Genomic DNA, 57671 nt, shown 5'->3' with positions numbered 1-57671 from the left:
GTCAGTTTCGTGGATACCGTAAACAAGTGAATTGATTCCGTTTTGAGAATCTAAAACTCTAACAACGTTACTGCTTCTCAAAGAATATATGATTAGCTTCTCACCGGCTCTGAACCAAATTCTTTGCTGATCGTCTGCGTAGATAGCAAACATTTTGCCATAGTCTTCGCTAATGTTTAGACGCGTTGGAACATTAGATGTTGGGCTTTTGGCGACACTGTTTACATCAACGTAGTGAACCCCACTATCTGATGAACGAAGCCATATCGCGTTTTCAGTTTTAAAAATATGGTCTATGAAAGCACCTTCAAAAAATTGTCTTATTAGCTTAAAGTCGTTTTCTAGCTTTTCGAAAACCAAAAGGCCTGATGAAGTTGCAACCCAAAAAAGTCCGTTACTGTCAATCTCAATATCCCAATATGAAATAGATTCCTTATATGCATTGAATACATCGAAAAAAACTACTTCTCCGGTTTCCTTAGATATCTTACCGATTCCTCTTTGCTGAGATATTAAATAAACACTGCCGTCTTGAGATTCAGCAAATCCCCAAATAGTCGAAAAGTTATCATCGGTATGGCGACTTGAATTATAAACTGGCTGAAAGTGCACAGTAGCGTATTCGGGATGGTATCTAAATGCCCCTTGCCTAAATGTCGCAGCCCAAACCACACCTGTACGGTCTTCCATGACTTTTATTATAATTGCCGAGGGGAGGCCAGTTGCATCATAGGTTTCGGCATTTAAATGCAGGAAATCAGGCTTGAAATCTTGATTGATTTCTTCGGTAACAGCATGAGAAAGTAAAAATAATCCATTATAAGAGCCTATCCAAACATTCTCTCCGACCAAACTTAAGGAAAATGTGTTTATTTCACCATCAATACCGAAGTCTTTATTAGTTAACTCTCTTAATACTTGTCCATTAGAGTTAAGTACTTTAATTCCTTCATTAGTAGCTAACCAATAGTTACCATTGATTACTTTAATGTCGTGGAGAGCTCTAACGTCAACAGAGATACCCCACGGGTTTACTTTTTTGAGATCAAATACATTTGAGTTGGCAGAGTCAATTAGTCTAGCGCCAAACTGGTTAGATCCAACCCAAATACGGCCTGATTCTTCGAAAATAACTTTTATGAAGCTTTCTTCATCAAATACTTGAGAGATGATTGATATTTGTGACTCGTTACGCGTTAGTTTGTAAAGATATTTTCTATCTGCAAATAAAATATCACCGTTTCTTGTCTCGGTTATCGCAGTTACTAGCTCTGTTTTTATTACGGAATTATTCTTATTAAATACTTTGAAGTCGTCTGTTTCTGGTTGATAGAGTGCTAAGCCTGCATGAGTCCCAATCCACAACTTCCCATAAGAATCGACAAAAAGTGTTTGTATATATCCTGAGGGTAATGAATTTGGGTCTACATCACTCGGGTGATATTGTTTGACATCGTATCCAGAATAACGATTTAGACCATTTGATGTCGCTAACCAGATATATCCCATTTCATCTTCCACTAAATCGAGCACAGCAGTGTCTGATAAGCCATGTCTTTTATTCAATTCAGCAAAATGTAGATCAGCCACTTCTATTGCGGCGGCAGGGGAAAGTAATGAGCCCAAGAAGGCACAAATGAGAAGAAAAATTGAATAAATTAGGGTTGAGCGCACCTACACACCTTCTGGAAAATGCCAAGTATTATTTATTGTTCTTAATTTTACCGACCGCATCCCTAACGGTTAGAGAACAAATATGCCCAATTAACGGCATAGCTACAAGGATTTTTTAAGTTAAGCGGAATGATGGTTTACTTCTTAATCAAAGTGTTGCTTATATAGGTATAAGGTTCATTATTAATACTGCTGGTTACTAAGTCCCTGTAACAGTAATATGCAGTCGCTAATGTGATGAGAGTCTGGTTTGTATGAGAAGTGTAGAGCTAAGTCCAGCAAAACATATTTACAAATAATAAGGTATCTTTTTTTAGAACTCAGCGATACTGTTAATTGTTCGCTTCTGCAGAGTAGGTATAGCCTTAAATTTACCACTTGAATACAATACGAGTTCTCCGCATCGCTCTCGTTTAGCCAGTTGATCGGCAAAAGCCTGTATTTCTTCGAAGCTTAGCGTTTTAATGCGCGCAGCAAGTTTACTATTGCGGTTAAACTCTAGGTCTTGCGTACCTAAACTGACCCACAACCGTTGAGATTTCATTGATAAGGTTAAATCTCGTTCTTCTAGTTGCTTAACCAAGTTTTGTTGAATGGTAGGCCAGTAAAAGCGATAAAACTCAATTTCATCTAACTGTTGAAATAGAAATTCTGTTGTAGCATCTAATAGTTGCTTCGGACTGCACTGTGGGCTTTGTATGTAAAAAGCCATTCCTGGATGTTGGTTATGAGGTACGTAACCTGTACCCACGATATAACCCAACTGTTGCTCTGTTCTCAGTGCGTTAAAGAAAGGCGCTGCTAACATCTGCTCAAGTACCATACAAAGTGCAGTATCAGTTAAGCTCGGTGTCGGAGCTTGAAAGTAAAGAACAATCGCAGCGTCGTCGTGATCGCATGTTACTTCGTGATAGAGCGTATCACCAATAGGAAGCTTGGATACGGCTCTAGACAATGGCGCGCCTCCTGCTTTGTCATTTAGTGTACGTATCTTCTCTGCAAAAAACTTAGCTTCTTCACTGGCCCAATTTCCATGCATGAAAGCTTCGATAAAGTAACAGCGGAAAGCAGATTCTCGACATGAGAGCATTTTGTCGTAGTCAATATCTTCAATAATATCGAGTAGCTCAACAGGGGCTTGTGTATTTCTTTGAATCAATACACTTAGCCGCGAAAATAAGCGGTTAGTTGGCTTGTTAAGTAGTGCATTTTGAAGACTTTGAATCTGAAGTGTCTTGTGATGTTCGAAGGCCCGTTCATCTGGAACGTAACTAGTAACAGCATCCAGAAGTTGGCTAGCAAGCAATGTTTGTTGGTTTGTAAAGCCTCGGGTATGAAGTGTAAAGCCCGCTTGATGACCGTATATTCTGTAGTGTAACCCCGCAATTTCTGCTCGATAATACTTCGCTTGTAAATAATCGTTGAGTGCGCCCAACCAAATTCGTTTTGCTGCAACGGCTTCTAAAGTGTCAGAAAAGCTAGTGGCATCAAATGATATATAAATATCACCCTTTGGACTGTGAAACTGCTGATCTTGAGCAAACCAAAAACGATAGTCTCCTGTATCTACAAGCTTATTAGGAATATTGAAACCAGTTTCCGGTAATATTAGCTGATATTCATCACCTAAATAAGGGTTAGGAGGTGGTAGTTTTAAAGCGCTTATCACGTTCGGCGATGAAAAGACATTGAGCAAGTCTTCGTGTATTTTTTCTACACTATATTCCGCTTTGTAAAATGCACAAATTGTGTCGGTTTTTACCTCTTTAGAAATAACTTTTAAACGTAAATTTTTAGGTGTAAAGAAAGACAATGCATGCTCTAGCACTTTTTGATCGTAGCTACCAATGGTCGAACGCAATTGCTTTACTTCCTTCGCTGAGAAAATAAATTGGTGCTGCGCATACTCAGTTACAAGCCCTAAAGGCTTAACACTTTCTTCGTATTCAAGGGCCAATGCGTTTAGCTGTGCTTTCTCCCGGTATCGCCATACTTCATGGGCACCCTCTTTGATTAAATCAATGTAACTAAACAGCGCTTTAACAACCTCGAACTTATTTTTTAATCCGTTACTTGTTAGCTGAAAGCTGACATTGAAATCCTTAAAGCGGTCACCTTCGATACCTGAACCCGCAATGAGGTTCAACGCCCAATCTTTTTGCTTAAGATACGCTAAAAGACTACCTTCACCTTCGTCTCCGATAAGGTGACTAATATAATTGAGCGGCTTGCATTTAAAGTCATTTTGCAATGCTGGAAGTGCAAAGGTCACAATCATCCGTTTTGCACTTTGCAATGGATTAATGTTTATTTGTATGCCCAATTCATTCTGAGTGTACAACGCAGGCCAGTCATCTTGGGCAAGCTCTCCTGTTTCCATTGAACCAAAACACTGGTTTATAAGTGCTTCTAGTTGCAAAGTAGGCATAGGGCTGGCAATGCATAAGCACATGTTACTTCCGCAATAGAATATAGTGTGCATAGTTCTGAGCCTGCGTTTTAATTCGTCTATGGCATGCTCAGAGAATGTGTCACTATTGCCTACAGAAAATTTTGCAAACGGGTGAGAAGGGTTGCAGGTTTCTTTATGAATTTGGTATAGACGTCGAAGGTCGTCTTTTTTCTTAAATTCGAACTCCGAGTGAATATTATTGATTTCTTTTTTTAACGCGTCTTCTTCAAACAGCGGCTGACGCAGCATGTCTGCAAATGCAGGCAATGTTTGTGCTATGGCATCGCTAGAGCAATGATAGTGATAATTGGCATATTCAGTACCCGTCCACGCGTTCAGCGAGCCACCGTGTTGTTCTATAAAATGGTTTATCGCATTGGGTTTTGGTAAGTGACGACTGCCCATAAAGAGCATATGCTCAAGTAAATGAGCCAAACCTTGGCAGTCATCTGGATCGTAAAAATGACCGGCTCTTACCGACATGGAAACAAACGATTCCGTTGCTGAGGGAGTGTGGCATAACATTGCACGCATGCCATTGGGCAAAATTATATGATGTGCATTTTCGAAGTTTATGGAGTTACTCACGTTTTCTCAATTTAATTAGGAACGTTTGCTTTGTTAACGCTCGTATAGTTGAAGTTAATAAAACAAGCAATAATGTACGAAAATTCTCACTATTCTTCGTTTTGCGCTAGTTGTTCTTACACCACTCTGATATCGTTACGCTACTTTCATTAATACTATGCGCATTGTTATGTCAGGTCAAAGTAGCAACGACGACATTTATCTTTTTGTTATGCGACACGGTGAGGCGGAATCGCCACGTGTAGATGATAAAAGCAGGCAGCTCACTCCTATGGGCAGGCAACAAGCCGCGAATGCCGCAATTTGGCTCAAAGAGCATTATTGTACAAATGGAAGTGTAGATTTAGCGTTAGTTAGCCCTTATCGACGAGCAAAGCAGACACACGACGTAGTTTCTGCCGACATTGTCGCTGAGAAAGTTGAAAGCAACGAAGACATTGTTCCCGAGGGCTCTCCAAAGTTGGTCAGTGACTACATTGATGCGCGAATCCATTCTGCGACCAATGGCAAAAAGCCAATTCGAAGTTTATTGGTCGTCAGTCATATGCCTTTTGTAAGTTACCTCGTCGACGAGCTTTGCCATACCTATACAACCAGTTTGTTCTCAACGGCATCAATTGCAGTCATCCAGTACTCACTAAGCCAACACAAAGGTCGATTAGTTACCCACTACCAAGGCCTTTAGCACTCCTTCGATAAAAATCATTATTTCGCGAAAAAATTCGTTAAGTATGTAGAAGTGCGGCCGATAGATCTCTCTGAGAGTGTCAGAGTTTATTCTATTGAAGGGTTGGGAAATGGACAGCAAATCTATTCCTGAACTCCTTAAGCGTTCACTGCAATCGCATTTAGCGGAGGCTGATATACGTGAAGATGAGGAGACGCAGGATATCATTGCTAAGTTATCTGTTTTGTCAGATAAAGTAGCTGCGGCGAAAGCTAGAGCGCTTGCTAATAGAGCACAGCGCCTAGCTGAAAAGAATTAATGTCGTAAATTACAGTAAAGAAAGGTTTATTAACTAACTTTGTCGTTGCCTGAATCTCTTGGGGCAACATAATATTCCGGCATAATTCTAACCGTTTTAATCATGTTCTCCGTAATATCAACAATTTCAAGTGGATAACCAGCCAAACGAACACTGATCTTGTTTTCAGGAATATCTTCCAAATATTCCAATAATAGACCGTTTAGGGTTTTCGGTCCTTCGGTAGGTAAATTCCAATCCATCTCTTTATTTAGCTCTCGTACGTTGGCACTTCCGTCAACGAGTACTGAACCATCCTGTTGTACGTGGGCTTCTTTGCTATGATCAGGCACCATACTTGTTGTAAAGTCACCGATGATCTCTTCCAGAATGTCTTCAAGGGTTACTAAGCCCATGATGTCACCATACTCATCAACCACTAATGCAATACGTTCCTTTTCTGCTTGAAACTTGTACATGAGTGTATGAAGAGGTGTGGATTCTGGTGTGTAATAAATTTCTCTTACTGCACGTAGCAAACTTGATTTAGTGAATTGATCTTTAGATAGCAGTCTAAGTGCATCGCGCACGTGAACAAACCCTACCGCATCATCAATACTGTCACGGTAAAGTAATACTCTGGTGTGTTGTGCATGTGTTAGTGACTTTTGAATTTTTTTCCAATCATCATTGATGTCGATAGCAAAAATCTCTGCTCTTGGCACCATGATGTCTTCGGCTGTAACGCTCTCTAAGTCAAGAATGCTCACCAGCATATCTTGGTGCTTTTTGGGGATCATGGTTCCCGCTTCATACACTACAGTGCGCAATTCTTCGCGGCTCAATGAGTCATCACTACCACTAGATGGGCTAATGCGAAGTAGTGTCAAAATACCGTTGGTTATACCGTTAATTGCTGCAACAAAAGGGTAAAGTAACGTCAAGAGTGGAAGTAGAATAAGCGAGCTTGGGAAAGCGACTTTTTCAGGGTAAAGCGCAGCCAAAGTTTTGGGTGTGACTTCAGCAAAAATGAGTAGAACGAGTGTTAATCCAAATGTGGCGGCAAAGAGCCCCCAATAGTCACCGAACAATCTTATACAAAGAATAGTTGCTAAGGATGACGCTGCAATATTAACTAAGTTATTGCCAATGAGGATTAAACCTATTAGGCGGTCTGGTCTATCGAGAAGTTTTGCAACGCGAATAGCTGAGCGGTTGCCTTCACTTTGAAGGTGTTTAAGTCGATAGCGGTTAATCGACATCATTCCAGTTTCAGAACTGGAAAAATACGCAGATAATAATATGAGTACGCCGAGTGCGATAAACAGCGTACTCGTTGATATGTCGTCCAAGTAATGGGTTCCTGTCTTTATCTAGGGTTCAAATGTAGTAATTTGAGGTCGCGGTTTCAAGCTAAAATTGCCGATATAAACCTAATTGCTTAGAAAACAACAAATATCAATCTATAGTATTAACGCAATTCATGCATTTGGCGTGATATTAGAGAATAAGCTCGCGTACGAGTTTACTGCCAAAATATGCCAGCGACAGTAACACAACGCCAAGTACAGTAAGTGAGATAACTTGTTTGCCTCGCCAACCTCTCAATTTCTGTCCTACTAGCAGTATTAAGAAAACCACTAACGCGGCTATCGATAATACCGTTTTGTGTGCGTAGGTTTTGTTGAACATGTTGTCGAGGAAGAAGTATCCACTAACGAGAGAAACAGTGAGAAGTGCGGTCCCCACCAAGAGCAATTTAAACAATATACGTTCTACAAGCATTAAGGGCGGCAGGGATGAATGAAGAAGCGCTGCGCCTTTTTGCTTAAGTCGATAGGTAATGTAGGACATTTGTAATGCATAGAGAAACGCAATGACCAATGTACAGTAGGCGAACAACGATAGACTTATGTGCACTACCAAACCGGGTTGCAGTTCAATATGCATAATATAAGACACCGGAATAAAGGTAGACGCTAATATCGTAAAGCTGGCAAATCCAAATACTACGGGCAGTAAAATGAGGTTGGGTATTGTTCTGGCGAAAACAAGCATTGAAATAGTGATGATCCAAGAAACTAATGATAATACATTGGTCACACTCATATCTTGCCCCGGGGCTACCATAATGACATTGGTTAAAAATGCCAAATGAGCAATTGCACCGATGCTAGCGAGCGATAAGCCGAGTCGCTTGTTGGGTCCATCTTGATGAACAAATTTGCCAATGAGTACCGCAGCTGCGAAGGCATATAAAAGTGCAGCAAATATGGCGAAAAGGGTGATCATGTTGCTTCCTGTAATGCATAGGCGATAACGTTCGCCGTTGAGTCGGTATTGATACTGCAACTTGCAAGGAAATTCAACCATCTCCTTGATTTTGTTTGTTTCGCCTTTATCTCTTGATGCAAGGCAAAAGGTTGCTATTTATCGTGTGACACAGATGGACTAAATTCGAAATTTAACGCATTTGCGGGTACGTTACACAGCCCTTTTAAGATACAATATGGGCATTACGTCTGAAATCAAAAGAAGTTTCATACTATGTTTGAGAATTTATCAGAACGCTTGGGCCAGACATTACGCAATGTCAGCGGGAAAGGGCGTCTTACAGAAGATAATATAAAAGAAACGCTACGCGAAGTGCGTATGGCGTTACTTGAAGCCGATGTTGCTTTACCTGTGGTCAAAGCATTTGTCGCTCAAGTTAAAGAGCGTGCAGTTGGTACTGAAGTAACGAAAAGCCTTAAACCGGGCCAAGTCTTCATAAAAATAGTGCAGTCTGAGCTAGAGTCGGTGATGGGGGAGGCTAACGAGAAGCTGAACCTTGCAACTCAGCCTCCTGCCGTTGTTTTAATGGCTGGTCTTCAAGGTGCGGGTAAAACTACCTCTGTCGGTAAGCTTGCTAAATTCCTTACTGAACGAGAGAAGAAGAAAGTAATGGTAGTCAGTGCCGACGTTTATCGTCCGGCGGCTATCAAGCAGCTTGAAACCTTAGCCGGTGAAGTGAATGTTGCGTTTCATCCTTCAACCATTTTGCAAAAGCCCATCGATATTGTTAATGATGCAATCGCAGAAGCGAAGAAGCACTTTTTTGATGTATTGCTGGTAGATACAGCCGGCCGTTTGCATGTTGATAATGACATGATGGACGAAATTAAAGAGTTGCATGCAGCAGTAAAACCAATAGAGACATTGTTCGTGGTCGACGCCATGACGGGTCAGGATGCAGCTAACACCGCCAAAGCATTTAACGACGCGTTGCCACTGACCGGTGTTGTTCTGACCAAAGCTGATGGTGATGCCCGTGGCGGTGCTGCACTTTCAGTTCGTCATATTACTGGTAAACCAATCAAGTTCATTGGTATGGGGGAGAAGGTTGATGCACTAGAACCTTTCCACCCAGAGCGTATTGCTTCTCGTATACTAGGTATGGGCGATGTGCTTAGCCTTATCGAGGAAGTAGAGCGCAAAGTCGATAAGTCAAAAGCGGAAAAACTGGCGAAGAAAGTTCAAAAAGGTAAGGGCTTCGACCTTCAAGACTTTAAAGATCAACTTGAGCAAATGAAGAACATGGGCGGCATGATGGGGATGCTTGATAAGCTACCTGGCATGGGCGGTATGTCTGACAAGATAAAAGATCAGGCAAATGATAAACAGTTCAATCAGATGGAAGCTATTATCAACTCGATGACACCTGCTGAACGTGCTCGTCCGGAGATCATTAAAGGCTCTCGCAAGCGTCGTATTGCCGCAGGCTCGGGTACGCAAATTCAAGATGTTAACCGCCTTTTGAAGCAGTTTACGCAGATGCAAAAAATGATGAAGAAAATGTCTGGTGGCGGTATGAAGAAAATGATGCGCCAGATGAAAGGTATGATGCCTCCTGGTGGCGGTTTCGGAGGTCCAGGTGGACCGGGCGGCCCTGGTGGATTTGGCGGCGGTTTTCCTCCGCGATAAACCCCCTTACATTGATATGATTATTAGAAAAACCTCAACAATTAAAGCGTTGAGGTTTTTTTTGCATCCAATTTTGTAACTTGCGCGTTTGGCTTGTGAGAACTGGACGTCAATAGCATGGCGTCTCTTTTACAACAATGTGTAAGGAACGGAATATGCGAAACATAAATACATCACACAAAAACGTCAGGTTGTCATTGTTGACTGCAGCACTGCTTTTGTCGTTGTCAGCTTGTAATGGTGATGATGGCGCTGATGGAACCAATGGCATGGATGGCGCTCCAGGAAGTCCGGGAGAGCCAGGAACTCCTGGACAAGATGGCTCGCCTGGTTTTGCGAGTGCTTCTTTTTTTATTGCTAATAATGGCGATGTTAATCGCAACACCGTTTCTACCGTCGACCAGAATGCGAATGAACTTGCAAGAGTTATGACGGGAGCAAACGAAGGGTTGGTATATACTCAATCAGGAAGGTTAGTACAGGCTGGCGATAGTGATATGCCTGTATTACGTTCACTGTGTAATTTTGATGGAACATCAGATTACTCGATGTATGCAGGACACCAGATCACGGGGGCAAATACCGGTTTGGTCAATCCTAAAGGAATTGGCTTTGCACAAACGTCGGGATTAGTTATGGTTGCTGATTTTAATGGCCAAAAGGTGAGTGTCTTCGGAGGACAAGCCGCTGGAAATGTTGAGCCTATTGCGGAATTGGTGCTAACAGCCAAGCCGTGGGATCTTGCCTATGAAGAAAATACCGATAGATTATTTGTGGCCCTAACCGACGGCACTCTCGCTGTTTACGATGACTTTGCTGCAAGTGATTTTGCTCCTGCTGTAATGCGCTTGGTTGTACCTTCTGATTCAGAGGGTAATCAACTATCAGTTAACCTTCATGGTATTGTTTATGATGCAAAATCAAACCGCGTTGTTTTGTCAGATGTCGGCGATGCTGCAGTGGCGGATGACGGACAGCTCTTTGTCATTGAAAATGCGTCTAGTGCCGATGGAGCAACAGTGCCGTCCAGAATGATTGGTGGCGATGCTTCTTTATTAGGAAATCCTGTAGATATCGCACTTACTGGCACGGATTTACGTGTTGCTGAAAAATCGAATGACGCGATTTTGGTTTTTTCCAATATATTTAATGGCGAGAACGGAAACATAGCCCCAACGCTAGTAACTTCAACAATCAAGCCTGAGTCCATTGCTGAATTTACTGAGCTGACGACATGGAGGGATGCATCAGATAACGGTATTACCACTACCCCGATAATGGGAGTGGCAGTATCGAGCAACCCATCGTCACAAACTGCTACGACAGGTCAGGTCGCACAGTATAGTGCCACATTATCAAGTCAACTTAATACATTCGACAGTGGTATCAGTATTGAGAGTGCTGCGTATCTTACGTCGGGTGATGGTGTGATAACCTTTGATGATCCCGCCACATCGACAGGTGGGCTATTAGTAATTAATAGATTAAAAGGTTCACGTGGTAACATTCCCTTCGATACCCGTTATGATCATGTTATTGCTGGGGATAATACAGGGCTTATCGCCCCAAAAGGACTCGATGTGCACTCTGAAAGTGGTCTTGTGTTTGTTGCCGATGTGAATGAAACAACACCAGCCATCAGAGTATTCTCTCCATGTTCGTCGGGCAATGTTGCACCGCTACTGTCGCTTGAAGCGTCAAATGGTGCTCGCCCATGGGACGTAGATTATGACCCCACAACTGACACTGCCTATGCAGCATTGACCAATGGTAGTGTGGCTGTGTTTGACGAAGTCCTCAGAAAAATGGAAAGTGGCGAGACGGTACTTACTGGTGAAGATAGACTAATAATACCTGCGATGAATGGTATGGCATTTACCGCTCCTACCAACATCCACGGTATAGACTATGACTCGCAGAGTGATAGTTTAGTAATATCTGATGTGGGTAGTGCCAGCGACGCCACAGATGGTAAACTTTATGTTATTGGTAGCGCGAAAATGGCTGATGGTATAACCGATGTATTGGTTAACATTGCAGGGCCTAACTCAATGTTAGGGAACCCTGTGGATTTGATGATGACAAATGGCAATGTTTACATCGCAGAAAAGTCTAACGGGCTAATCATGCGATTCGACAATATTTTAAATTCTCCATCGGGTGATATTAGCCCTGACTTTAGTATGGCGTATCCGGCGCCGGAATCTATATCAATATTACCTATTTACTAAAGGTTTCTGCACTTTTATTTTGTGCGAAGAAATCGTCCCTCTAGAGCGGGGTTAAAGCTTTAAAAGGCGAGTATAAAAGCGTACTCGCCTTTTTTGTGTTCATTTAGTTTGCTTTGTGTTCAAGAAAATTGGCAGCATCTGTGCAAAGTCGACATTTCGTAATACACTGACCAGCTCAATTCGAACCGCGTGTAAACATGTTTGGTGACTTCATATAAAAAACGTCATTGGCTGTTTAACATTACACGGTATGAAAATTATGCACATATTTCTTACGTTGTTTTATGAGTTCAAGGCGAGCTCTGGCAGCGTTTTAATTGATACAGGAACACTATGGCAGGCTTAAAACGAATAATTCTTATAGACACGCATTTGCCAGGCGTAGTCGAGCTAAAGCTTGATGGACACACCAACATTTGTGGTACAAATGCGTCGGGTAAAACTACCCTACAGCGACTTATTCCCGTTTTTTATGGTGAGTACCCAAGCCGTGTTGTACCTGCTACTCGCGATAGTTTTGAGCGTTGGTACTTGCCTCGCCAATCGAGTTTTATCATTTATGAATATACCCGCGCAGAAGGTGACTTGTGTCAGGCCGTATTAACGTCTAACGGCACAGGAGTAAATTATCGTTTAGTTGGCAAACCTTTTGATATCAGTGACTATTTGATTGAACAAAAAAGTGGTAAGCACGCCAGTGTGAGTAGCGCCGAATTGGCTCGCGCAATGAAGCGCAATAACATCATGGTAACTAGTTTACTAAATACTAAGGATTTTCGCGCAATAATTCAAAACGACCACGGTGTATTGAATCAAACCAATAATGCACGTGAACTTTTAGGATACGCAAAGATTTTCAGTTTGTGCGAGCCATCTAAGCACATGCGCCACATCGAGAAACTGGCAAAAGCCGTACACTCGAAAGAAGGCAAAATGGAAACCATCAAAGCGATGATTGCGGCCATCCTAGAAGAAGATGGTGTTACGCCGCCAACATCGGGGCTAAGTCGTAATCGCGTAGATGACTGGATTAAAGAATGTCATCTTATTAAACAGTTCGACAAGATCCGCCCTGAATTCTCAAAGCTTGAACAAGCAGATATGGCGTTGACCAGTGCAGAGCAAGTACTTGCTAACTTGAAGCACAGCTTCGAACTAGACAAAACCTATTTGGCTGCGCGAATTGAAACGACAAAAAATGAATTGGATGAAAATAGCTTTCAGCGCAAGCAGACTGATAGCGAATGGGCTGATACGCGGGATCACCTAAACCAAGTCATATCGTCAGCGCGCGCTGATGTTGAAAAATACACCACTGAGCTTGATACAGTCGAGCGCGAGTTCGACAAGTGGCAAGATGAAAATATTGAGCAGCTAAAAGAAGACGTTGCAAACTTATCACAATGGCAAAATGAAAAATCCCTTGCCGACAGCCGATATGTGTTACTCACCGAAAAACACCAAGATATTGAATCAGCATACAACAAGCGATTAGCTGAGTTAGGTGAGAAGCTCTCTATTACGCTAGAAGAATTATCCGGCGCACGACAAGAAGCCGCCGAAAACAAAGCTGAACAACAGCAAAATGAACGAGAAGCTTTGCGCCGCATCAGTGATGACTACAACGGCCAATTAAGTGCTCTTCAAGCGGATTATCAAGGCAATATCAATGCACTTAAAGTGGCTGAAGCCGAGTTAAAAGCTTCTTTGAGTAACGCAGGTTATAACGAGTTTGAACAATCGCAATTAGATATCCTCGATGCTGCTATAAAAGAAGCATCGATTAATGAAGATACTGCGCGTTCAGAATTAAGAGTTGCACAGAAGTCTCACACAAAAGCTATTGAATATCGCAAAGACTGCTCGAATGCACTGGACAAAGCGCGTCTCGCGTTCCAACAAGAAGAAAAAGCTGTTTCTAAAATAAATGGTTTGTTGTATCCGGGTGAAGGTTCTTTGCTTGAGTTTTTGAGAGCGAATATTGATGATTGGGAACTGTCCTTAGGTAAAGTAATTCGACCAGAATTGCTAGAGCGAACCGACCTTGCACCTGAAAAAGGTAGTGTCAGTGACGCATTCATGGGCGTTAAATTATCCCTGTCTGAGCTGGATACGCCAGACTATGCACTTACCGAACAGGCGTTAAAGCAACAACTACAAGAAGCAGAGGTTCGTCAGGCGGCGGCCTTAGCTGCACAGAATGAATGTGAGCAACGTCTGGCTAAGGCCAATGAAGATGTGCGCAATGCTGAGTTAGTGGTTACGCAGAAAGAAAATACAGTAAAAAGTGCCGAAGCAAGTAGAAAGCGTGCACAGCAAGACCGCGACACAGTACTTAGCGAATATCAACAAGCGTTATCGGGCCGTAAACAAAAAGCGAAAGCGAAGTTAGAGGCTAATCAGCAATCGCAAAATCAAGCTAAAGCGCAGTTTGAACTAAGCCGTGACGAAATTAAAGATCAGCAGCGTGAAGCAGAAACGGAGCACAAGTTCCATTGGCAGCAGCTTATTGCCGACAGTGAAGCGCGTATTTCGCAGCTTGATACCGATATGCGAAAGGCAAAAGATAACGCAGCAAAAGATCGCAAGGACATGCAAGATTGGCTTGAAAGCGAGCTTAACAATCGCGGTGTAGACGTTGATGAAATAGGGCAACTTAAGAAGAAAATTAACGCGCTTAAAGACAGCATAAGTCGCACGGAATTACACCGTCACAAAGTGGCCGATTACGAGCGTTGGTACACCAATGTATTCACCAAACAGAAGGTGGTATGGCAAGAAGGTTTGTCAAAGTCACGTAAGTTGTTAGGGGAGTCTGAGCGCAATCTAGCCAGTAAGCAAAGTACCTATAAAGCAACCCGCGAACAGCTACAAGAACAACAAGTCCAGTTAGAGGCCGTGTATAAAACGGCTGGTGAGTATGCTGAGCAGGTTAAAACCTTAAGCAAAACCTTGGCTAAACTTACGTTGCATGCTGCTGATGAAACTGCCGATATAAAACATGACGATGTCAGTATAGGGCAGCGCATTTCTGAAGTGCAAAGTCAACTTCAAGAGCGAGATAACCTGTTAAGCGATATTCGCGCTTATGTTGAGCGTTTCGACCAACTCATTGCTGCTCAAGCGGGGACTGGACTATCTGACACGTGGGAGCGTGCTCGCGAAGAATGTGCAACGTTAAATGCCCATGGCGTGAAAAGTTTTGACCATCGTCGGATGGTATCTCACCTTGCTCAACTGCTTAATGTAATTGTTCCGCAAAAGCTGCAGGGCTTACGTGAACAAGGCCGCATTTTTGGCGCTGACCTTTCTCAGTACTATTTTGTACTTGCCGACATTGATAAACGCATTGTGTCGCAAAGTCGCAGAATTACTCAAGAAGTCGATGGTGAGCTGTTCCTTGATGGTGTGTCAGATTCTGCGGTTAAAATCCGCTCGCGGATCAGCGAATTGGAGTTCTGGCCAGAATTGGAGCAGTTCAGAAAGCTCTATGAACACTGGATGGAAGCGGGCGCCAACGAATTACCAGAAGAAGAGTATGGGCTTAGTATGCGCCGTGTTCTGGATATTCTTGGTCGCGCTGCACTAACCGGTGGTATCAGCAAACTTCTGGACATCGAACTTCACCTTCGCGAAGGCAACAGTGATTTAGTCATACGCACCGACCGTCAACTTAATGAATCATCCAGTCATGGTATGGCTTACCTTATTTTGTGTAAATTTCTTTTGGCTTTCACCCGTTTGTTACGCGGTGACGCTGAGGCGACAGTGCATTGGCCCATTGACGAACTAGGCACGCTTCACCAAAGTAATGTGAAGAAAATTTTTGACGCTTGTCAGAATAATAATATCAGTGTGGTGGGGGCGTTCCCTAACCCTGAGTCAGAAGTGCTAACGTTATTTGAAAATCGTTACCTCATCGATAAGGTAACCCGACAACTGCAAGTCGTGCAGCCAAAAGCGAGTGCCATTGCCGCGCGTATCCAAGCGAGAAAAAGTAGTGAAGTTGTAAGTGAGGAGACGTCAATATGATGACTGAACAAGGCCGTGTGCTAAGTGCATTATTGCAAGGTGCGTTTATATGTCAGATTACCGACGAAGAAGCGTGGCGATTCTTAAAAAGCCGCGATAATGCAGCCCAATTGGAGCCGCACTTAGCACTGCTAAACCGCACGCTGTCGACAACGGCAGAGGGCGACGTGTTTTTTGCCAGTTACCTCTCCATTGGTGAGCCTGAGCGAAAGATACTGACTCAGCAGTTTCAGGACACGACTTCTAATTTAGTACCATTGGTGGAATGGCTCTTGTTAGTGCAACAAGCCAACGAATCGGATATGCCGATCACCATGGGCAGCGCAATTCGTTTAAATGAGTTGCAAACCACCATTGAAGACACACCTGCCTATGCAGAACAGCTAGAAAAAATATCGCGGTATCGCATGTTTGGCTCTACCAGTGTTAATTTAGATGGCCAGTTAAAGCAAGTATTTAAACGGCTTACAGAGTTGGGCTATTTGATGAAACCTAACCCAGATAAACAAATTTATTTAGGTACAGGGAAAATAGAACACCTTTATGAAATGTTACGCTTCATTGATGAAACCGAAGCCTTGAGTTTATCGGAACAAGCAGAAGCTGCTATTGCTCAGGGTAGCTTGATATGAGTCAGGTTTTGATTCAAGCCGGCACTAAATTACTCAATGCGTTGGGCCGGCATAGTGAACTTATCATGCAAGCCTATATTAACGGGTCGGTCACCGAGCGAGAGCACAGCCCTAAAGTACTTGAACAGCTAGTGCAGTTAGGCGTGTTATGGCGTCCTGAAGCGCAAAGTGAGTTGCGTTTGAAAAGCGCTGTCAGAACCTTGCTTGAAGGCAGTTTGCAAGACGAGCGAAATCGTACGATAAATGCCAATATTGGGGCATCGCTGGCCAGCCTTAAAACCCTAACGGAACACTACAAAGAAGCACTCCATTACAATAAATACAATGAAGCTGCGGCCCACATGGGGGATTTGACAGAACACGTTTATCAACTGTCAGAGTCACTCAGCAACAGTGTAAGGGTTATGTTTGGTCGCATTAATAATGAGTTCGGATATGTATCTTCAGTTGAAGCAAAAATACGTGAAAATGAGTTGGCCCAAGGCCAAGTTACAGATCTGCTTTCTCAGTTGGAGTGTTTCCGCTTTGACGAACTCAGTGAACTAGCAGGCTCTAACCGCGAGCTTCGTCACTTGCTTGTGGTGTCGCTGCAACAACGCTTTGCTAAAGCAGCACAAGAACTGTCGGTCGTTCAAGCTAGATTACTTGATTTGCTAGGGCGCTTTCGAGAGTTTCAAGGGCGAACGCGTTTGCTAAAAGGTTTCTTACTTCATGTCGAGCAGCAACCTGATTTCGCGCCGGGCAATTACGCAAATCTCACTCACGTTCCTGTGCTATTCAATAGCACCCAATCTATTATTGCTCCGGCTGCGCCAGATGTGAATAACGTCGAACAAGAGGTGGAATATCAGCAGATAGTGGCATCGCTACATCATGTCCACAAGCGGCAAACAAAACATGAAAATACCAAACCTGTTGATATTGATGTTACAGAACAATCAACGGTATCGCTTGAAAAAGACCCGTTACAACAAGCAGTAGAAGCCTATTTCTGTGATGTTATTGATTCAGGACAACCGAAAACAGCGCTAGACTACTTTGAAGAGCATGCTCTTGGGTTCGATCCAGAAGTATGGATTTACCAAGTGATCGGTGGATACCAAGCACTTGATGAACAAGATAAGCAGTTTTTCGCACTAGAGCCTCACGGCAGTAACGATAAAGTGTATACAGGTAACTTCTATATAAACGACATTACTTTGGGGTTACGCTAGTCCTTTTCGCTTCCTCAGTACCTGTATCACGGACTACATCAGGATGCCCACTGTTGCGCTGATTTATATCAAGCGCTATGGCATCCATGATGTTGTCTTTACTATTATTGTATCGACTATATACCGAACATATTCTATTCGCTCATTTGAATGAATATCCGCGCCTACAACGCCATTCCTATTGCCTAAACCTGCCGATGCAATACTTCTTGTCCAAATTCAAGGTATACCTGTTTACAGGAAAGTACTCTTAAAAGAGTGCCACTCAAACTCAGTTAATGAGTCTTTTAGGGAAATACATTTTTTTAACAATTGTGTCCTTAAATGAAACTTTCGGCTACTACTAAATGTCATAGTTGGTGACGTTAGGCTTGGTTTTTACTCTCTTTCAACTATAATAATGTCAAGTGTTAATGCTTTGTAAATTTTGTATTGTGAATATTGTGACCTAGATTTTAAATTGACACGTAATACTATTGTCAATTTGAAAGCTTAGCCTAGATACATAATACAAAAATGGCATTAAAACATCATGCCCAGCAGGAAGCGGGTGAGTAGTGGTACCGAATGTATAAGGTACGAGCAGGAAAAAAATTATGCAGCTATCAGAACAACTATCAGAGCAACAAAATTTCAATCAAGCACTAATAAAGCTATCAGTATTGCTTTATCAGGTGGACGGTATGGTAACTCTGTCAGAGCAGGATTACCTCAACTCGGTGGTAGACTCGTTAGATTGGCAAAGTCCAATTTGTCCCGAGGCATTTCTTACCGACACCATTTATCAAACCAGAAAAGCCATTGATACCGGCGATACAATCTCATATTTAAAAAGTTTAAAGCAGCACCTGTCTTTTGATGCTGAAAAGACCCTTGAAGTCGCTATGGCAATAACCGGAGTTGATGGCGAGCGCAGTGAAGAAGAGACCGAGTTATTGTCCTTGCTGACGCACAAATTCCTCGCGAAGGCACTGATTTCGGGTAAAGGCACTTTGCAATAAACCAACATCAAACGCGGTCTAGAAACGTAGACCGCGCTTTTGCTTGAAATAAAAACAACCCAGCTTACTGCTGAGCTTGCGCTTCTTCCATTTCGCGTTCAAGTCGAGCGCTTTCATCAGCGCGTGGCTTAGTAAAGCGTGCTAATGCAAGATAAAGCACAGGTGTAAGGTAGAGCGTAAAGACCACGGCAATCCCCAAGCCACCAAATACTACCCAGCCTATGGCGTTACGCGCTTCTGCGCCTGCACCCGTTGACAAAATAAGCGGTAAGCCACCTAGAATTGTCGATACCAGAGTCATCATAATAGGACGAAGGCGTACTTTGCCTGCCTCGACAATTGCATCATAGACACTATATCCTTGGTCGCGTAATTGGTCTGCAAATTCAATCAACAAAATCGCATTTTTGGCTAGCAAACCAATTAGCATCACAAGTCCAATCTGCGAATATACGTTGATACTTGTGCCCGTTAAAAATAGTGCATAAATCGCTGCTGCGATGCCGAAAGGAACGGTCAACATTACAACAACTGCACTGTTGACACTTTCAAACTGTGCAGCGAGTACTAACAAGACGATGATAAACGCAAGAACGTAGGTTAACGCTACTTGCCGCGACGTTTCTTCAAAGGTTTGTGCCTCACCTAAGAAGACTAGTCCAATGCCGTCGGGTAATGACTCTTGAGCAAGTGTACGAATGCGCTCCACAACATCACTTAATGCCACATCTTCAGGAAGCTCCATATCAATTTTTATCGCTCTTCGTTGCGCTTGGCGCTCTAATTCAGCGGCCACACCTTCTTCACTGATATAGGCAACACTTGAGAGTGGCACCAAATTACCATCGGTACTTTTTACGTACAAACTGGTCAAATCTGACGGGTTGATAGTATTGCGATTATTGGTTTGTAACATAATTGGAATAGACTGATCACCCACATTTAAGTCGGCAATGTCGTTACCATTGACTGCTGCACGTAATGTACTGGCAATATCCGTAAGCGGTACACCTAGTTCTTCGGCTCTTCGACGGTCAATGTTGACCCGCATTTGCGGCTGCGTAGGGTCGTAGCTAATGCGCGGGCGCCCCAATTCAGGAAGCGTATCTTCTAGCTGACGAGCAAAAGCTTGTGATGCTTCGAAAATATTAGGATACGTATCACCGGTTAGCGCTATTTCAATACCACCGCCTTGGCCGCGCAAGTTAAGACTATTACCACCAAAGGCATTGCCGGGGGCACCTGGTATTTGCTGTAGCTTAGGACGAATTTCATTTACTACGTCTTGTAGTGACTTATCGCGCTCGTCCCAGTGTTTTAATGGTGCTGTAATAAAAACGATATTCGGGTCCCATCGACCAACAATGGTGTAAATTGAGTCGATAGTGCCATTGTCGACATACGGCAAGAGTAGTTCTTCCATTTTCTCCGCTTGCCTATCCATGAAGTTAAGTCCTGCACCGTCAGGTCCACGAGCAAAAATGCGAATGGTTCCTCTATCTTCACTAGGCAACAATTCATTATCGATAGACTGCGATAACAAATACGCGCCGCCACCTGCAGCAAGGCTTAGAATGCCTACAAGCCAACTGTATTTAAGGGCTTTTAATAGTGAAGCTTGATATACGCGTAAACAGGCATTCCCAAAGCGTCCAAAAGTACGGCTAAACAATCCTGTTGTTGTATTGTTTTTTACCTTGAGTCTGGCGGTTAACGCTGGAACAAGCGACAGTGCTACAAACGATGAAATGATCACTGCACCTGCCAGTACGCCACCGAACTCTCGGAATAGTCGCCCTGCGGTTGATGGCAAAAACGCAATGGGAATAAATACGGATGCTAAGACAGCGGTTGTTGCAACTACCGCAAAAAATACTTCCCGTGTACCAATTACCGCAGCGGCTCTTGCCCCTAACCCCATACTGCGGCGACGCTGAATATTTTCCGATACAACGATGGCATCATCTACAATCATACCGGTAGCAAGTACTAGTGCGAGTAACGTAAGGATATTTATAGAAAAGCCCATTCCCCAAATGATGGCTAAAGCACCAGCTAGTGAAACTGGAATAGACAACGCGGGGACAATGGTTGCGCGCCATGAGCCGATAAATACCAATAGCGTTACCACGACCAATGCAATGGTTAGGCTAAGGGATACCACCACTTCTTTTACGGAGTCGCGAATAAATTCAGCGTCATCAGCTGTGACTACTATATGCATATCGGTAAAGCGCTTGTCGAGATCTTCAACCATTGCTAAGACTTCATCGGAAATTTCAATAGTATTAGAACTGGCTTGACGAATGACACCCACACCGATCACCGGTGTTCCGTCCAAACGCACAACACTAGAGGTATCGGCTGGTCCGAAATAGACACTAGCAACATCATTGATACGAATGTCGCCAGAAACCACAATATCACCCACATCTTCAGCGGTAATTGATGTAGCATCAGCGCGCACAATGAGCGCTTGATCTGCTGATTGAATACTTCCTGCTGGAACGTCAAACGGCGCTAAAGACAGGGCGTCTGCCACGTCACTCATCGATAAACCAAAGCTTGTTAGACGCAATGGATCAACTGATACACGCAGAACACGTTCTCTGTCACCGTTCAAGGTTACATCGGCAACCCCTGGAATACTTAAGAACATGGGTGCCACGTCGGTATCTACGCGCTCAGTTAAGGTTTCCATGTCTAATGTGTCACTAGATATAGCGAGGCTTACCACGGCTTGAGCATCACTGTCAGCACGTATGATAGCGACTTGCTCTACATCTTCAGGTAGCTGGCGTTGAACACGGCTAACTGATTCGCGCACTTCATTAGCAGCATCTTCAAGGTTTACACCGGGGCGAAATTCTACGCGTACTCGCGCAGAGTTTTCCTCACTTTGCGCATAGATACTTTTGACGCCACTAACACGAGCCACGGCACCTTCAAGGCGTCCTGTAACTTCAGCGTCAACGGTTTCAGGGGAAGCCCCTGGAAAGTTCGCAGTAACGGTAACCTGCGGCGTATCAACATCAGGTAATTCACGAACTTCTAGTCCACTGAGTGCAGCCAAACCGGCAATCGCAACAAGAAGGTTTAGAACGACAATCAGAACTGGGCGACGTATTGATAGTGAAGGTAGGTCGTTTACTGATGAAGAAAGCTGGCTATCACTCACCTGAAGGCCCTCCAGCCAATTCGGTCGTAATCGCTTGACCTGTTCTCAAGCGTTGAACACCTTCTGCGATGAGACTGTCACCTTCTTGAATTTCACCGGACACAAGAATTGTACCTCTTAAGCGTTGGTGAACATTAACATCAACTCTCTGTGCTTTTCCGTCTTTTGCAAGCCAAATATAAGCGCCTGTAGCACCCCATAATAGTGCTGCTTCCGGTATAGCTGCGAAACGGTCGCCTTCAATACTTAAATTAACGCGAAAGCTCATACCCGGACGAAAGGCATCATCTGAATTATCAAGCAATGCTTTGGCGCGCAATGTGCGGTCTGCTTCGTTGATGCGGGAATCTATTTGTGCAATTTCAGCTTTTACTGTTCTCTCGCGATCGCTCCATGGCTCTAAGGTTACTAACGGTGCATTGAGCAATACCGATAATGCTGCTTCTGGCGCCTTAAAGTTAATAAAAAGCTTACTGCGGTTATCTAGCGTAGTGATCATAGTTTGTTCATTAATTCTGTCGCCAACTTCAACGTCAGTAATGCCTACAACCCCATCAAAAGGAGCAACAATTTGTCTATCTTCTAAATCGGCTTGTGCTTCTTCAACGGCCACTTGCGCTAATTCGTGTTGCGTTCGCGCAAGGTCCAGTTCGCTTATTGGAATAGCGCCTTTTTTATAGCTTGCCGACAAACGAACCAAATTGCGTTGTGCTTCTTCAAAGTTGAGCTTGGCGCGTTTTAGGGCGGTTTGCTGTCTGCGGTCGTCGAGGCGTACCAGTACTTTACCTTGTTCCACTGCTTGACCTGGCACGAAGTTTACTTCTGTCACTTCGTCTGCAACCGCAGAATAAAGTACAATTGATCGCACGGCTTCTGCACTACCCACTGCTTCGACATTGCGAGTTTCGCTCATAAACTCAATGGGCTTGGTGACGACCAGTTTGGCCTGTCTATCGCCCATGAATTGCGCATTGGCAAATGGTGCTATTGCATTTAGCGAAATTAATGCAATTAATGCGCAAAGGTGCGTTCGCCTCTTTGCGGCCTTAAGAAATGAATTGTTCATTGTAAACCCGTAGCGTTTTATCTTTTTTGATAATTTTTTTGATTAAAAGTTAGCCGTTAAGCTCTTTTTATTTTGTACGGTATAGCACCATACGCAGTTCAGCTAAGCAATTGCAGTTCAGCGTATTCCCTATACAGGGTATCGCTTTTCATGAGTGAAGCATGGTCACCCATACCAACGATATTGCCTTTATCCATTACGATGATGCGATCTGCGTGTTGAACAGTGGCAAGTCTGTGTGCAATGACAATACTGGTTTTACCCACCATAAGACGGTCTATGGCTTGTTGAACCATACGCTCACTCATCGCATCAAGTGCGCTGGTGGCTTCATCTAATAAAAGGATAGGGCGGTCTGCTAATATCGCACGCGCAATGGCAATACGCTGCTTTTGTCCGCCAGATAACTTAACTCCTCGTTCTCCTAGTTGCGTATAGTAACGGTCTTCAAGATTGTCGATAAATTCGTGTGCAAAGGCTTGCTTAGCCGCTATCACAACTTCGTCGTCTGTAGCTTCTGGTTTACCGTATCGTATATTTTCAATCACTGAAGTGGCGAACACTATAGGCTCTTGCGTGACGATAGCGACATGCTTTCTCAGGTATTCGATGGGCATTTCGTTGATAGGCGAGTTGTCAAATAAAACAGTGCCTGCACTAGGGTCGTAAAATCGCATCAATAGCTGGAATAGTGTTGTTTTTCCCGCGCCGCTTGGACCTACCAGTGCAAGGCGCTCCCCAGCTTTAATATCAATAGAAAGATTTTGAAAGAGTGGCTTACTGCCTGGATAAGCAAAGCTTACTTGCTCAATTTGAATGCGCGGTGCTTTTTTATCGTTAGGTAAATGTGACACCGCTGTAATTTTGTAGGTCGACGACGTAGTGTCTGCTAGAAAGTCTTCTTGACCTAGAGACATAATGTCAGGCTTGGCACTCAAAAGCTCGTAAAGGCGTTCACTGGCGCCCACACCACGTTGTACTTCGCCAATCACTTCACTAATTGTTGCAATACTGCCACCGGCCATCACAGCGTAAAAAAGGAAGGCAGAAAGTTCACCGGCGGTCATTGCCCCACTGAGAACTTGTCTTGCTCCAACCCAAGCGATAAAGATGATGGCAACCATACTAATACACATGATGCAACCGATAAGTAATGAGCGGTAGTGAATACGCTTTTGAGCTATGTCCATCACAGCTTCTACCTGCTTGGCAAAATGTGCTCTTTCACTCGCTTCTGCGGTGTAGGCTTGGACAGTCATGATTTCATGTAAGCTTTCGTCAATACGCGCACCTAAGTCAGCGACCTTATCTTGGCTTTCTTTTGCATAACGACGAACTTGTGGGGCTAATACCTTTATGGGAACTAATACAGCGGGGACGGCAATAATCACACAGAAGGTTAACAGTGGGCTTGATAAGCCCATTAATGCAAGTGCGCCTACAAATGTTACAACAGAGCGCAGTGTCATAGATAAGCTCATACCAACCACTGTTTGTATAATGGTGGTGTCGCTTGTGAAGCGAGAGATAACTTCGCCTGTACGAAGTTCAGCAAAGAAGGAAGGGGGTAATGAAAGTAAGTGTGAATAAACTTGATTGCGTATGTCGGCGCTTACGCGTTCCCCTAGCCATGTCATCAAATAAAATCGAGCATAAGTTGCTAAACACGCCACAACGGTAATGGCTAATACGATGACAATAGCCTGGTTGAGCAGTTCTGATGTTCCGTCTGTAAAGCCATTATCAATGGCATACTTAATACCTTGACCCAATAACAACCAAGCAAAGGCAGCTGTAAATAACGCAATAACAGCGCCTACTACTTTGCTTTTATATTGGAGTAGATGACTGATGATCCAGCCCATTACTTGCTTTGTTGTGATCAAACTTACTGCTTTTGTCAAAATGACCTCAGTTTGCGTCGCTTCATAGTGCGCAGTATACGAAGAAAAGGTCGGCGGTGATTGATTTTTACGACAGCTGTGAATAGATTCAGGGTAAATGACGAATGGAATCTACCCTGAATCTGAGAGTTTTAGTAAAGAAAGATTATATTGTTCCTTCCTTACAGTTCTCAATTACGCTATTTCCGAGAGGCTTAGGAGCTTCTAATTTGACGTTAATAATATCGGAAGCCAATACTCCAGTATCTGACTCTGCTAACCAAATTTTCATGTTCTCATTTTGCCGAGATTGCAAAAGTGAGTAACGTTTACCGCCTTTTAATGATGCATCAAGCCGTCCGATAGCGACTAACGGGGTATACTTCGATTCAACAACGGTAGCGTAAAAGTAAAGATTGTGCTCACCAGCATCAATATTTCTTATCGATAGTACGTCGCTTGGTCTTTTATTCCAACATAACAACCGAACATATTCTTTCTCATTTTTGGACGTTTGAGCAAAAAAATCGATACGAGCTTTGTCTGCATCAATATCAGCTTGAGGCACATAATCATTTATAATATTGCTACAGGCGCCGAGTAGGGTAAGTAATAAGGCGGAAAAAATGGTTTTTAATTTCATAGTGGTAATCCTTTACTGTTTGATATTCATTACTTAGATGGGGCTAACAAACTATCCAAAACGCTATTCATATCCAATCGAATTTAAAGAATGAGCCTTGAACATTTCGTAGCCTAGCTAAGTTTTAATTCAAAGTCGAATAGTGGAGAGTGTTAAGTACGACTGTTAACAACTTGCAATAACATCTACAAAATTGAGTGCCGAAGCAATTTTATCAATGCACAAGTTGAATGAGTGCTTTTAATGATTGTATTGCCTCAAAATTTAGCGTTTTCGAACATTAGGCCGAAAATGCGTAAATTAACGATCAAAAACCTGACTTTCCCTTGCATTACTTGCCTATATCCGTATAATTCGGCGGCCTTCTAAATGGCGTCTATTTTTTAGTCGTTAAACGAAGGCTTAAGTTAACGGTAACGCTACAACGAGTTTGAGGCATTTATGGTTACTATTCGTTTACAGCGTGGTGGCGCGAAAAAGCGTCCATTTTATCAACTAGTGGTGGCTGATAGCCGTCGTGCAAGAAACGGTCGTTTCATTGAAAACATCGGTTTCTTCAACCCAACTGCACAAGGTCAAGCGGAACGTCTTCGCATCGATCTAGAGCGTGTTGAATACTGGGTTGGCGTAGGCGCGAGCTTATCAGATCGCGTTTCTAGCTTGGTAAAAGAAGCGAAAAAATCTGCAGCGTAAGCTGTTATTAACTGGTGGTATAGATGAGTCTAGCGTCTGACAAAGTGATTGTTGGCAAAATTGGCGCACCGTACGGTGTTAAAGGTTGGGTCAAGATCAACAGCTATACAGAAACGCCAGAAGGTATTTTTGAGTATGTGCCATGGTTTATTGGCGATGAAAAAGAATACCAAATTGACCAGTGGCGACCGCACGGTAAAAGCCTCGTTGCAAAAATTGTGGGCGTTGATAGTCGAGATGATGCCGAGCGCATTAAAAACTTGGATATCAATATAAATGCTTCACAGCTGCCTGATTTAGGCGACGAAGGGGTTTATTGGCGTGAGCTCACCGGCATGCAAGTGGTAACAACGCAAGGTTACGACTTAGGTGTAGTGAAAGAAGTGTTTAATACAGGTGCAAATGACGTGATCCACGTTAAAGCCAATGTAGGTGACGCTTTTGGTCAAAAAGAAAGACTATTGCCTTTTGTGTTCGACGAAGTCGTACAAGAGGTTGATAAAGAAGCGAAGGTCATTAAAGTTGACTGGGACCCGGGGTTCTAAGTGACACCGGAAAAGTGGTTTGGAGTTGTTAGCCTGTTTCCAGACATGTTTGCCCCATTTACCCAACAGGGTGTAATAGGGCGAGCAGTTAAATCTGGAACGTTATCGGTAGATACCTTCAACCCCCGTGACTTTACACATGATCGCCATCGTACAGTAGACGATCGCCCCTATGGTGGCGGACCCGGAATGCTGATGATGGTAAAACCGCTAACTGACGCAATACAAGCCGCCAAGAAAGTGGGCGGCGAAAAAAGTAAGGTGATCTACTTATCACCCCAAGGGAAACCCCTTGACCAAGCAGGCGTTCAACGCCTTGCTGACATCGACCGCACAATTTTAATTTGTGGTCGATATGAAGGCATCGACGAGCGGGTAATCGAAAGCCATGTGGACGAAGAAGTCTCTATTGGTGATTACGTGTTAAGCGGCGGTGAGCTACCTGCAATGGTCCTTATGGACGCTGTTGCACGGTTAGTTCCCGGTGTGTTGGGGCATAAAGCTTCAGCAGTTGAAGATTCTTTCACAGACGGTCTTTTGGATTGTCCGCACTATACGCGGCCCGAAATACTTGAAGGTCAAAAAGTTCCTGAGGTGTTGTTAAGTGGGGACCATGAAAAAATTAGGCAGTGGCGATTGATGCAATCATTAGGTAGAACCTGGCAGCGTCGCCCTGAATTGTTAAATCACCTAGCTCTGACTGAGGAGCAGCAGCGTTTGCTTGAATTATTCCAAGCGCAACTGCAGCAAGATGACAGTTAACTAGGACGAGAGGATATGATGAGCAAAGTCAGTCAAGATATCATCAAAAAAATCGAAGAAGCACAGCTAAAATCTGATGTTCCTGCGTTTGGTCCAGGTGACACAGTAGTTGTTAAAGTTCGCGTTACCGAAGGTGACAAAGAGCGTCTTCAGGCTTATGAAGGTGTTGTTATCGCTAAACGTAACCGTGGTCTGCACTCGTCTTTTACCGTGCGTAAAATTTCTAGCGGCGAAGGCGTTGAGCGTGTGTTCCAAACACACAGCCCGGCAGTTTCTTCAATTGAAGTGAAACGTCGCGGTGCGGTTCGTCGTGCTAAGCTTTACTATCTACGTGAGCGTTCAGGTAAATCTGCACGTATCAAAGAGAAGCTTAACTAAGATTACTAATCCTTGCGTTATTGTTAACTTCGAAAAAGCCCGCTTTAAGCGGGCTTTTTTGTGTCTGAATTAAATGTGAACTGGTTGTCATCTTTCTTTACAAATACACCAGTCATACTTTCTAACTTATTGATTTTATTGTGGTGGCGTGATTTATGCTTGCGATTTTTATGAAGTCTCCTGCATTGTCACAATACAAAGAAGTACCTAACAACCAAAAGGAAGTCATAATGAAAACAAAATCAATAGCCGTATTCGCTTTATTGTTCGTATCAGCAAGTGCATTTGCTGGTTCTCCACCAGCACCAATTGACGAACCAAGTTCACTGGCTGTTTTAGGTGCTGCATTAGCTGTTGCCGGTTTGCTAAAGTGGAAAAATAGGAAATAGCGTCTACCTCAATTTCTAATATTTTCAGACCAATAGTAATTGAAAAATCTAATGTGATGGCTATTGGTCGACACAATCCCAAGTCATGAATTTAACGTCAAGTGAACAGGTTCAGTTTGTTGTCTTTATCGCAGTTATGCTGTGTGTTTTGTTGTTAGAAATTAAGTATTCTACTAGAGATTTACCGAAAGTAGATAAGTACGATAGATGGTTCCTCAACTTATCATTGTTCATTGTTGCCACACTATTTATACAATTTTCGCTACCACTTAGCGTTTTTGCATTAACTGCTTGGGCGAAAGACAATGACTTTGGGTTAATTAGCTTACATAAGTATTCATTGTTGGTTAATGTGAGTCTGTTCGTCTTATGCGTTGATTTTTTGCTCTATCTAATGCACCGGCTATATCACAAACATCCGCTATTGTGGAAGATACACGCAGCACATCACAGTGATACTTCCGTCGATTTTTCTACCGCTCTACGATTTCATCCTTTTGAGTTTTTGTTAACTACACTGGCAGTAAGTGCTTTGGTTGTCGTTTTATCACCTGCTATTGAGGCCGTATTGGGCTATTTTATATTGCACGCAATCTCGACTTTTTTCACTCACGGAAACTTTCTTCTCTCTAATGGAATAGCGCGCGTGATAGGCTTTGTGTTTGTTACACCTAATCAACACACGTTGCATCACAGTCTTGTGCGTATTCAAGCAAACACTAACTACGGTATTGTTTTATCGATATGGGACCGTATATTCAAGACGCTTTCTGTATTTCCAACAGATGTACTTGTAAAAGTGGCTCATGGAATAAAGAGTCAACCGCTACTTAACCCTTCTCGCCTTATCAGTGTGTTGTTTTATCCTTTCAAAATGGCACAAAAAGGAGCGGGTAACGAGAAGGACGTAGATGTGTCGAAATAAGCCTATTCACACGGTCATTATTAAGTTTGAATAGGCTTACAAAAGTACTGGTTAAGTGATTTTTACTACACCATAAGTGAAAGTGATTCTATTAACGGTTTATTTTCAACGTCTATAGTTTCGATGATCTGCTTGTGAAAACGTTTCTTATGTTCGGCAAAAATACTACGCTTTTTATCGAAAGACTTTGCGTAGTTTAGTGCACCTTCCATTAAAGTGGCTTGACTCTCATAGGCGCATTCAACCACATGATCTGTTGCCAACTCTTTACCCGAGACACGGCGCCCAGACAGGCACATCTCGTTAAAACGGTAGTAGGGAATAGCCTTTTTTACGAACTCAATCATGCCCGGCAAAAAAGGTATCGATAAATCAACTTCAGGAAAGCAGAAAAAACCTTTGTCTGAGCGCATAAAGCGAAAGTCGCAAGCGCACGCCAAAATAGCGCCGTTACCGAAAGCGTGACCATTAATGGCGGCAATAACAGGTACAGGAAAAAGCAAAAGCGTTTTGAACACCTCGTCCATATCGAACATGAATTGCTTAATTTGCTCGAAATTTTGGGTTTTCATCGCAGGCATCAACCAGTCGGTATCAATACCTAAGCTAAAGCTCTTTTCGTCACTCGAGGTAATGACTAGTGCCTTCACCGTTTCTTTGTTAACTATGCTATCAAGTGCAGCAAGCATCTCTTGGGAAAATTGCGGGTTGTGGCGGTTTTCGCCGTTTTGCATGGTTAAAATGGCAACATCACCGTCGTAGGTTGTAGATATAGTTTGCATTGATGTCTCTCATGTACCCATTCACATCGATGAGTCATTTATGTGAATTGGTGCGATTACAAAAGCTTAATAGTATCTACTTCATTAGGTATTTGAAAAGTTTAGCTTATTTATACTGAATAATTACGTATTCGTATTGAAAAAGCATGGTTGCTCTTTATTGTACATTTTTGTTCATTCAAATGTATTTTTGCAAACTCAGGTAAGCGTTCAATCATTTACTTACTACTGGTTAAATTTTGTTCTTAATGCGTTAAGTATTGCCATATCGGCAAGCTGATACCCTTAGGATCTACCCTAGATTAAAGTATTATTCGTTATTGCTTGCGTTGTAATTCGTGAGTTGGTAAAAAGTCAATGACGTTAAAGAAATATAGAAAAGCTGGTTGTACAATAAAGTTTACATGCAGATTGCATACTCTTTTGGCGTTTTAATTTTCCGTTTTTTATTTGTAGTTAAGAGAGTAAGAGAGCTCCCATGATTAAGGACACTGTCAACAACGTTCACGTAAGTGCAGAAGATGTACTTATTACCCCAGAAGATTTAAGTGCTGAATTACCTGTATCAGATAAGGCACTTGAGGCGATTTCTGAATCACGCAAAATCGTTTCTGATATTATTCATCGCCGTGATCACCGCTTATTAGTAGTGTGTGGTCCTTGCTCTATTCACGATATCGATGCAGCAAAAGAGTATGCACTGAAGTTAAAAGAATTACACGAGTCGTGCAAAGATACCTTGTTCATTGTAATGCGCGTATATTTTGAAAAGCCACGCACTACCACAGGTTGGAAGGGCTTAATCAACGACCCACACATTGACGGAACATTCGATATAGAAACTGGGCTTCGCAAAGCACGAGAGTTGCTCATCTGGCTAGCTGAGCTAGAATTGCCTGTTGCTACTGAAGCACTTGATCCAATCAGCCCTCAGTATCTCGCTGAATTGTTCAGTTGGGCTGCAATTGGTGCACGTACGTCTGAGTCACAAACGCACCGTGAAATGGCCAGTGGTTTGTCAATGCCTGTTGGTTTTAAAAACGGTACAGATGGCAGTTTGGATATTGCAATTAATGCGCTTAAATCAGCCGCTTCAGGTCACCGCTTTATGGGCATCAATAAGCAAGGACAGGTGAGCATCATAGGTACAAGTGGTAACCCTGATGGCCACATTATTCTTCGCGGTGGTAAGCAACCGAATTATGATTCTGTATGTGTTTCTGAATGTGAAATTGAAATGCAAGATGCCGGTTTAACCGCGGGTCTTGTGGTTGATTGTAGTCACGCTAATTCGTCAAAGGACTACCGACGTCAGCCTTTGGTTGCACAAAATGTGGTTAACCAAATTCTAGAGGGCAATCAATCTATTATTGGTGTCATGCTAGAAAGTCACTTAAAACCAGGTAATCAAAAATCTGATGGTAAAACACCACAAGAATTAGAGTATGGCGTATCTATCACTGATGGTTGTATTGATTGGGAAACCACAGAAAACTTAATTGCCCAAACCAGAGATAAATTGATAACTGTGTTACCCTTACGTCAAAATAAGCGCACGGTAGCGTAAATTCGCAATTCCGTGTCATTTGACCCATAGGAATAATATCACATGACCAATTTTTCGCAGCAATTGAACACGCTGCGTGAAGGTATAGACGAGCTGGATTCACAGCTCGTCGAGTTACTTGCTAAGCGAAATAAGATCACTACCGAAGTTGGTAAAATAAAAGCACAGGCAGGTATGGCCGTTTATGTGCCAGAGCGTGAAAAAGCCCTCATCGCCTCACGGCGTGCTCAAGCAGAATCTCTTGGCGTCTCAGCAGACCTTACCGAAGACCTTCTTAGGCGCGTAATGCGTGAATCCTATCATACTCAAAATAACAATTATCGCTGTGTTAATCCGAATAGTGATAGCGTGGTTGTGATCGGTGGTGCCGGGGCCCTTGGACGGGTTTTTGTGAGCTTATTTGAACGCAGTAATTACACGGTTTCCGTTGTCGAAAAAGACGATTGGGAAAGTGGTCGAGCGCATGCTGTGTTGAGTACGGCTTCTTTGGTTGTGGTTGCAGTACCTATTAATTTAACGGAAATGGTGATCAGTAAGCTAACTATGCTTTCTAAGCATTGTATTTTAGCCGATATTACCAGTATTAAAGCCAAACCGCTCGAGGCGATGATGTCTGTACATGAAGGCCCAGTGGTAGGTTTGCACCCTATGTTTGGGCCGGATGCGCCTGGCATGATCAAGCAAGTGGTTGTTGTGTGTGATGGAAGAGGCAATGAGCACTATGCTTGGTTAATTGAGCAAATGCGTATTTGGGGAGCGACAATCCACGACTCTACAGCCCAAGAGCATGATGAGGCAATGGCGTATATTCAGGTTATGCGACATTTTAATACGTTTGTTTATGGGCAGCATCTTCAAGGTGAAAACCCTGATATTGAACTGCTCACAAAATTTAGCTCACCCATTTATCGTCTTGAGCTAGCAATGGTTGGACGACTTTTTGCACAGTCTCCTCAGTTATATGCGGATATTATCTTTAATAACCCAGACAACTTTGCACTTCTAAGGCGCTTTCACGAGCGATTTGGTATTGCTTTGTCACTATTGGATAAGGGTGACAAAAAAGGCTTTATTGACGCATTTATGAAGGTAGGCAACTGGTTTGGCGACTATGCTAAAAAGTGTCTAATCGACAGCAAACAAATGCTCTTAAAAGCCGATGATGGACAGCTTTTAAGAGAAAAATAGCGAAAGCTTAGTAACCTTCGTGATATTCGTTTGGGTCTAGTCTACAAACTGTTTTAAACCCACTCTAGTCGCTTGAGCAAGCTTATTGGCTTGCTCGGCTTCGTCATTTGTTACTTTCATTTGAGACTGAATTTTGTCGCTAAGTTGGGTAATCTGTTCAATTTTGAGCGTCGTTTCTTCATGCTGCATTTGCAATGCATTAACCGATGAAAGAATAAGTTGGAACGCGTTGATATTTTGACGGAAGTCTTCCATCATTTTATCAAATAGGTCGGTTGTTAGCTTAATATTACCTTGCATCTCATCAGAGGCATCTACCAACCGGGTAGATTCTTCCTGAGTTTCGCCTACCAGCTTTTCCATGTCGTTTAGGAAATGGCTAAGTTTTTTGTGTGGCATCAGCCACTTTTGCAGACAATGTACGTACTTCATCTGCAACCACGGCAAACCCTCTACCTGCATCGCCGGCTCGCGCGGCTTCTATTGCGGCATTTAATGCCAGAAGGTTGGTTTGGTCAGCGAAACCTTCCACCATGGAAAGAATACTTCGTACATTTTCTGCGTTATCCTGTAACCCTTTAACCGTTGTAGAGAACTGCTGAAGTAGCGCAGTTATTTTTGTTATTTGCTGTTGAGACATCAGCAAGTTTTCGTTTGCGCTAGTGGCACTTGTGAGGTTTTGTTCGTTTGTACTGCTGACTTGATCAGAGGCACTGGCGATATCGCCTATGCTAGTACTCACTGTGTGCGCTGACTCGTTAATGGTGTGGCTAAGCGCTTTTTGTGTAGCCACTTGACCGTTTACATCTTTTACCGCAGATGCCATGACTTGACTGGCCTGAGACGATTTGTCTGCATCCTTGTAAATTTGATTTACGAGTGTATTTAAGTTGCCCGCGAATAAATTGTACGCTTCCGAGACTTCTCTAAATTCATCTCGAGTAAAAGAGGGAAGGCGAGTGGATAAGTCACCTTGGGTGTGGTTGATGTCGTTTAAGGTATCTAGCAGCGCCCGTACAGGCCTTACAATCAAGTAGTGTAAATAGAAAATGGTGAATGCAAAACTAAACGTACCCAATACAAAAAGCGTAACCATTGCAGAAAACAAGGACGTTTGTTCTCCAGAAGGCGCTGAAGCAACTTGATAAAAAAGATAGAAGTTAGCAACCTGAAACAGAAATAAAAAGGCAATGTTCCCGATTATTTTTCGCGTAAGTGTAAAAAAGAAGGTGCGTTCAATTACATCGTACAATTGCCAAAATGTCTGCATAAATAAAACACTATCCGCTGATTAAAATACTTTCCGAGTATAGAGCGTGTAGACCTTTGCGGTACGCTTTTGCAGCAAAGGTCAACACGCTCTAGTCTATTACAAATAGGATTTTTAAAAATTTGAGCTAAATCATATTTGATGCATATTCTTATCATACACAAATATTAAACAAATGGCAGGTTATGTAGAAAACGGAGTCATTGTGAAGATGATGGGCTTGCAGGTATTCGCTTTGTCTCTTTGAAATAGCTTCAATGAATACGCTGCAAGCGCAAATTATATAATGTGATTACTGAGCAAGGGCACTTGCTGCCGCAACTTTTGTGGGACTTATTTCTTCACTTGGGTAGCAACCCAATACTTTGATGTATCGAGTGATGCTGCGTAAAGACTCTAGTGCTTTTTGTACCGGCCCATCTTCAACATTGCCTTCTACATCTATATAGAACATTTCTTCCCATGGGTTTCCCGGTATAGGGCGAGACTCAAGTTTTGTCATATTAATACTGTTGTCCTTTAGCACTAGCAGCGCTTCTACTAGAGCGCCGGGCTTCTGCACTGTAGACATAACCAAGGTGGTTTTCGCTGGCACTTGTAAAGGTACAATAACGGGGTTTCTAGCCACAACAATAAAGCGACTGTGATTTTCCTTTTGGTTGGCCAAGTTGCTCTTGATTGCCATCAATCCATACAAGTTGCCACCGGCTTCACTACCTATTGCAGCCACGTCATCGCGTTTTAATTCACTTACTGTCAACATGGCTGACGAGGTGCTGTCCATGGTTTTCACTTCAACGTTACCAAGCTCGGCTAAGAAGTGACTGCATTGAGTGAATACTTGAGGATGCGCATACAGTGTTTTGATTTTATCAATACTGGTATTTGCGCTGACCAACAGCGTATGACGAATAGGATGAGTCAATTCACCAATGATACTTAATTGAGTGTGTTGGAGCTGGTCATATACTTCATTGATACTGCCTGAGGTAGTATTTTCAATAGGTAATACAGCGTAATCTGCCTCGGTATTTTCTACTTTGTGAATAATTTCTGCGAAGCTTTGGCAACCAATTTCCAGTAACTCACCAGGACGGCGTGAGAAGTATTTTTGTGTCGCAAGGTAGGAATAAGACCCTTTGTCACCTAAAAATGCCACGCGATTTAGCGGCAATGTGCTTCCAGGGTTTGCGCGCTCTGCAAGCATGGCTTGTTGGTTTAATACTGAGTCTTCAATGATAACGTGAAAAATTTGCGTCACGTAGTGTGGATCAAGCCCGATACGCTGACCCTCTTTAATTAATCGAACTAATAATTGTTCTTCACGCTTTTGATCTCGAACTGGGATCTGGTGTTTAATTTTGGTTTCGGCAACTTCGTTTGTCAGCTTGCGTCTTTCTGCAAGTAAAGTCAGTAATTCACCATCAAGCGTTGTTATACGCTGTCTTACCTTGTCTAAAGCATTGTCTACCATATTAGTCCCATATTTTTTGGCTAAAAAAAAACCTCCCTAGTGGGAGGTTTTTATGCATGCAGATGCGCCTCCCTAGTTAAAGGATGTAAACGCAAAAAACGAAAGTAGCTGCACGCTGATTAATCTGTTTCATAATTCGAAATGTAAGTTGTCGACATCCATGTGTCAACCCATTTTTACAATTCGTCGTACGCTTTTTTAAAAATGGGCTTGATTATTTTGTTAATTTGTAGTCTTGCACTCTTTGCAACTTAGTTTCCCAGTAGCGCCGCGAGCATTTGACGCACTTCATTCGGTTCAAATGGTTTATCACATAATGCGTTTACGCCGGTTTGTTGTATGTTTGCCATATGCGCACTATCAGCCGACTCGGACGTCACCATGATAATAGGGATGTGCGTAGTCTCAGGGTTGAAGCGAATGAACTCGGACAGCTCTCGACCATCCATTTCTGGCATATTGTAGTCAGTAACAACTAAGTCGAAAGGCTCATCTTTAATAAAAGTGAGCGCCATCGCGCCATTTTCTGCTTCCTTTATACGTTTGAGGCCCATACCTTCAAGTACACGTCGAATGTGATTGCGTGCTAACTTACTATCGTCAACCAATAGTACGCGAACGTCTTGAACATCGAATAACTCTAGATCTAATTCTTCGTGATTAATAAGGTCGAGACTCGCATTCAATGCCCTTGATAAATGAAGAGGCTCAAAGGGCTTCGGTAAGATAGCAGCAACACCTGCTTGCTTGAACTCCTCTAGTTTACTGATGCGGTTCTCACTGGAGATAAGCATAAATGGGATAGTTTTATAGTCTTCGTCTTCTTTTATGAATTTGAGAAGCTCAATGGCAGTACCATCTTCGTAGTACATAGCGCTTACAATGAGATCCGCACCATGGGCTTTAACTGCAGAGCGAGCTTCAGAAAGCGTACTGACAGGGTCTATTTCCTTAACGTTTTCTTTAAGTAGCAATGTAGTGATGATCTTTCTTTGGGTATCAGAAGGCTCAACTAAAATAATGTGTAAATCAGAAATAGACAGCTTTTCCATTTAATACTCTTTGTGTTAATGGTTTATAATCTTGAGCGTTTTGCCCTTTGCAGCAAAAACATCCCGCAATGGGCAACAAACTCTAGTATGGTTGAAGATATTACCCTCCGGCAAGTTTTACTGTGAAGCCCTTTCCCGTCAGTAATGTGCGCAACTTTTCTCTATCATCAGTTTGAACTTCAATAATACCTTCTTTGACTGCGCCGCCACACCCACACTTTTTCTTCAATTCAGAGCCAAGCAATTTTAACTCGTCAGCCGGTAAATCTAGCCCTTTTATTAAAGAAACACCTTTGCCTTTGCGTCCTTTGGTTTCTCTGTGAATTCGAACGACGCCATCAGAAGACACTGATCTTGGTGGCTCAGTCTGTTCTGGCTTAATTTTTCCTTTATCAGTACTGTAAACCAATAGTGCGTCTTGCCAGTTTTGCATGTGTACCTCAATAATGTACTTTCTTTTTAAATATTAGTCTTTTAACAACAATACGAAAGATTAGACCTATATCAATGGCGTTGTGAAAAACTTCAACTACTATAAAGAATACCAAAGGTTGACATAGTTAATGAAGCATTCTGCATATAAATTTAAGGAGTAAAAATGGATATAATTACAAACTACGACGCGCAAAGAAAAACGCTGACCATTGATGTGGATGGGAAGTTTGATTTTAGTAAGGTTGAAGATTTTCGAAATGCCTATGCTGATCTTGATGAAAGTGCGCAGCATGTAGCGGTTAACTTGGCCCGAACCGAATATATGGACAGTTCTGCATTAGGGATGCTACTGAATATGCAAAAAGCACTCGCGGAAAGGAAGCTCACATACAGTATCGACAATTCGCGCCCACAGGTGGCTAAAATTCTAAAAATCTCGCGTTTTGACAAAAAGTTTGAAATTCGATAGTTAGAGGAAGCGCTCCTTTTGAAAATACTTATTGTTGATGATGAAAGCATCAACCGCATTCTGTTGATGAATATGTTGCTCAATGCGGGTTATGACAACTGTATTGAAGCCGCCAATGGCAAAGAAGCGATTGAGAAATTTAAGGAAGAAAAACCTGACTTGGTGTTGCTAGACGTGCTAATGCCCGGCATGTCGGGGTTTGAAGTGGCACCTGCTATACGCGCACTCGATGATGGTACTTATCTGCCCATCCTTTTCATTACGGCGCTAGAAGACAAAGAGAGTTTAGTTCGTTGCCTGGAAACGGGGGGAATGACTTTGCCACTAAGCCTTTTGATAAGCATATATTGGTAGCTAAAATTCGCGCACATCTAAAAATTCGTGCATTGAGTCAGTTTATCGAGCAGCAAAACAAAGCATTGAGAATATACCAGCAACGAGTTGCAAGAGAGCATGCCATTGTTGAACATATTTTTAGTCATGCCATAGTCAATAAGCCTGAAATTTTGGCGCATTTTGATTATTGTTTAACGCCAGCAGAGACGTTCAATGGCGATTTATTCTTATGTGAAGCGAGCCCGAGTGGTGGAATATATTTCTTAGTCGGCGATTTCACCGGTCATGGGTTAGCCTCTGCTATTGGGGCTTTACCTGTTACTCGGGCATTCAAAGAGCTAAGCCAACAAGGGGTTTCAATTCCCGAGTTTATTACCGACTTAAATCATGTTTTATTGCAATTCCTTCCGGGTGACATGTTTATGGCGGCTGTTGTGGGCGAAATTAACGCAGAAGGTAATCGCGTAACCGTGTGGCAAGGTGGTATGCCTGCAACGTTAATTCCCTCTGCGTCTGACTTTTCATTTCGAACACTTCCCTCCAGGCACATGGCTTTAGGGATTTTAGAGGATCACGAACTCAATACTGACTGCGAAATTATTCAGCTTGAAAAGAACCAGCAATTGGTTATTTACAGCGATGGTCTTATAGAAAGTGCCAATGACAATAACGATATGCTGTTAGAAGAAGGCTTAATTGACTTAGTTAAAATGGAGTTGAAAGAGCATAATTACATATCGGCAGCGTCACTTCGTGAACGCGTTGCAAATTATGCTTCAAATGAGGTTTTTGATGATGACGTTACACTTGTAGTGTTTACCTCTAAGCCTTTAAATATTCCTAAAAATAGTGACTTTACTGGGCTTTCCTCTACCCATGAGGTGTTACTGGAAGCACAACACCTCAAGCAACCCGATATTTTACAGCGGGTGTTGCAGCTTGCAGGTAATTGCGAGGGAACGCACGGAGTGCGGTCTATTATGTATACTGTGCTATCTGAATTATTTAGCAATGCACTAGAGCACGGCATACTAGCTTTGGACTCTAAACTTAAGAATGACAGTGATGGTTTTGAGCTATATTACGAGCAAAGAGAAACATTACTCCAGCAGTTAGAAACTGGCAGTATTACTATTCGAATTGCGTCGAAGCCTGCTAAAGAAGAGATAACGATATCTGTTCATGATAGTGGGCAAGGTTTTGATTGGCTTGTCGATAAGTCAGCAAATCACGACGACGCGTTTGGAAGAGGGTTGATGTTAGTCAAAACCTTGTGTGAAAAAGTCTGGTTTGAGCACAACGGAAGCAAAGTCAGTTGTGTGTTGAATACAAGAAATACGCAACTGTTTTAACTGGTTTATTTGAGCGTTAACCGAATTTAGCGTTTGTGGCTTCGAAAAAAATGATACACACAAGGTTTTAGTGTGGGAGGTATAATGCTCAAGTCATTTCTTAAATTATTCGAAGACACGAGAAGCCAAAAAGGTGCTGCATATACAGTTGAATTAGCGACCGCTGCACTGCTATTTGAAATTGTCAACGCAGATAAGCACGTAACGCAAAGTGAACGTGAAGAATATGAGCGTCAATTGAAAAGGCACGCCAATGTTGACCCTGAAGCGCTCTCTTTGTTGTTAGAGCAAGGCCAAGAAACAGCCGATGACGCTATTGACTTAGTTAAGTTTACGCAGGTTCTCAACGCCCAATACGATGCAGAAGAAAAAAGAGACGTCATTAGAAGTTTGTGGGCCATTGCCTATGCCGATGATACTTTAGCCCCCCTTGAAGAAAGCACGATAAGACAAGTTGCAGAATTACTCTACGTACCCCACAGTCAATTTATAAAGACCAAGCTGGAAATTCTTGGCGAAAGAGGGGGGCGGTAACCTCTGCATTTACGCAGAGAGCGGAAAAAATATTTTTAATTTTATCGGTTTCCCTTACTATGGAGTCCGCAAAGCGAGCTTCGAATCAATTTTTATGTGGTTAGTAGTAAGGAAATTGAGTGTTTAAAACGTTGAAAGTGCCGATTAGCTTAACAATAGCATTGTTTATGTCGGTGCTCACCATTGCTGTTGTATTTGTCATGAAATCGGAGCGAGACGAGTCGGTTAAGGTGGTTGTACAAGAAGGAACGGCGGCGTTAAGCAATAAAATGGCACTGCAACTCGCTATTGTTATGGAGCGAAGTCCTGGTGACAAGGCGCTATTCTCTCAAATTTTCCAACCACTAAAAGCACATCAACAAGTCGTTCAGGCTATCCTCTTCGATAATAATTATCAGGTTATTTCAAAAGTCGAGCACAGTAGCGGTTTTGATGTGAGTGAAACAAACATTCCTTCGTCTCCCGATGAGGTGCCGTTCGGCGTTACCGCCTATGACAATATTATTGTTGCTCACCAATTAATTGGGAGTAGTCTTTATCCTCTTGGTCATGTAATTATTTACGTTGACGCTGAGGGTTTCCCATCTGGCGGCCACGTCAGTGGTTTATCTGGTGAGTTACCCATTATCTTAGGCTTACTGCTTATAGTCAGCGTATTTTGTACGCTGATTTTATTTTACTTGGTGGCGCCACTTACATTACTCAAAAAGTTTGCTCAAGACGTATTTGAGTCTAAAGATTACTCATTGAGAAGCGCACATCAGTCGAATGACGAAATAGGGCAGCTATCAAACAACATAAACAGTTTACTGGATACCATAGAAGTAGAGCTGTTGATTAACTTTGAGCAGAAGCAAACCTTGGTTGACCAACAAGAGACCATGTCTCAGTTGGCTAACTTTGATAGCCTAACGGGGTTACCTAACAGGCAGTTTGTCCTTGATAACCTTCGCCTTGAGTTAGCCCGAGCAAGGCGAAACGATGAAGATCTCATGTTGTTGTTTTTCGACCTTGATGGGTTCAAGGGTATTAATGACTCACTTGGTCATGAAACGGGTGATTTAATACTTATTGAAGTAGCTGAAAGGGTACAGCATTTACTGCGAGATGGAGACTTATTTGCGCGTTTGGGCGGCGATGAATTTCTTGTTTTGCCCGATAGAGATGTGTCGGCTGCGGCGGCAGAAAGTTTGGCAACCCGTCTTATTACCGCTTTCGACGAACCGTTTGAGCTGCGAGGTTTGTCACTTACTGTTGGTTTGAGCGTTGGTGTTGCCACTGCGTCTGATGCAGGTTATGACTTAAGTGAATTAATGAGTAATGCTGATTTGGCGATGTATCGCTCTAAAGCGCGAGGGCGGGGCAGTTTTACGCTTTTTACACCTGATATGGTTGAGTCTCATAAACGTAAACTCCATTTGGCAAACGGCATAGATAACGGCTTAGCGTGTGATGAATTTGTTGTTTACTATCAGGTGAAAGTAAACAATAGCGGCAAGGTAATTGGCGCGGAAGCCTTAATTCGATGGCAGCATCCTGAGCTAGGCTTAGTCATGCCTAATGAGTTTATTCCTATTGCAGAGCAAGGTGGCAAAATTACAGCGATTACCCAATGGGTTATAAAGCGAGTTTGCTTAGATATGGCTGACATGAAGCAGTGGGCATATAATTCGTTTAGAGTGTCAGTGAATCTGTCGGGGCATGACCTGCGCAATACGCATCTATTTGACTACATTTACAATACATTCATGCTTTGTAATGTAAATCCAGAAAACTTCGAGTTTGAAGTGACCGAAAGTGCTTATTTAGAGAACTTCGCCTTATCGAATAAATTCTTTCGCCGAGTTGGCAACATGGGCTGTGCCATTGCTCTTGACGATTTTGGCACTGGCTACTCTTCTTTAAGCTATTTAACGCAAATTAATATCGATACCCTTAAAGTTGATAGGCAGTTTGTTTCCGAAATTCAAACCTCTGAAAGAAGTCGTTTGGTAACTGGTGCCATTATTGATTTGGCCAAGCGCCTTTCATTGTCAATATGTGCAGAGGGCATCGAAAACATTGAGCAATGGGACTATCTTAAAAAACATGGCGTTGACAGTGTTCAAGGCTTTATGTTCAGTAAGCCCATTCCACTTGAAGCATTGCTGCAGTCACCTTTGTATTACAGTGAGCGAGACTTCACTATCGAACACTAAGCATTAAGTGCACATGTTTCTCGTTAACAATGCTTAACACAGTTAGCGTCGACGTAGCCGACGTGCAATGTGTGGTACTTAAGTGTTAATTTTTTCACACTATGTGTTTCTTTTTTGCAACACAATCCGGCCGAGCTTTTCTTAAATAGTATTGATTTTTTTCTAACTTAATGAAAAGTATGGCTTTTGTTTTGTTGGTCTAAAACTGGCATTACCTAAATATATTGACCTTTGCGGTACGTTTTTTCGGCCTAAATTCGCAATTAGTTTTGATGACTTTAGCGAAAAATGAGAGAGGGACTTGTCAAGCAATGTGTGGAGGACTCATGATGAAACGTCTGGAAAAAGTATTTTTTGTACTATGTGCAGTGGCAACCGTACAAGCCATCGCTATCGCAGAAGCACAAGCTACACCTTCAGCGGCACTTATTCAGAAGCTCGATACCAATAAAGATCAATTGATTTCATTGAAAGAAGCGATACGCCACGTAGAATTATTGCGTAATTTTGGTCTTATTGATGAAAACGAAGACGGTATGTTGTCACAAGATGAATTGGCGAAAAGTAGTTTAACGCCGGGTAATGATAAGTCAGTTAAAAGCGACTAAGTTGGATAGCCAAATTTAATTTAAGAGGGTACAGTTCTGATCAGTAAGTTTTCAATTGGTAAGCGATTAGTTCAGCTAGGTTCGCTGCGTCAGCTTACATTGGGCAGTTTTGTTCTCGCTCTGATACCGCTTATCGCGTTGCTTTGGCAAAGCCAAAGCGATTTGGCAAAAGTGGGTCAAATGACCACACTCGAAACGCGATTTGTGGTAGATGTGGTCAGCGATATGCAGCGGTTAGATAACGCCGCTGTTGACATAGAACGCAGTATTCGTCAGTTTGCTGTATTGCGCAGTGAACAGGTTGCTGCGTTGTCTGACAACGCATTAGAACAATTTGCGGTCGCAGCGGATAACTTGTGTCAAGCGCTCGCTGTACCTTCTAGTTGTAACAGACTGTCGGAGCAACTGACCCAACTTGCTGAATACCGAGATATAGAAGACGAGTTATTACTTAGTGCTTACCTAGCCGCAGTGCAAAGTTCTGTAACACAGCTGCGCGATGATGTTGAAAGTACCATCAACCAGCGCGTTCAATTACAGCAGGACGACCTCAACGCGATGCAAGCGAAACAAGCATGGTCAACCGCTATGCTGGTCAGTGTATCATTGCTGTTAATATTGGCTGGTAGCCAGCTGATTGTAAACCCAGTGAATAACCTTAAAAAAATTATTCGCATACTTGCGCACAGTGGCGGCCAACTTCCACCTTTATCCACGCACGCCCCAAAAGAACTTATTGATGTAGAGAAGGATTTGCACTGGTTAAACGAGCGTTTACAGCAACTCGAACATATTCGTACAGCATTGCTTCGTCATGCCGCTCATGAACTGAAAACCCCACTTGCCAGTATTAAAGAGGGGTGTAGCTTATTGTCTGACAATGTTGTAGGTGAACTTAACAATAGTCAACGAGAAGTATTGTCGTTATTAAGCGCCAGTACGTTGCGCCTAAATACCTTAGTAGAAAAGTTACTCGACTACAACTTGCTGCTGCAACAAGCACAGCCCAAAATTAAAAGAAGTAACCCAAACGTGCTAGTTGAAGCGTGTTTAGAAGATTATGCGTTGGCACTTCAAAAACGTGATGTCGACGTAAAAATAGAGCTTGAACATATCTATATTGATGAAGAGTTGTTTCGTCGAATACTCGACAACTTAGTGTCTAATGCTGTTGCACATGGCGCTGTGGGAAGGCCTATTAATATTCATATTTATGGGCAAGAAAAGTATCTTGTTTTGGATGTTGCCAATCGTGGGAAACGCATTGCGCCTGATTCAGTAAAAACACTCTTTGAGCCCTTTATTCGCGGTAATGAACCGAGGAATGACAATGTCATTGGTACTGGACTCGGTTTGTCGATAGTTTCTGATTGTGCGCGGCTAATGCATGGTGATGTTAACGTGGTCGATGTAGACTATGCGGATGTGTGTTTTAGGGTAACCATCCCGCAACAGGAAAAATAAAATGAGAATTATTGGTGTAGTCGTTGCCCTATCTATGTTGGCAGGATGTCAAATTTTACAACCAAAAGAAACCTTACCTCCTGATGTAAAGACGGTAAAAAAACTAAGAAATACAGCGCAGTTTTGTTTTATGACAAACAGCCCCCGAGCTTTAAGCATAATTGTGATGTGAAATATTGGGTTAACCTTTGGCTAGAAGCATCAAATCAACCTTGGTCTGTGCGGAAAACTCGGATAAAGGCGTTAGAGAGCACACCATATGATGTTGTAAAAGGCTATATTCTCTCTCTTCCCAATGACACTCCCTATCAGGATAGGCTTCGTGCACAGCTATTGTTAGATGGGATAAGTGACAACTTCACCCCTACGGCCCAAGAAGTGGTCAAGGTGGTGGCAAGTAAGCAGAACCGTCAACTGATGGAGCTTGAGTCGGCATTAGTTATTCTTGAAAAGGAAAATACTGCGCGAGGGGAGCAAATTAAACAGCTTGAGAATGATGCAACTAACTTACGTAAAAAATTAGCAGAACTATTACAAATAGAAGCGACATTGATGGATAAGAGCAGGAGTACACAACAATGAGTGATAAGGCGAGCAGTAACCCTAACTTATTGTTAGTCGATGATGACAAAAGCTTATTGCGTTTGTTGACCATTCGTTTGGAAGGGGAAGGCTACCATGTCACTGCGGTTGAAGATGGGCACTCGGCACTGAAAAAGCTGCAAAATGACAACTTTGACGTAGTGTTAAGCGATTTGCGCATGCCTGGCTTAGATGGTTTAAGCTTGTTCGAAGAGATCATGGGAATTCGCAAAGACATTCCGGTTATTTTAATGACAGCCCATGGCACTATTGCCGATGCCGTTGCAGCGACCCAGCGAGGTGTGTTTGGTTTTCTACCCAAGCCCGTCGATCACGAAGAACCTGCGTGCCTTGTTGCAAAAAGCCCTGAGTCAGTCGCAAGCGGCGCAGCCTGGTGATTGGGCAAAAGATATCATTACTCGTTCCCCTGAAATGCTCAACGTACTTGACCAAGCTTACCGTATTGCACAGCGAGAAGTGTCTGTGCTTATCAGCGGAGCCAGTGGTACGGGTAAGGAGCTACTTGCCAACGCTATTCACAAAGCGAGTAAGCGCAGTGACAAGCCTTTTGTGGCCATTAATTGTGGGGCACTTCCTGAGAATTTATTGGAGTCAGAGCTTTTTGGACACGCCAAGGGGGCGTTTACGGGGGCAGTTGCAGCCCATCCTGGTTTGTTCAGAGAAGCCGATGGCGGCACGTTATTTTTAGATGAAATTGGCGATATGCCAATGACCTTGCAAGTGAAATTGTTACGCGCACTTCAAGAACGTCAAATTCGTCCGGTAGGCAGCAGTAAACACGTCGACATTGATGTGCGTATCATCTCAGCAACTCACAAAGACTTGCACAAAGAAATGGAAGAAGGCACGTTTCGCGAAGATTTGTACTATCGCTTGAATGTGGTGAATTTAAAATTGCCATCACTTAAAGCACGTAGCGAAGATATTCCACTTCTTGCCCGCTCTTTATTACAGCAGAGTGCACAACGTCACGGTGTGAATGTGAGTCAGTTTTCTGATGATGCAATGCAGCAGTTAGTGACGTCTTCATGGCCGGGCAACGTACGCCAACTAGTTAACGTGGTCGAACAATGCGTTGCGCTAACTCAAACACCGGTTATTCCGTTACACCTTGTTGAGCAGGCATTGTCTGCAACAAAACAAAGCTGGCCAACGCTTACCGAAGCGCGAGATGCCTTCGAACAACAATACTTACACAAATTACTTAAGATGACTGATGGTAATGTAACTCGTGCGGCAGAACTTGCGGGGAGAAACCGTACCGACATGCACAAGCTAATGAAAAAGCATGAGTTGGACGCACAAGATTTCAGATAAGAACAACACACGCTACGGCGCAGCAACAACACGTTTATCTAAAATAAACGGTTTTGTTCAGGCTGCGCCTTAATAGATAAGTCTGTGAAGGGTGTCTGAGGCGCGGCATTGTTGTATAAATCGATAAACTGTTGCGCCAACCACGGCGCGTCTTTGTTGTCTGGTCGATGGCAAAAAAAGTACACGTCCTTTCCTTCTTGTTGCCATTGAATAACCTTTTTCACCCAAGGTCGCAAACAACGTATATTGTCTTCATCTTTATCGTTACCAACAAAGCGCACGATAGGCGTGTTTCCCGTTGCAATAACATTAACGGGGACACGGGGCTTTTTCTTTCGAACGTCTTCTAGTAATGTTGAGTCGCAAGGCCCTGTAAACAGTGCTCTTGTGTCCATGATCACGCGATTAGCACCACAGCCCATCAGCAGCTGATTTAACGCAACTTCAGCGTCACCTTTCGCAAAAAACTCTAAGTGACGTACTTCAACTGCCACAGATAACCACTTCGGTAGGCTGGCAAGAAAGTTAGCCAGTACGGGCAGTTTGTTCGGGCCAAAAGCGGCAGGAAGCTGCAACATCATCACACCTAGATTTTCACGCAGTGGACTAAGTAATACGAGTTGCTGTGCAACCTCTTCTTCGCAATGCTGCAATTGATGCACATGGGTAATGTTTTGGTGGAATTTAAATGCAAAGCGAAAACCTTTATCTACCGCCTCTTTCCAGCGACTTATAGATTCCTCGTTGGGTAAAGAGTAAAAAGTGGTGTTGCCTTCAACGGTATTACACTCTTTCGCGTACAGCGATAGCTGCGTCTTTGATTTTGGATAGTGTGCGAACCACGACTGAGACCAGTGGTTATGTTGCCACATTGGTAAACCAATATAGAGATTTCCGCTGGATAACGTTGATTTGTGTATATTTGTCATTGGGCTTTAGGATGCATTTGTTTATACTATGCGGCCTTTAAATCATTATATTATGCATGCAGTGTGTAGGCCGCGTAATTACGCGTTAAGTTTACGCGAAATTAGCACGACTAATAAGTCCTGCGTTACTGCGTGCCGAGCAAGAAAAATTATCAGGGGTCAAGGACCATGCGCACAGATTACTGTGGGAATATCGATTCATCATACATTGGACAAGAAGTTACCCTTTGCGGGTGGGTTAATAAGCGTCGCGACTTAGGCGGCGTTATCTTTATCGACTTACGTGATCGCGAAGGTATCGTACAAGTAGTTTTCGACCCAGATTTACCGGAAGTGCTTTCTGTTGCTAATACGCTACGCGGTGAATTCTGCGTAAAGCTTACCGGTAAAGTACGTGCGAGACCTGAAGGTCAAATCAATAAAGACATGCGTACCGGTGAAATCGAAATTTTAGGTACTGGTCTTGAAGTCATTAATAAGTCTGACGTGCTTCCGCTAGACTGGAACCAAGAAAACTCAGAAGAACAGCGTCTTCGCTATCGCTACCTTGACCTTCGTCGCCCAGTGATGAGCCAGCGTCTGCAGTTCCGTGCGAAGGTTACTGGCGCGGTTCGCCGTTTCTTAGAAGATGAAGGCTTTCTTGATATTGAAACCCCAATTCTAACCAAAGCGACACCAGAAGGTGCGCGTGATTACCTAGTGCCTAGTCGTACGCACAAGGGGGAGTTTTTCGCGTTGCCTCAGTCACCTCAGTTGTTTAAGCAATTGCTGATGATGTCTGGCATGGATCGTTACTATCAAATTGTGAAGTGTTTCCGCGATGAAGACTTACGTGCTGATCGCCAGCCTGAGTTCACGCAAATCGATATCGAAACCACATTTTTAGACGCTGATGGTGTTATGTCGATCACCGAGCGAATGATCCGCGACTTGTTTAACAAGATGCTTAATGTTGACCTAGGTGACTTCCCGCGTATGACTTACGCAGAAGCTATGTCGCGTTTTGGTAGCGATAAGCCTGACTTGCGTAACCCGCTTGAATTAACAGACGTTGCAGATTTACTAAAAGAGGTTGATTTTAAAGTATTCAGTGGCCCTGCGAATGATCCAAAAGGTCGTGTTGCAGCAATCCGTGTTCCTGGTGGTGCGTCACTTTCACGCAAACAAATTGACGACTACACTAAGTTTGTTGGCATCTATGGAGCGAAAGGCCTAGCGTGGGTTAAAGTAAACGATACTGAAGCCGGTCTTGATGGTCTACAATCACCTATTCTTAAGTTCCTAAGTGAAGATATCACCAGTGCCATGTTAGCGCGCACAGGTGCTCAATCGGGCGACATTCTATTATTCGGTGCTGATAGCTATACCGTAGTTACCGAGGCAATGGGCGCCTTGCGCCTTAAACTTGGTGAAGATTTCGAGTTGCTTGAAGGCGAATGGAAACCACTTTGGGTTGTTGACTTCCCAATGTTTGAAGAATTCGATGGACAACTTCACGCCATCCATCACCCATTTACTGCGCCGCGTGGTTTAACGCCAGAAGAGTTAAAAGCCAACCCTGCTGAGGCGTTGTCTGATGCCTATGATATGGTATTGAACGGTGTTGAGCTTGGTGGTGGTTCTGTACGTATTCACAACGAAGACATGCAATCTACTGTATTTAATATTCTGGGTATTGATGACGAAGAAGCGAAGAATAAGTTTGGCTTCTTACTGGATGCACTTCGTTTTGGTGCGCCGCCACACGCTGGTTTGGCATTTGGTTTAGACCGTTTGGTAATGTTAATGACGGGTGCTACGTCAATCCGCGACGTAATGGCATTCCCTAAAACAACCACTGCTGCTTGTCCGCTAACTTCTGCGCCAAGCCCTGCTAATCCTCAACAACTTGAAGAGTTAGCCATTGCGACGGTGAAGAAACAATCGTAATTTATGGCCTACAAAAAGCCTGAATCTGCGCTGGTGGTGTTGTATGACCAACATCACCGCGTATTACTTTTGCAAAGGGATGACGATCCAACATTCTGGCAGTCAGTTACTGGCGCGCTTGAAGAAGGCGAGCAACCCATTGAAACAGCCTACCGAGAAGTTGCTGAAGAAATAGGCGTAGATGCCAAGGCTTACGGTTTTGTGGTACAGAACCATAATAAACAGAATAAATATGAAATACGTCGTCGTTGGCGACATCGTTATCCTCCTGGTACACAGTTCAATACTGAACACGTTTTCTCACTTCAAATCGACAGCACATTACCACTTACGCTCACTGAACATTTACAGTATGAATGGGTGTCAAAAGACGAAGCGTTATCCCGTTTATGGTCGCCCTCTAATAAAGAAGCGGTATCTTTGTTTGTACCGAGTGTGCCTTAATGGTTATACTGGGTATAGATCCAGGTTCTAGGATCACAGGGTACGGTTTAATTGCGCGAAAACAAGGTAAATTGGTTTACGTGGCAAGTGGATGTATTCGCGTTGGAACAGCAGAGTTACCTACGCGGCTTGCCAATATATACACAGGCATTAGTGACATTATTCGTCAATACAAGCCCAATCAATTTGCGATTGAACAAGTGTTTATGGCGAAAAATCCCGACTCGGCGTTGAAACTTGGTCAAGCACGAGGCGCAGCAATTGTGGCTGCGACACAGGCTGACTTGCCAGTAGCTGAATACAGCGCACGGCAAATAAAACAAGCCGTCGTGGGGAAGGGAAGTGCAGACAAATCACAAGTTCAACACATGGTTAAATACCTCCTCAGTTTGCCGGGTACCCCACAGGCTGATGCTGCTGATGCGCTGGCTGTTGCATTGTGTCATGCTCATACGGAACAAAGCCTAATAAATATGGCTGGGCAAGCGAGAAAAACAGTGCGCGGCCGTTTGCGTTAGTTTTTCGTTTAGCACAGCAAAAATCAGCCCCAATTTATATTTTTAATCCGTACACAGACTTACAACAAAGCGTGTTGTCTCGCCAAATGATGTGTATTGCTGATGTCAGATAAAGAGATATTTAATGATAGGACGAATTCGCGGTACGTTGGCTGAGAAGCAGCCACCAGAAATTCTTGTTGATGTGGCAGGTGTAGGTTATGAAATCCACATGCCAATGACCAGTTTTTATCAGCTGCCTGCAGTAGGGGAAGAAGTGGTTGTTTACACGCACTTTGTTGTACGTGAAGACGCACAGCTTCTGTTTGGGTTTGCCGATAAAATGGAACGCGGATTATTCCGAGAACTCATTAAAGCAAACGGCGTTGGCCCTAAATTGGGTTTGGCGATTCTGTCTGGCATGTCTGCAACACAGTTTTTAGCGAGTGTGCAGAACGAAGATGTATCTGCATTGGTGAGTTTGCCGGGCATAGGCAAAAAAACGGCAGAGCGCTTAGTGGTAGAATTAAAAGACCGTTTAGCCAAATTTGGTAAAACGCAAAGTATTGCGGTGCCACCTCCAAGCAGTGACTTATTATCAGGCAGTACCATTGTGCCTGTAAACGATTCACGTGAAGAAGCGCAAAGTGCGCTTATTGCCCTTGGCTATAAGCCTGCGCAAGCCAGCAAGCTTGTTGAAAGTGTTTATCAAGAAGGCATGGAAAGTGAAGCGCTTATTCGAGAAGCACTTAAAGCGGCCTTGTAGTGACATTTTTATCAAAGATGTTGTAGTTATCGCTGAGAAATTAGAAAGTAGAGTGCGCTCTAAATAACATCACACAAAAGTAGTGCGAAAAGTAGAATAAACATGATTGAAGCTGACAGACTAATTACACCTGATGCCAACGTTGAAGACGAAGTAATAGACCGTGCAATTAGGCCCAAAATGTTGGAGGACTACACAGGTCAACCGCATGTGTGTGAGCAAATGGAAATTTTCATACAGGCCGCACGTAAGCGAGACGATGCGCTCGATCACTTGCTTATTTTTGGGCCTCCAGGGTTAGGTAAAACCACACTTGCCAATATTGTTGCCAATGAAATGGGGGTGAACATAAAAACCACTTCAGGCCCTGTATTGGAAAAAGCGGGTGACTTGGCTGCATTATTAACGAATCTGGAGCGCAATGATGTACTGTTTATTGATGAAATTCATCGGTTGAGCCCAGTTGTCGAAGAAATCCTTTACCCAGCTATGGAAGACTATCAGCTGGATATTATGATTGGTGAAGGGCCGGCAGCGCGCTCAATTAAATTAGATCTCCCTCCATTCACCTTAGTAGGTGCCACAACACGCGCAGGTTCACTCACATCACCACTTCGCGACCGGTTTGGTATTGTTCAGCGTTTAGAATTTTATTCGGTTAAAGATCTCACCAGTATTGTTTCTCGAAGTGCGAGCTTTCTCAATTTACCTATGGATGAAGAAGGTGCACAAGAGGTCGCAAGACGCTCAAGAGGTACACCGCGTATTGCTAACCGCTTGTTACGTCGCGTTCGAGATTATGCTGAAATTAAAGCTAATGGCACAGTGGGCGCAGATATTGCTGCAAAAGCATTAGATATGCTTGATGTGGATAGCGAAGGTTTTGACTATATGGATAGAAAGCTACTGTCTGCCATTATTGAGAAATTTGACGGTGGACCTGTTGGGTTAGACAACTTAGCCGCTGCGATTGGTGAAGAAAAAGAAACCATTGAAGATGTTATTGAGCCGTTTCTTATTCAACAGGGTTTTTTACAGCGCACACCGCGCGGGCGAATTGTTTCAAATCGCGCTTATCTACACTTTGGTTTTACGCCATCAAATTAGCGCTAATACGCAAACACTTAAGCGTATCCACTTTTAAAGGCACGTTGTATCGACGTGCTTTATTGTTTTTATAATGGTGTGGTTAATTGGTTATATAAAACAATAAAGCGCCTCACGCTTTAGTAACCTGTTGCTATTAATAAATTTTAGGCAAAAAAAAGCCCGCTCATTGAGCGGGCTAAAACAACAAGTGTTGAAGGAAATAAATCCAGGGAACTCATGTCTAACAGGAGAATGTCTCTTGCGTAACCGTGATTAACACCATTACGCGCTGTGCGACTGATGCTGTGCATTATAGGGCGAAGCAGAAAATCTACAATTGAGTAAAATTGTTTTTTCGGATTAAAAAACTAATGTGTTAACGCGGTGTTGCGCAATGGTTTTATTTTGATTAAAAGTAAGCGTTAAAGGGCTTTGTAGGGTTTATTTAAAATGTTGTTTGTCGTAATTTTTTGTTATTTTGACAGGTGGTTAGATTAATAAATTTTTGGGTGAAGGAATATTTATGCATCAACACAAGGTAAGAGTGTATTACGAGGACACTGATGCAGGTGGTATTGTCTATTATGCTAACTACCTGAAGTTTATGGAGCGAGCACGTACCGAGTGGCTTAGAGAGCTAGGTTACGAACAAGACACATTAATGGAACAATCCGTGGCTTTTGTCGTCAAACGCGTTGAGATGCATAACTATGCGCCAGCAAGATTCAACCAACTGTTGAGTATTGAAACTCACGTTGTAGAATTGAAGGGTGCTAGTATGACGTTTCAACAAATCATAAAAAATGAACAAGACATAAAATTGGTATCTGGAGATATCCAAGTTGTCTGCGTCGATTTGGCTACTATGAAAGCCAAGCGACTACCACGTACTTTGTTAGGGGAAATTTCGCGTGTCATCTGATCTCACTTTTATTGGCTTGTTTTTGCAAGCGAGTTTTATTGTTCAACTAGTAATGCTGTTGTTATTGAGTGTCTCGATAGCGTCGTGGACATTTATTTTTCAACGCAGCAAAGCATTATCAGCAGCGCGCAACGAAATGCGTCAGTTCGAAGATAAGTTCTGGTCAGGGGCAGATCTAAATCGCCTTTATCAAGAGCTTTCAGCGCGCACTAATTTAACCGGTATGGGAAGTATCTTCTGTGCGGGCTTTAAAGAGTTTGTGCGTCTTCGCAAATCTAACACAGCTACCAATGGTATTGTTGATGGTACCTATCGCGCCATGCGCGTCACCATGTCTCGTCAAGTTGAAGAACTAGAAAGTCGTTTACCTTTTCTTGCCACTGCTGGTTCCATAAGCCCATATATCGGCTTGTTCGGTACAGTATGGGGTATTATGAACGCGTTTATTGCATTGGGTGAAGTACAGCAGGCAACCTTGGCCATGGTTGCCCCCGGTATTGCAGAAGCTCTAATTGCAACAGCAATTGGTTTGTTTGCCGCTATTCCCGCGGTAATTGCTTACAACCGATTCAGTCACCAAGTAGAAAAACTAGAGAACAGCTATGGCAACTTTATGGAAGAGTTCTCAGCTATTCTTCATCGCCAAGCTGTTGCTGCGCAAGCACAACAACAATCCTAAGCGTTTTAGATCCTAAACGGAGGATTTGTTATGTATGTAAGAAAGCGCCGTAGACCGGTTTCTGAAATCAACGTTGTGCCTTATATTGACGTTATGTTGGTGCTGTTGATCATATTTATGGTTACCGCCCCGCTTATTTCACAAGGGGTTAAGGTTGATTTACCTAAAGCCAGTGCTAACCCTATTGAACAAGAAGACAACCCACCTATTATTGCGTCGGTTGATGTTAAAGGGCGTTACTATTTAAATGTGGGCAACGATCAAGAATCGCCCATCAGTAAGGATGAGCTTGGTGCCATTGTAAAAGCGCAATTGCAGAAACAGCCCTCTACGCCAGTTGTGGTGAAAGGTGATGGGCAAGTGGCTTACAATGAAGTCATTCAATTGATGGTATTACTGCAACAAGCGGGCGTACCTTCGGTGGGCTTAATGACAGATCCAGTTGAGTAGTATCAGATGTCGAATGCGGGAAATGCGAATAGCGAGAAGCCCCCAAAAAAGGCAAGTAAAGTAAGCCCAGAACAAATGGGGCTTTATAAGTCGTTGGGGTTACATCTTGTTGTTGCTGCACTGTTGCTGATTAGCGTCAGTTTTTCACCTGATCCCCTGCCAAATGTTGCAGTAAACGCCCCTGTTATTGAAGCAACCTTCATTGATGCACAAGCTATTGCCGATAAAAAGCGCGCTGAAGCACAAGCCGAGGCGCAGGCGCGTGCAGAAGAGCAGGAAAGGCAACGAAAGGCAAAAGCAGCGGCAGAGAAAAAGCGCCAGCAACAGTTAGCGGCCAAGCGAGCCAAAGCAAAACGAGAAGCTGAAGCGGCAGAGGCAAGGCATCAAAAAGAGCTTGAGCGTTTAGCCGCACAAAAGGAACAAGCGCGTAAAGAACGTGAAGCAAAAGCCAAAGCAGATGCAGAGCGTAAAAAGAAAGAAGCGGCCGAACGTGCCGAAATGGAAAGGATCATGCAAGAGCAGTTGGCGCAAGAGCGTGCTGCTCAGCAAGAACGTAGAAGACAGCAAGTGTTGACTGAAGTAGAGCGCTATACCGCGCTTATTCAGCAAACAATTAAGCGTAATTTGTATTCAGATGATAGTTACAATGGCAAAACTTGCAGATTGAACATCAAACTGGCGACAACTGGCTTTGTTACCAGTATTCGAATACTCGGTGGTAATGATGCATTGTGTAGAGCTGCAGAGAGTGCAGTAAGACGGGCTGAAAAACTACCCGTATCAGACGCGCCAGATGTGTACGAACAACTAAAAGACATTACTTTAAAAGTGGAATTATAGTGGTATGAAAAAACTAGGTGTATGGATAGCGCTAATTACAATGGCGTTCAGTGCCAAGGTACTGGCTTCCTTAGAAATTGTGATTACCGAAGGTGTAGACAGTGCGCGTCCCATTGGCGTGGTACCGTTTAAGTGGAAGGGCGAGGGCAGTATGCCCGGTGAACTATCGACAGTGATTAGAGCCGACCTTATGCGTAGCGGTAAGTTTAACCCTGTGGCAGAAGCGAATATGCCGCAATACCCTGAAACAGCTGAAGAGGTGAGTTACACCGCATGGGCAACCATGGATGTGGATACCATATTGGTGGGAAGTATTGAGCAACAGGGCGCAGACAGATATTTAGTGTCGTATCAGCTAATCGATATTTTGAAAGGCCAGCAGAATGGCGGGCAAGCTAAAGTACTTAAAGATGGCGCGTTAGTGACCAGTAACGAACACGTTATTGTTGCAAGACAAGCCGTGATCAATGGCAGTGACTTTCGTCAATACGCCCATAGGATCAGCGATATAGTGTATGAAAAACTCACCGGTGTACGCGGTGCATTTCTTACTAAAATTGCTTACGTGATCGTACGCGACAGAGACACGGTAGATAAGCCGTATCAATTAGTAATTGCCGATTATGACGGAGAGAACGAAACCCGCTTATTGTCATCACCAGAACCTTTAATGTCACCAGTATGGTCTCCTGACGGAGAGAAGCTAGCGTATGTCAGTTTTGAAAACCGCCGACCGCAGATTTATATCCAAGATATTTACACCAGTGAGCGCACGCGTATTACTGACTTCCCGGGCATAAACAGTAGTCCAACCTTTTCACCAGATGGCAAGCAACTTGCTATGGTGCTATCGAAAGATGGGAATCCAGAAATCTATATTATGGATTTAGCGACTAAAAACTTGCGCCGAATTACTCGAAATAGGGCAATTGATACTGAGCCTGCATGGCTTCCAGATGGTAGTGGTTTGATATTTAGCTCTGAACGGGGTGGTAAACCCCAGATATATAGCGTAAATTTAAGTTCTGGGAAAGTAAGGCGAGTTACCTTTGTAGGTGAACAGAACCTTGGCGGTACGATTTCACCAGACGGCAAGCAGATGATCATGGTTAACCAGACTAACGGTAACTACCATATCGCGAAGCAGTCTTTGGATGGAAACTCTCCTCAAGTACTAACACGGACGTACTTGGACGAGTCTCCAAGTATTGCGCCGAATGGAAGCATGATTATATATAGCACCCTGCATGAGGGCACCCAAGTGTTATCACTGGTATCTCTTGATGGGCGCTTTAAAGCTAGGTTACCAGCAGCCAATGGGCAAGTTAAATCGCCAAGTTGGTCACCATTTTTGTTCTAACAATTTAACGACTAAACAATAAAATTAAGGATTAGTAGGATGCAAATGAATAAAGTGATGAAAAGCTTCATTATCGCCTTGCCAGTAGTGACAATGATGGCATGTTCGTCAGGCCCTAGCGAAGAAGAGTTGGCTGCAGAACGTAACCGCCTAGCACAAGAACAAGCTGCTGCTGAGCAAGAAGCGCGTGAAGCTGAAGCGCAACGCGTTAAAGCAGAAGCTGCGCAACGTATGAAGCGCCAAGAAGAAATGGTGCAACAAGAGATGGAAGCGTTAAAAAATGAACAAACCATCTACTTCGATTTTGACCGCGCTAGCATCAAACCTGAATTCCAACGTGTACTAGATAAACACGCTGCGTTCCTAGTGAAAAACCCTAGCCTTAAGGTAACTATTGAAGGCCACACAGACAGCCGTGGTACACCAGAGTACAACATTGCACTGGGTGAACGTCGTGCACAGTCAGTAGAGACTTACCTACTTAATGCCGGTGTAAGCAGCAGCCAAGTAAATGTAGTTTCATATGGTGAAGAAAAGCCAGCAGTTATGGGTTCAACTGAATACGCATTCGCGCAAAATCGTCGCGGAGTGGTTGTTTACCGCTAATGGTTAGTTTCTCTAAAAAAACTATCACATTGGGCGTCACATTAAGTGCCGCCCTTGTTGCATACGGTGCATTAGCGCAAGCCCCTGTGGTGAGTGCAAATGGTGGCGGTGAGTTAGAGCAACGCATTGTGGTGCTTGAGCGTATTGTTAAAAGCCGAACTGAAATGCAGCACAGGTTGCAAACGCAACTAGACAACATGCAAATGGAAGTTGACCAGTTGCGCGGTGCTGTTGAAGTGAATACCAATGAGCTTCAAAAAGTGCTTGAGCGTCAGCGAGAACTTTATCTTGAAATAGACAAACGCGTAGAAGCGCTAAAACAAGATGGTGTTCTGGCCAATACCAGCGTTTCAACTGGTGGTGGTGAGGCGACCAGCGTACCAACCACTCCTGCGGTTTCTGTGCCTACGCAAACACCGCAAGCAGGTGAAGATGAAGCGTATGAAAGTGCGGTAAATCTTATCCTTAAATCTCGCGAGTACGACAAAGCCGTGCCTGCATTTAAATCGTTTATCGAACGCTTTCCCAACAGCAGCTATGCGCCAAATGCTCATTACTGGTTGGGTCAATTGCTCTTCAATCAACAAAATTGGAGTGAAGCCAGCGAACAGTTCAATATTGTTGCTAATCGCTTCAGTGACTCAGCAAAGCGCCCTGACGCGTTATTGAAGTTGGGTGTGATTGCAGAGCGTACCGGTGACACCACATCAGCTAAAGCCTTGTTACAACAAGTGGTCAATGAATATCCTGATTCTTCGGCAAAACGCTTAGCAGAATCTAGATTAAACAACTTGTAATGCACAAAGCCTCTTTTAAAGAGGCTTTTTTGTATTTTATCGTCAATAATTAAAGCGCAATAGGCAGCAAAGCAGTGTGCTTGTTCTGCTTCGAAATGTGTGTTGATTTAAGCAAGTTCGACTAAACTCAATAATTACTGGGTTAAAACCTCAGCAATTTGTTTTCATTTTGACCGTTTAGTCGTAATTTGACAGAAAAATGAAAATAAAAAGACGTTATGGGTTGCGTCAAATAAAAATCTGAGTATTATATGCCGCCGTTGCCACGACACAGGCAACAACAAGAAAGAAGGGTCGTTAGCTCAGTTGGTAGAGCAGTTGACTTTTAATCAATTGGTCGCTGGTTCGAATCCAGCACGACCCACCACTTCTTTCTAAGCACTAAATGACGGGTCGTTAGCTCAGTTGGTAGAGCAGTTGACTTTTAATCAATTGGTCGCTGGTTCGAATCCAGCACGACCCACCATCATTTACGTCGCAACGCATCTCAAGTGTCATCT

Annotated in this window: 51 protein-coding genes, 2 tRNA genes and 1 pseudogene (1 of these 54 running past the window's edge); 39 read left to right on the top strand and 15 right to left on the bottom strand. The window is 43.2% G+C overall.

Going from position 1 to position 57671, the window contains the following annotated elements; all coding sequences use genetic code 11:
* Both EYR97_RS20215 and EYR97_RS20210 read right to left on the bottom strand, forming a co-directional pair.
* Positions 1-1674 carry part of the coding region annotated (locus tag EYR97_RS20215; RefSeq protein ID WP_278186759.1) for a two-component regulator propeller domain-containing protein on the bottom strand (this coding region is incomplete at its 3' end). Its footprint begins 868 nt before the window's first position, so 1674 of the 2542 annotated nt are shown.
* Positions 1675-1987: 313 nt separating this feature from the next.
* Positions 1988-4714: an insulinase family protein gene (locus tag EYR97_RS20210; RefSeq protein ID WP_131095567.1), complete on the bottom strand. Its 2727-nt coding sequence runs from the start codon at positions 4712-4714 to the stop codon at positions 1988-1990.
* 169 nt (positions 4715-4883) lie between these two features.
* On the opposite strand from EYR97_RS20210, the gene sixA reads away from it, so the two are divergent.
* The gene (gene sixA / locus EYR97_RS20205) at positions 4884-5399 is read left to right on the top strand and encodes a phosphohistidine phosphatase SixA (protein WP_242635139.1); all 516 of its coding nucleotides are present in this window, start codon (positions 4884-4886) and stop codon (positions 5397-5399) included.
* 112 nt (positions 5400-5511) lie between these two features.
* Positions 5512-5700, top strand: coding sequence for a hypothetical protein (locus EYR97_RS20200; RefSeq protein WP_131095565.1), 189 nt, complete (start codon positions 5512-5514; stop codon positions 5698-5700).
* Between the two features lie 29 nt (positions 5701-5729).
* Here the strand turns inward: EYR97_RS20200 and EYR97_RS20195 are convergent, their stop codons facing one another.
* Both EYR97_RS20195 and EYR97_RS20190 read right to left on the bottom strand, forming a co-directional pair.
* Complete coding sequence (locus tag EYR97_RS20195) at positions 5730-7031, bottom strand: HlyC/CorC family transporter (RefSeq protein WP_131095564.1); 1302 nt, start codon at positions 7029-7031, stop codon at positions 5730-5732.
* A gap of 148 nt (positions 7032-7179) precedes the next feature.
* A complete protein-coding gene (locus EYR97_RS20190) occupies positions 7180-7971 on the bottom strand; it encodes an inner membrane protein YpjD (protein WP_131095563.1) in 792 nt (263 codons plus the stop codon).
* 255 nt (positions 7972-8226) lie between these two features.
* On the opposite strand from EYR97_RS20190, the gene ffh reads away from it, so the two are divergent.
* The 6 genes from ffh to EYR97_RS20160 all read left to right on the top strand — a co-directional run bounded on the left by ffh (position 8227) and on the right by EYR97_RS20160 (position 18752).
* Positions 8227-9642 carry a signal recognition particle protein gene (ffh, locus tag EYR97_RS20185; protein ID WP_131095562.1) on the top strand — a complete coding sequence of 472 codons (1416 nt, stop codon included), beginning with the start codon at positions 8227-8229 and terminating at the stop codon, positions 9640-9642.
* 155 nt (positions 9643-9797) lie between these two features.
* Entirely contained in the window at positions 9798-11873 is a 2076-nt protein-coding gene (locus EYR97_RS20180; protein WP_131095561.1) for a collagen-like protein, read from the top strand.
* 333 nt (positions 11874-12206) lie between these two features.
* The gene (locus EYR97_RS20175) at positions 12207-15905 is read left to right on the top strand and encodes an ATP-binding protein (protein WP_131095560.1); all 3699 of its coding nucleotides are present in this window, start codon (positions 12207-12209) and stop codon (positions 15903-15905) included.
* Positions 15902-16537, top strand: coding sequence for a condensin complex protein MksE (locus tag EYR97_RS20170; protein WP_131095559.1), 636 nt, complete (start codon positions 15902-15904; stop codon positions 16535-16537). Before EYR97_RS20175 ends, EYR97_RS20170 begins: the two co-directional genes overlap by 4 nt.
* A complete protein-coding gene (locus EYR97_RS20165; protein ID WP_131095558.1) occupies positions 16534-17751 on the top strand; it encodes a phosphoenolpyruvate carboxylase in 1218 nt (405 codons plus the stop codon). The genes EYR97_RS20170 and EYR97_RS20165 overlap by 4 nt, the downstream gene beginning before the upstream one ends.
* A 596-nt stretch (positions 17752-18347) precedes the next feature.
* Positions 18348-18752 carry a TerB family tellurite resistance protein gene (locus EYR97_RS20160; RefSeq protein WP_131095557.1) on the top strand — a complete coding sequence of 135 codons (405 nt, stop codon included), beginning with the start codon at positions 18348-18350 and terminating at the stop codon, positions 18750-18752.
* A 64-nt stretch (positions 18753-18816) separates the two neighbouring features.
* Here the strand turns inward: EYR97_RS20160 and EYR97_RS20155 are convergent, their stop codons facing one another.
* From EYR97_RS20155 to EYR97_RS20140, 4 genes are all read right to left on the bottom strand, one after another.
* Positions 18817-21930: an efflux RND transporter permease subunit gene (locus EYR97_RS20155; RefSeq protein WP_131095556.1), complete on the bottom strand. Its 3114-nt coding sequence runs from the start codon at positions 21928-21930 to the stop codon at positions 18817-18819.
* A complete protein-coding gene (locus tag EYR97_RS20150) occupies positions 21923-22996 on the bottom strand; it encodes an efflux RND transporter periplasmic adaptor subunit (protein ID WP_131095555.1) in 1074 nt (357 codons plus the stop codon). The genes EYR97_RS20155 and EYR97_RS20150 overlap by 8 nt, the downstream gene beginning before the upstream one ends.
* A gap of 98 nt (positions 22997-23094) precedes the next feature.
* Positions 23095-24861: an ABC transporter transmembrane domain-containing protein gene (locus EYR97_RS20145; protein ID WP_404840978.1), complete on the bottom strand. Its 1767-nt coding sequence runs from the start codon at positions 24859-24861 to the stop codon at positions 23095-23097.
* A gap of 184 nt (positions 24862-25045) precedes the next feature.
* Positions 25046-25522 carry a hypothetical protein gene (locus EYR97_RS20140; protein ID WP_131095553.1) on the bottom strand — a complete coding sequence of 159 codons (477 nt, stop codon included), beginning with the start codon at positions 25520-25522 and terminating at the stop codon, positions 25046-25048.
* 441 nt (positions 25523-25963) lie between these two features.
* On the opposite strand from EYR97_RS20140, the gene rpsP reads away from it, so the two are divergent.
* From rpsP to EYR97_RS20110, 6 genes are all read left to right on the top strand, one after another.
* Positions 25964-26215 (top strand): 30S ribosomal protein S16, encoded by a 252-nt coding sequence (gene rpsP, locus EYR97_RS20135; RefSeq protein WP_131095552.1) that lies wholly within the window; start codon positions 25964-25966, stop codon positions 26213-26215.
* Between the two features lie 23 nt (positions 26216-26238).
* On the top strand, positions 26239-26760 hold the full coding sequence (gene rimM / locus EYR97_RS20130; protein ID WP_131095551.1) for a ribosome maturation factor RimM: 522 nt from the start codon (positions 26239-26241) through the stop codon (positions 26758-26760).
* On the top strand, positions 26761-27522 hold the full coding sequence (gene trmD / locus EYR97_RS20125) for a tRNA (guanosine(37)-N1)-methyltransferase TrmD (protein ID WP_131095550.1): 762 nt from the start codon (positions 26761-26763) through the stop codon (positions 27520-27522).
* 18 nt (positions 27523-27540) lie between these two features.
* Complete coding sequence (rplS, locus tag EYR97_RS20120) at positions 27541-27900, top strand: 50S ribosomal protein L19 (protein ID WP_131095569.1); 360 nt, start codon at positions 27541-27543, stop codon at positions 27898-27900.
* A 155-nt stretch (positions 27901-28055) separates the two neighbouring features.
* A complete protein-coding gene (locus EYR97_RS20115) occupies positions 28056-28289 on the top strand; it encodes a hypothetical protein (protein ID WP_131095549.1) in 234 nt (77 codons plus the stop codon).
* Between the two features lie 85 nt (positions 28290-28374).
* On the top strand, positions 28375-29214 hold the full coding sequence (locus EYR97_RS20110) for a sterol desaturase family protein (protein WP_131095548.1): 840 nt from the start codon (positions 28375-28377) through the stop codon (positions 29212-29214).
* 65 nt (positions 29215-29279) lie between these two features.
* Here the strand turns inward: EYR97_RS20110 and EYR97_RS20105 are convergent, their stop codons facing one another.
* On the bottom strand, positions 29280-29996 hold the full coding sequence (locus tag EYR97_RS20105) for an enoyl-CoA hydratase/isomerase family protein (RefSeq protein WP_131095547.1): 717 nt from the start codon (positions 29994-29996) through the stop codon (positions 29280-29282).
* Positions 29997-30474: 478 nt separating this feature from the next.
* Here EYR97_RS20105 and EYR97_RS20100 point away from each other — a divergent pair, with 478 nt between their 5' ends.
* Positions 30475-31563, top strand: a complete 1089-nt coding sequence (locus EYR97_RS20100; protein ID WP_131095546.1) for a 3-deoxy-7-phosphoheptulonate synthase — start codon at positions 30475-30477, stop codon at positions 31561-31563.
* A 42-nt stretch (positions 31564-31605) separates the two neighbouring features.
* Positions 31606-32751: a bifunctional chorismate mutase/prephenate dehydrogenase gene (tyrA, locus tag EYR97_RS20095; RefSeq protein ID WP_131095545.1), complete on the top strand. Its 1146-nt coding sequence runs from the start codon at positions 31606-31608 to the stop codon at positions 32749-32751.
* Positions 32752-32787: 36 nt separating this feature from the next.
* On the opposite strand, the gene EYR97_RS20090 is transcribed toward tyrA, so the two are convergent.
* From EYR97_RS20090 to yciH, 5 genes are all read right to left on the bottom strand, one after another.
* On the bottom strand, positions 32788-33150 hold the full coding sequence (locus EYR97_RS20090) for a hypothetical protein (RefSeq protein ID WP_131095544.1): 363 nt from the start codon (positions 33148-33150) through the stop codon (positions 32788-32790).
* Positions 33131-34021 carry a methyl-accepting chemotaxis protein gene (locus EYR97_RS20085; protein ID WP_131095543.1) on the bottom strand — a complete coding sequence of 297 codons (891 nt, stop codon included), beginning with the start codon at positions 34019-34021 and terminating at the stop codon, positions 33131-33133. The genes EYR97_RS20090 and EYR97_RS20085 overlap by 20 nt, the downstream gene beginning before the upstream one ends.
* 292 nt (positions 34022-34313) lie before the next feature.
* Positions 34314-35495 (bottom strand): prephenate dehydratase, encoded by a 1182-nt coding sequence (pheA, locus tag EYR97_RS20080; RefSeq protein WP_131095542.1) that lies wholly within the window; start codon positions 35493-35495, stop codon positions 34314-34316.
* A 251-nt stretch (positions 35496-35746) separates the two neighbouring features.
* Positions 35747-36547, bottom strand: coding sequence for a response regulator (locus EYR97_RS20075; RefSeq protein ID WP_131095541.1), 801 nt, complete (start codon positions 36545-36547; stop codon positions 35747-35749).
* Positions 36548-36647: 100 nt separating this feature from the next.
* Entirely contained in the window at positions 36648-36980 is a 333-nt protein-coding gene (gene yciH / locus EYR97_RS20070; protein ID WP_131095540.1) for a stress response translation initiation inhibitor YciH, read from the bottom strand.
* A gap of 165 nt (positions 36981-37145) precedes the next feature.
* Here yciH and EYR97_RS20065 point away from each other — a divergent pair, with 165 nt between their 5' ends.
* From EYR97_RS20065 to EYR97_RS20030, 9 genes and pseudogenes are all read left to right on the top strand, one after another.
* The gene (locus EYR97_RS20065; RefSeq protein WP_131095539.1) at positions 37146-37451 is read left to right on the top strand and encodes an STAS domain-containing protein; all 306 of its coding nucleotides are present in this window, start codon (positions 37146-37148) and stop codon (positions 37449-37451) included.
* Between the two features lie 18 nt (positions 37452-37469).
* Positions 37470-37805 carry a PleD family two-component system response regulator gene (locus tag EYR97_RS22545; protein ID WP_242635138.1) on the top strand — a complete coding sequence of 112 codons (336 nt, stop codon included), beginning with the start codon at positions 37470-37472 and terminating at the stop codon, positions 37803-37805.
* Positions 37745-39139, top strand: a complete 1395-nt coding sequence (locus EYR97_RS20060; protein WP_242635137.1) for a SpoIIE family protein phosphatase — start codon at positions 37745-37747, stop codon at positions 39137-39139. The genes EYR97_RS22545 and EYR97_RS20060 overlap by 61 nt, the downstream gene beginning before the upstream one ends.
* 84 nt (positions 39140-39223) lie before the next feature.
* The gene (locus tag EYR97_RS20055; RefSeq protein ID WP_131095538.1) at positions 39224-39673 is read left to right on the top strand and encodes a TerB family tellurite resistance protein; all 450 of its coding nucleotides are present in this window, start codon (positions 39224-39226) and stop codon (positions 39671-39673) included.
* Positions 39674-39792: 119 nt separating this feature from the next.
* Positions 39793-41871: an EAL domain-containing protein gene (locus tag EYR97_RS20050; RefSeq protein ID WP_131095537.1), complete on the top strand. Its 2079-nt coding sequence runs from the start codon at positions 39793-39795 to the stop codon at positions 41869-41871.
* Between the two features lie 326 nt (positions 41872-42197).
* Positions 42198-42479, top strand: a complete 282-nt coding sequence (locus tag EYR97_RS20045) for a calcium-binding protein (protein ID WP_242635136.1) — start codon at positions 42198-42200, stop codon at positions 42477-42479.
* A gap of 54 nt (positions 42480-42533) precedes the next feature.
* Complete coding sequence (locus EYR97_RS20040) at positions 42534-43943, top strand: sensor histidine kinase KdpD (protein ID WP_131095536.1); 1410 nt, start codon at positions 42534-42536, stop codon at positions 43941-43943.
* Positions 43944-44111: 168 nt separating this feature from the next.
* The gene (locus EYR97_RS20035; RefSeq protein ID WP_131095535.1) at positions 44112-44525 is read left to right on the top strand and encodes a hypothetical protein; all 414 of its coding nucleotides are present in this window, start codon (positions 44112-44114) and stop codon (positions 44523-44525) included.
* A pseudogene (locus EYR97_RS20030) lies at positions 44522-45863 on the top strand (sigma 54-interacting transcriptional regulator). The gene EYR97_RS20035 and the pseudogene EYR97_RS20030 overlap by 4 nt, the downstream one beginning before the upstream one ends.
* Before the next feature lie 38 nt (positions 45864-45901).
* On the opposite strand, the gene EYR97_RS20025 reads toward EYR97_RS20030, so the two are convergent.
* The gene (locus EYR97_RS20025; protein ID WP_131095534.1) at positions 45902-46735 is read right to left on the bottom strand and encodes a DUF72 domain-containing protein; all 834 of its coding nucleotides are present in this window, start codon (positions 46733-46735) and stop codon (positions 45902-45904) included.
* A 225-nt stretch (positions 46736-46960) separates the two neighbouring features.
* Here EYR97_RS20025 and aspS point away from each other — a divergent pair, with 225 nt between their 5' ends.
* The 14 genes from aspS (at position 46961) to EYR97_RS19955 (ending at position 57637) form a co-directional block, all read left to right on the top strand.
* Positions 46961-48721, top strand: coding sequence for an aspartate--tRNA ligase (gene aspS, locus EYR97_RS20020; protein WP_131095533.1), 1761 nt, complete (start codon positions 46961-46963; stop codon positions 48719-48721).
* A gap of 3 nt (positions 48722-48724) precedes the next feature.
* Positions 48725-49165, top strand: a complete 441-nt coding sequence (gene nudB / locus EYR97_RS20015; RefSeq protein WP_131095532.1) for a dihydroneopterin triphosphate diphosphatase — start codon at positions 48725-48727, stop codon at positions 49163-49165.
* Positions 49165-49683, top strand: coding sequence for a crossover junction endodeoxyribonuclease RuvC (gene ruvC, locus EYR97_RS20010; RefSeq protein WP_131095531.1), 519 nt, complete (start codon positions 49165-49167; stop codon positions 49681-49683). The genes nudB and ruvC overlap by 1 nt, the downstream gene beginning before the upstream one ends.
* A gap of 124 nt (positions 49684-49807) precedes the next feature.
* Positions 49808-50428 (top strand): Holliday junction branch migration protein RuvA, encoded by a 621-nt coding sequence (gene ruvA / locus EYR97_RS20005; RefSeq protein ID WP_131095530.1) that lies wholly within the window; start codon positions 49808-49810, stop codon positions 50426-50428.
* 102 nt (positions 50429-50530) lie between these two features.
* The gene (gene ruvB, locus EYR97_RS20000; RefSeq protein ID WP_131095529.1) at positions 50531-51535 is read left to right on the top strand and encodes a Holliday junction branch migration DNA helicase RuvB; all 1005 of its coding nucleotides are present in this window, start codon (positions 50531-50533) and stop codon (positions 51533-51535) included.
* Between the two features lie 505 nt (positions 51536-52040).
* Entirely contained in the window at positions 52041-52439 is a 399-nt protein-coding gene (ybgC, locus tag EYR97_RS19995) for a tol-pal system-associated acyl-CoA thioesterase (protein ID WP_131095528.1), read from the top strand.
* Positions 52429-53118 carry a protein TolQ gene (gene tolQ / locus EYR97_RS19990; RefSeq protein WP_131095527.1) on the top strand — a complete coding sequence of 230 codons (690 nt, stop codon included), beginning with the start codon at positions 52429-52431 and terminating at the stop codon, positions 53116-53118. The genes ybgC and tolQ overlap by 11 nt, the downstream gene beginning before the upstream one ends.
* A 30-nt stretch (positions 53119-53148) precedes the next feature.
* Positions 53149-53568: a protein TolR gene (gene tolR, locus EYR97_RS19985; RefSeq protein WP_131095526.1), complete on the top strand. Its 420-nt coding sequence runs from the start codon at positions 53149-53151 to the stop codon at positions 53566-53568.
* A 6-nt stretch (positions 53569-53574) separates the two neighbouring features.
* Positions 53575-54408, top strand: a complete 834-nt coding sequence (tolA, locus tag EYR97_RS19980) for a cell envelope integrity protein TolA (RefSeq protein WP_131095525.1) — start codon at positions 53575-53577, stop codon at positions 54406-54408.
* A 4-nt stretch (positions 54409-54412) separates the two neighbouring features.
* On the top strand, positions 54413-55768 hold the full coding sequence (tolB, locus tag EYR97_RS19975) for a Tol-Pal system beta propeller repeat protein TolB (protein WP_131095524.1): 1356 nt from the start codon (positions 54413-54415) through the stop codon (positions 55766-55768).
* 39 nt (positions 55769-55807) lie between these two features.
* Positions 55808-56374: a peptidoglycan-associated lipoprotein Pal gene (gene pal, locus EYR97_RS19970; protein ID WP_131095523.1), complete on the top strand. Its 567-nt coding sequence runs from the start codon at positions 55808-55810 to the stop codon at positions 56372-56374.
* Complete coding sequence (gene ybgF / locus EYR97_RS19965) at positions 56374-57171, top strand: tol-pal system protein YbgF (RefSeq protein ID WP_131095522.1); 798 nt, start codon at positions 56374-56376, stop codon at positions 57169-57171. The genes pal and ybgF overlap by 1 nt, the downstream gene beginning before the upstream one ends.
* Positions 57172-57462: 291 nt before the next feature.
* Positions 57463-57538: transfer RNA gene (locus EYR97_RS19960), tRNA-Lys, on the top strand.
* Between the two features lie 23 nt (positions 57539-57561).
* A tRNA-Lys gene (locus EYR97_RS19955) sits at positions 57562-57637 on the top strand.
* Positions 57638-57671: the final 34 nt, after the last annotated feature.

This window comes from Alteromonas sp. KUL42, from assembly GCF_006538325.1.
Classification (GTDB): Bacteria; Pseudomonadota; Gammaproteobacteria; order Enterobacterales; family Alteromonadaceae; genus Alteromonas.
The sequence above is the reverse complement of the archived record's forward strand: the minus strand, read 5'-3'. Positions and strand labels throughout refer to the sequence as shown.

Excerpts from the sequence above, each read along its gene's own strand:
- ybgF (WP_131095522.1), top strand. The coding sequence starts at position 56,374 with ATGGTTAGTTTCTCTAAAAAAACTATCACATTGGGCGTCACATTAAGT.
- yciH (WP_131095540.1), bottom strand. The coding sequence starts at position 36,980 with ATGCAAAACTGGCAAGACGCACTATTGGTTTACAGTACTGATAAAGGA.
- tolA (WP_131095525.1), top strand. The coding sequence starts at position 53,575 with ATGTCGAATGCGGGAAATGCGAATAGCGAGAAGCCCCCAAAAAAGGCA.
- EYR97_RS20065 (WP_131095539.1), top strand. The coding sequence starts at position 37,146 with ATGGATATAATTACAAACTACGACGCGCAAAGAAAAACGCTGACCATT.
- EYR97_RS20055 (WP_131095538.1), top strand. The coding sequence starts at position 39,224 with ATGCTCAAGTCATTTCTTAAATTATTCGAAGACACGAGAAGCCAAAAA.
- EYR97_RS20170 (WP_131095559.1), top strand. The coding sequence starts at position 15,902 with ATGATGACTGAACAAGGCCGTGTGCTAAGTGCATTATTGCAAGGTGCG.
- rimM (WP_131095551.1), top strand. The coding sequence starts at position 26,239 with ATGAGTCTAGCGTCTGACAAAGTGATTGTTGGCAAAATTGGCGCACCG.
- aspS (WP_131095533.1), top strand. The coding sequence starts at position 46,961 with ATGCGCACAGATTACTGTGGGAATATCGATTCATCATACATTGGACAA.
- ybgC (WP_131095528.1), top strand. The coding sequence starts at position 52,041 with ATGCATCAACACAAGGTAAGAGTGTATTACGAGGACACTGATGCAGGT.
- tyrA (WP_131095545.1), top strand. The coding sequence starts at position 31,606 with ATGACCAATTTTTCGCAGCAATTGAACACGCTGCGTGAAGGTATAGAC.
- ruvA (WP_131095530.1), top strand. The coding sequence starts at position 49,808 with ATGATAGGACGAATTCGCGGTACGTTGGCTGAGAAGCAGCCACCAGAA.
- EYR97_RS20025 (WP_131095534.1), bottom strand. The coding sequence starts at position 46,735 with ATGTGGCAACATAACCACTGGTCTCAGTCGTGGTTCGCACACTATCCA.
- ruvB (WP_131095529.1), top strand. The coding sequence starts at position 50,531 with ATGATTGAAGCTGACAGACTAATTACACCTGATGCCAACGTTGAAGAC.
- EYR97_RS20150 (WP_131095555.1), bottom strand. The coding sequence starts at position 22,996 with ATGAACAATTCATTTCTTAAGGCCGCAAAGAGGCGAACGCACCTTTGC.
- EYR97_RS20165 (WP_131095558.1), top strand. The coding sequence starts at position 16,534 with ATGAGTCAGGTTTTGATTCAAGCCGGCACTAAATTACTCAATGCGTTG.
- tolB (WP_131095524.1), top strand. The coding sequence starts at position 54,413 with ATGAAAAAACTAGGTGTATGGATAGCGCTAATTACAATGGCGTTCAGT.
- EYR97_RS20190 (WP_131095563.1), bottom strand. The coding sequence starts at position 7,971 with ATGATCACCCTTTTCGCCATATTTGCTGCACTTTTATATGCCTTCGCA.
- EYR97_RS20115 (WP_131095549.1), top strand. The coding sequence starts at position 28,056 with ATGCTTGCGATTTTTATGAAGTCTCCTGCATTGTCACAATACAAAGAA.
- EYR97_RS20085 (WP_131095543.1), bottom strand. The coding sequence starts at position 34,021 with ATGCAGACATTTTGGCAATTGTACGATGTAATTGAACGCACCTTCTTT.
- nudB (WP_131095532.1), top strand. The coding sequence starts at position 48,725 with ATGGCCTACAAAAAGCCTGAATCTGCGCTGGTGGTGTTGTATGACCAA.
- EYR97_RS20200 (WP_131095565.1), top strand. The coding sequence starts at position 5,512 with ATGGACAGCAAATCTATTCCTGAACTCCTTAAGCGTTCACTGCAATCG.
- EYR97_RS20100 (WP_131095546.1), top strand. The coding sequence starts at position 30,475 with ATGATTAAGGACACTGTCAACAACGTTCACGTAAGTGCAGAAGATGTA.
- ffh (WP_131095562.1), top strand. The coding sequence starts at position 8,227 with ATGTTTGAGAATTTATCAGAACGCTTGGGCCAGACATTACGCAATGTC.
- EYR97_RS20175 (WP_131095560.1), top strand. The coding sequence starts at position 12,207 with ATGGCAGGCTTAAAACGAATAATTCTTATAGACACGCATTTGCCAGGC.
- EYR97_RS20075 (WP_131095541.1), bottom strand. The coding sequence starts at position 36,547 with ATGGAAAAGCTGTCTATTTCTGATTTACACATTATTTTAGTTGAGCCT.
- pal (WP_131095523.1), top strand. The coding sequence starts at position 55,808 with ATGCAAATGAATAAAGTGATGAAAAGCTTCATTATCGCCTTGCCAGTA.
- EYR97_RS20090 (WP_131095544.1), bottom strand. The coding sequence starts at position 33,150 with ATGCCACACAAAAAACTTAGCCATTTCCTAAACGACATGGAAAAGCTG.
- EYR97_RS20160 (WP_131095557.1), top strand. The coding sequence starts at position 18,348 with ATGCAGCTATCAGAACAACTATCAGAGCAACAAAATTTCAATCAAGCA.
- rplS (WP_131095569.1), top strand. The coding sequence starts at position 27,541 with ATGAGCAAAGTCAGTCAAGATATCATCAAAAAAATCGAAGAAGCACAG.
- EYR97_RS20105 (WP_131095547.1), bottom strand. The coding sequence starts at position 29,996 with ATGCAAACTATATCTACAACCTACGACGGTGATGTTGCCATTTTAACC.
- tolR (WP_131095526.1), top strand. The coding sequence starts at position 53,149 with ATGTATGTAAGAAAGCGCCGTAGACCGGTTTCTGAAATCAACGTTGTG.
- EYR97_RS20145 (WP_404840978.1), bottom strand. The coding sequence starts at position 24,861 with ATGGGCTGGATCATCAGTCATCTACTCCAATATAAAAGCAAAGTAGTA.
- ruvC (WP_131095531.1), top strand. The coding sequence starts at position 49,165 with ATGGTTATACTGGGTATAGATCCAGGTTCTAGGATCACAGGGTACGGT.
- EYR97_RS20045 (WP_242635136.1), top strand. The coding sequence starts at position 42,198 with ATGATGAAACGTCTGGAAAAAGTATTTTTTGTACTATGTGCAGTGGCA.
- rpsP (WP_131095552.1), top strand. The coding sequence starts at position 25,964 with ATGGTTACTATTCGTTTACAGCGTGGTGGCGCGAAAAAGCGTCCATTT.
- pheA (WP_131095542.1), bottom strand. The coding sequence starts at position 35,495 with ATGGTAGACAATGCTTTAGACAAGGTAAGACAGCGTATAACAACGCTT.
- EYR97_RS20140 (WP_131095553.1), bottom strand. The coding sequence starts at position 25,522 with ATGAAATTAAAAACCATTTTTTCCGCCTTATTACTTACCCTACTCGGC.
- EYR97_RS20180 (WP_131095561.1), top strand. The coding sequence starts at position 9,798 with ATGCGAAACATAAATACATCACACAAAAACGTCAGGTTGTCATTGTTG.
- sixA (WP_242635139.1), top strand. The coding sequence starts at position 4,884 with ATGTCAGGTCAAAGTAGCAACGACGACATTTATCTTTTTGTTATGCGA.
- EYR97_RS20110 (WP_131095548.1), top strand. The coding sequence starts at position 28,375 with ATGAATTTAACGTCAAGTGAACAGGTTCAGTTTGTTGTCTTTATCGCA.